The organism is uncultured Phyllobacterium sp. (assembly GCF_902479695.1).
GTDB lineage: Bacteria > Pseudomonadota > Alphaproteobacteria > Rhizobiales > Rhizobiaceae > Phyllobacterium > Phyllobacterium calauticae.
On sequence record NZ_CABSQF010000035.1, the window covers coordinates 1 to 48,605 of the forward strand.

General features: G+C 60.2%; 47 protein-coding genes and 1 tRNA gene. 21 read left to right on the forward strand and 27 right to left on the reverse strand.

Annotated features, from left to right (window positions below):
* The first annotated feature begins 468 nt into the window (after window positions 1–468).
* A complete protein-coding gene (locus RDL77_RS18475; protein ID WP_288194163.1) occupies window positions 469–2,421 on the forward strand; it encodes a M23 family metallopeptidase in 1,953 nt (650 codons plus the stop codon).
* 12 nt (window positions 2,422–2,433) lie between these two features.
* Here RDL77_RS18475 and RDL77_RS18480 read toward each other — a convergent pair whose 3' ends face one another.
* From RDL77_RS18480 to RDL77_RS18520, 9 genes are all read right to left on the reverse strand, one after another.
* On the reverse strand, window positions 2,434–3,861 hold the full coding sequence (locus RDL77_RS18480; protein WP_288194164.1) for a L,D-transpeptidase family protein: 1,428 nt from the start codon (window positions 3,859–3,861) through the stop codon (window positions 2,434–2,436).
* Window positions 3,862–4,032: 171 nt separating this feature from the next.
* A complete protein-coding gene (gene clpB / locus RDL77_RS18485; protein ID WP_288194165.1) occupies window positions 4,033–6,645 on the reverse strand; it encodes an ATP-dependent chaperone ClpB in 2,613 nt (870 codons plus the stop codon).
* 208 nt (window positions 6,646–6,853) lie between these two features.
* Window positions 6,854–7,582, reverse strand: a complete 729-nt coding sequence (locus RDL77_RS18490) for a DUF4167 domain-containing protein (RefSeq protein WP_308526415.1) — start codon at window positions 7,580–7,582, stop codon at window positions 6,854–6,856.
* 295 nt (window positions 7,583–7,877) lie between these two features.
* Window positions 7,878–8,747 (reverse strand): peptide chain release factor N(5)-glutamine methyltransferase, encoded by an 870-nt coding sequence (prmC, locus tag RDL77_RS18495; RefSeq protein WP_374042752.1) that lies wholly within the window; start codon window positions 8,745–8,747, stop codon window positions 7,878–7,880.
* A gap of 4 nt (window positions 8,748–8,751) precedes the next feature.
* On the reverse strand, window positions 8,752–9,831 hold the full coding sequence (gene prfA, locus RDL77_RS18500; RefSeq protein WP_223613507.1) for a peptide chain release factor 1: 1,080 nt from the start codon (window positions 9,829–9,831) through the stop codon (window positions 8,752–8,754).
* Between the two features lie 24 nt (window positions 9,832–9,855).
* Complete coding sequence (gene ptsP, locus RDL77_RS18505) at window positions 9,856–12,096, reverse strand: phosphoenolpyruvate--protein phosphotransferase (RefSeq protein ID WP_223613508.1); 2,241 nt, start codon at window positions 12,094–12,096, stop codon at window positions 9,856–9,858.
* Window positions 12,097–12,249: 153 nt separating this feature from the next.
* A complete protein-coding gene (locus RDL77_RS18510) occupies window positions 12,250–13,503 on the reverse strand; it encodes an aspartate kinase (protein WP_182552176.1) in 1,254 nt (417 codons plus the stop codon).
* Between the two features lie 189 nt (window positions 13,504–13,692).
* Window positions 13,693–14,004, reverse strand: coding sequence for a type II toxin-antitoxin system RelE/ParE family toxin (locus RDL77_RS18515; RefSeq protein ID WP_288194169.1), 312 nt, complete (start codon window positions 14,002–14,004; stop codon window positions 13,693–13,695).
* Window positions 14,005–14,007: 3 nt separating this feature from the next.
* Window positions 14,008–14,268, reverse strand: coding sequence for a type II toxin-antitoxin system ParD family antitoxin (locus RDL77_RS18520; protein WP_223613510.1), 261 nt, complete (start codon window positions 14,266–14,268; stop codon window positions 14,008–14,010).
* A 156-nt stretch (window positions 14,269–14,424) separates the two neighbouring features.
* On the opposite strand from RDL77_RS18520, the gene ubiG reads away from it, so the two are divergent.
* Window positions 14,425–15,168, forward strand: coding sequence for a bifunctional 2-polyprenyl-6-hydroxyphenol methylase/3-demethylubiquinol 3-O-methyltransferase UbiG (gene ubiG, locus RDL77_RS18525; protein WP_288194170.1), 744 nt, complete (start codon window positions 14,425–14,427; stop codon window positions 15,166–15,168).
* Here ubiG and RDL77_RS18530 read toward each other — a convergent pair.
* The 5 genes from RDL77_RS18530 to RDL77_RS18550 all read right to left on the reverse strand — a co-directional run bounded on the left by RDL77_RS18530 (window position 15,158) and on the right by RDL77_RS18550 (window position 18,513).
* Window positions 15,158–16,057, reverse strand: coding sequence for a DMT family transporter (locus RDL77_RS18530; RefSeq protein ID WP_288194171.1), 900 nt, complete (start codon window positions 16,055–16,057; stop codon window positions 15,158–15,160). The genes ubiG and RDL77_RS18530 overlap by 11 nt on opposite strands.
* A gap of 63 nt (window positions 16,058–16,120) precedes the next feature.
* Window positions 16,121–16,534: a DUF1178 family protein gene (locus RDL77_RS18535; protein WP_288194172.1), complete on the reverse strand. Its 414-nt coding sequence runs from the start codon at window positions 16,532–16,534 to the stop codon at window positions 16,121–16,123.
* The gene (locus tag RDL77_RS18540) at window positions 16,531–17,400 is read right to left on the reverse strand and encodes a carbon-nitrogen hydrolase family protein (protein ID WP_223613514.1); all 870 of its coding nucleotides are present in this window, start codon (window positions 17,398–17,400) and stop codon (window positions 16,531–16,533) included. The genes RDL77_RS18535 and RDL77_RS18540 overlap by 4 nt, the downstream gene beginning before the upstream one ends.
* A 10-nt stretch (window positions 17,401–17,410) precedes the next feature.
* Window positions 17,411–17,680, reverse strand: a complete 270-nt coding sequence (gene grxC, locus RDL77_RS18545; protein ID WP_223613515.1) for a glutaredoxin 3 — start codon at window positions 17,678–17,680, stop codon at window positions 17,411–17,413.
* Window positions 17,681–17,757: 77 nt separating this feature from the next.
* Window positions 17,758–18,513, reverse strand: coding sequence for a ComF family protein (locus RDL77_RS18550; RefSeq protein ID WP_288194173.1), 756 nt, complete (start codon window positions 18,511–18,513; stop codon window positions 17,758–17,760).
* A gap of 64 nt (window positions 18,514–18,577) precedes the next feature.
* Between RDL77_RS18550 and RDL77_RS18555 the strand changes: the two genes are divergently transcribed.
* Window positions 18,578–19,468, forward strand: a complete 891-nt coding sequence (locus RDL77_RS18555) for a methyltransferase domain-containing protein (RefSeq protein ID WP_288194174.1) — start codon at window positions 18,578–18,580, stop codon at window positions 19,466–19,468.
* Window positions 19,469–19,477: 9 nt separating this feature from the next.
* Here the strand turns inward: RDL77_RS18555 and RDL77_RS18560 are convergent, their stop codons facing one another.
* The 5 genes from RDL77_RS18560 to RDL77_RS18580 form a co-directional block, all read right to left on the reverse strand.
* Window positions 19,478–19,798 carry a hypothetical protein gene (locus RDL77_RS18560; protein ID WP_223613518.1) on the reverse strand — a complete coding sequence of 107 codons (321 nt, stop codon included), beginning with the start codon at window positions 19,796–19,798 and terminating at the stop codon, window positions 19,478–19,480.
* 114 nt (window positions 19,799–19,912) lie between these two features.
* Entirely contained in the window at window positions 19,913–20,329 is a 417-nt protein-coding gene (locus RDL77_RS18565) for a (deoxy)nucleoside triphosphate pyrophosphohydrolase (protein ID WP_288194175.1), read from the reverse strand.
* Window positions 20,326–21,078, reverse strand: a complete 753-nt coding sequence (locus tag RDL77_RS18570; RefSeq protein WP_288194176.1) for a GNAT family N-acetyltransferase — start codon at window positions 21,076–21,078, stop codon at window positions 20,326–20,328. The genes RDL77_RS18565 and RDL77_RS18570 overlap by 4 nt, the downstream gene beginning before the upstream one ends.
* Before the next feature lie 20 nt (window positions 21,079–21,098).
* On the reverse strand, window positions 21,099–22,340 hold the full coding sequence (gene argJ / locus RDL77_RS18575; RefSeq protein WP_223613521.1) for a bifunctional glutamate N-acetyltransferase/amino-acid acetyltransferase ArgJ: 1,242 nt from the start codon (window positions 22,338–22,340) through the stop codon (window positions 21,099–21,101).
* 90 nt (window positions 22,341–22,430) lie between these two features.
* The gene (locus RDL77_RS18580) at window positions 22,431–23,351 is read right to left on the reverse strand and encodes a peptidylprolyl isomerase (RefSeq protein WP_374042751.1); all 921 of its coding nucleotides are present in this window, start codon (window positions 23,349–23,351) and stop codon (window positions 22,431–22,433) included.
* Between the two features lie 267 nt (window positions 23,352–23,618).
* Between RDL77_RS18580 and secA the strand changes: the two genes are divergently transcribed.
* The 3 genes from secA (at window position 23,619) to bspF (ending at window position 29,168) form a co-directional block, all read left to right on the forward strand.
* Complete coding sequence (secA, locus tag RDL77_RS18585) at window positions 23,619–26,336, forward strand: preprotein translocase subunit SecA (RefSeq protein WP_288194177.1); 2,718 nt, start codon at window positions 23,619–23,621, stop codon at window positions 26,334–26,336.
* Window positions 26,337–26,472: 136 nt separating this feature from the next.
* The gene (locus tag RDL77_RS18590) at window positions 26,473–27,885 is read left to right on the forward strand and encodes a lipopolysaccharide biosynthesis protein (RefSeq protein WP_288194179.1); all 1,413 of its coding nucleotides are present in this window, start codon (window positions 26,473–26,475) and stop codon (window positions 27,883–27,885) included.
* Complete coding sequence (gene bspF, locus RDL77_RS18595; RefSeq protein WP_223613524.1) at window positions 27,885–29,168, forward strand: type IV secretion system effector crotonyl transferase BspF; 1,284 nt, start codon at window positions 27,885–27,887, stop codon at window positions 29,166–29,168. The genes RDL77_RS18590 and bspF overlap by 1 nt, the downstream gene beginning before the upstream one ends.
* A gap of 18 nt (window positions 29,169–29,186) precedes the next feature.
* Here the strand turns inward: bspF and RDL77_RS18600 are convergent, their stop codons facing one another.
* The 5 genes from RDL77_RS18600 to RDL77_RS18620 all read right to left on the reverse strand — a co-directional run bounded on the left by RDL77_RS18600 (window position 29,187) and on the right by RDL77_RS18620 (window position 32,629).
* Window positions 29,187–29,540 (reverse strand): CAP-Gly domain protein, encoded by a 354-nt coding sequence (locus RDL77_RS18600; RefSeq protein ID WP_105734556.1) that lies wholly within the window; start codon window positions 29,538–29,540, stop codon window positions 29,187–29,189.
* Window positions 29,541–29,591: 51 nt separating this feature from the next.
* Window positions 29,592–29,828, reverse strand: a complete 237-nt coding sequence (locus RDL77_RS18605; RefSeq protein ID WP_223613525.1) for a BrnA antitoxin family protein — start codon at window positions 29,826–29,828, stop codon at window positions 29,592–29,594.
* Between the two features lie 31 nt (window positions 29,829–29,859).
* Window positions 29,860–31,113, reverse strand: coding sequence for an adenylate/guanylate cyclase domain-containing protein (locus RDL77_RS18610; protein ID WP_223613526.1), 1,254 nt, complete (start codon window positions 31,111–31,113; stop codon window positions 29,860–29,862).
* 196 nt (window positions 31,114–31,309) lie between these two features.
* Complete coding sequence (locus tag RDL77_RS18615) at window positions 31,310–31,999, reverse strand: alpha/beta hydrolase (RefSeq protein WP_288194181.1); 690 nt, start codon at window positions 31,997–31,999, stop codon at window positions 31,310–31,312.
* A 545-nt stretch (window positions 32,000–32,544) separates the two neighbouring features.
* Window positions 32,545–32,629, reverse strand: a tRNA-Leu gene (locus tag RDL77_RS18620).
* A gap of 281 nt (window positions 32,630–32,910) precedes the next feature.
* Here RDL77_RS18620 and RDL77_RS18625 point away from each other — a divergent pair.
* Together RDL77_RS18625 and RDL77_RS18630 are read left to right on the forward strand one after the other, a co-directional pair.
* A complete protein-coding gene (locus tag RDL77_RS18625; protein WP_105734551.1) occupies window positions 32,911–33,501 on the forward strand; it encodes a YqaA family protein in 591 nt (196 codons plus the stop codon).
* Window positions 33,502–33,535: 34 nt separating this feature from the next.
* Window positions 33,536–34,042, forward strand: a complete 507-nt coding sequence (locus RDL77_RS18630; RefSeq protein WP_288194183.1) for a disulfide bond formation protein B — start codon at window positions 33,536–33,538, stop codon at window positions 34,040–34,042.
* A gap of 34 nt (window positions 34,043–34,076) precedes the next feature.
* Here the strand turns inward: RDL77_RS18630 and RDL77_RS18635 are convergent, their stop codons facing one another.
* A complete protein-coding gene (locus RDL77_RS18635) occupies window positions 34,077–34,634 on the reverse strand; it encodes an HNH endonuclease (RefSeq protein ID WP_223613530.1) in 558 nt (185 codons plus the stop codon).
* Between the two features lie 109 nt (window positions 34,635–34,743).
* Window positions 34,744–35,388, reverse strand: a complete 645-nt coding sequence (locus RDL77_RS18640; RefSeq protein ID WP_288194186.1) for a DNA-3-methyladenine glycosylase — start codon at window positions 35,386–35,388, stop codon at window positions 34,744–34,746.
* A 73-nt stretch (window positions 35,389–35,461) separates the two neighbouring features.
* On the opposite strand from RDL77_RS18640, the gene gluQRS reads away from it, so the two are divergent.
* Window positions 35,462–36,352 (forward strand): tRNA glutamyl-Q(34) synthetase GluQRS, encoded by an 891-nt coding sequence (gluQRS, locus tag RDL77_RS18645; RefSeq protein ID WP_288194187.1) that lies wholly within the window; start codon window positions 35,462–35,464, stop codon window positions 36,350–36,352.
* A gap of 185 nt (window positions 36,353–36,537) precedes the next feature.
* Window positions 36,538–37,422, forward strand: coding sequence for a DMT family transporter (locus RDL77_RS18650; protein WP_288194188.1), 885 nt, complete (start codon window positions 36,538–36,540; stop codon window positions 37,420–37,422).
* Here the strand turns inward: RDL77_RS18650 and RDL77_RS18655 are convergent.
* Entirely contained in the window at window positions 37,389–38,243 is an 855-nt protein-coding gene (locus tag RDL77_RS18655) for a YihY/virulence factor BrkB family protein (RefSeq protein WP_223613534.1), read from the reverse strand. The two genes, RDL77_RS18650 and RDL77_RS18655, sit on opposite strands and share 34 nt — an antisense overlap.
* 116 nt (window positions 38,244–38,359) lie before the next feature.
* On the opposite strand from RDL77_RS18655, the gene RDL77_RS18660 reads away from it, so the two are divergent.
* The 11 genes from RDL77_RS18660 to RDL77_RS18710 all read left to right on the forward strand — a co-directional run bounded on the left by RDL77_RS18660 (window position 38,360) and on the right by RDL77_RS18710 (window position 48,465).
* On the forward strand, window positions 38,360–39,193 hold the full coding sequence (locus RDL77_RS18660; RefSeq protein WP_288194189.1) for an SDR family oxidoreductase: 834 nt from the start codon (window positions 38,360–38,362) through the stop codon (window positions 39,191–39,193).
* A 28-nt stretch (window positions 39,194–39,221) separates the two neighbouring features.
* Complete coding sequence (locus tag RDL77_RS18665; protein WP_105734544.1) at window positions 39,222–39,419, forward strand: twin transmembrane helix small protein; 198 nt, start codon at window positions 39,222–39,224, stop codon at window positions 39,417–39,419.
* A gap of 14 nt (window positions 39,420–39,433) precedes the next feature.
* Entirely contained in the window at window positions 39,434–40,015 is a 582-nt protein-coding gene (locus RDL77_RS18670; RefSeq protein ID WP_288194191.1) for a cob(I)yrinic acid a,c-diamide adenosyltransferase, read from the forward strand.
* Window positions 40,016–40,032: 17 nt separating this feature from the next.
* Window positions 40,033–40,794, forward strand: coding sequence for a rhomboid family intramembrane serine protease (locus RDL77_RS18675; protein ID WP_223613537.1), 762 nt, complete (start codon window positions 40,033–40,035; stop codon window positions 40,792–40,794).
* 362 nt (window positions 40,795–41,156) lie between these two features.
* On the forward strand, window positions 41,157–41,906 hold the full coding sequence (locus RDL77_RS18680; protein WP_288194192.1) for an electron transfer flavoprotein subunit beta/FixA family protein: 750 nt from the start codon (window positions 41,157–41,159) through the stop codon (window positions 41,904–41,906).
* Between the two features lie 21 nt (window positions 41,907–41,927).
* Window positions 41,928–42,857 carry an electron transfer flavoprotein subunit alpha/FixB family protein gene (locus RDL77_RS18685; protein ID WP_288194193.1) on the forward strand — a complete coding sequence of 310 codons (930 nt, stop codon included), beginning with the start codon at window positions 41,928–41,930 and terminating at the stop codon, window positions 42,855–42,857.
* A gap of 100 nt (window positions 42,858–42,957) precedes the next feature.
* A complete protein-coding gene (locus RDL77_RS18690) occupies window positions 42,958–43,839 on the forward strand; it encodes a 3-hydroxybutyryl-CoA dehydrogenase (protein WP_223613540.1) in 882 nt (293 codons plus the stop codon).
* Between the two features lie 185 nt (window positions 43,840–44,024).
* Window positions 44,025–45,065 (forward strand): TerC family protein, encoded by a 1,041-nt coding sequence (locus tag RDL77_RS18695; RefSeq protein ID WP_223613541.1) that lies wholly within the window; start codon window positions 44,025–44,027, stop codon window positions 45,063–45,065.
* A 21-nt stretch (window positions 45,066–45,086) separates the two neighbouring features.
* Entirely contained in the window at window positions 45,087–45,725 is a 639-nt protein-coding gene (locus RDL77_RS18700; RefSeq protein WP_223613542.1) for an exopolysaccharide biosynthesis protein, read from the forward strand.
* Window positions 45,726–45,727: 2 nt separating this feature from the next.
* Window positions 45,728–46,204 carry a YaiI/YqxD family protein gene (locus tag RDL77_RS18705; protein WP_223613543.1) on the forward strand — a complete coding sequence of 159 codons (477 nt, stop codon included), beginning with the start codon at window positions 45,728–45,730 and terminating at the stop codon, window positions 46,202–46,204.
* 311 nt (window positions 46,205–46,515) lie between these two features.
* Window positions 46,516–48,465 (forward strand): DEAD/DEAH box helicase, encoded by a 1,950-nt coding sequence (locus tag RDL77_RS18710; RefSeq protein WP_288194195.1) that lies wholly within the window; start codon window positions 46,516–46,518, stop codon window positions 48,463–48,465.
* Window positions 48,466–48,605 lie beyond the last annotated feature (140 nt).

Below are 48,605 nucleotides of genomic sequence, written 5' to 3' on the forward strand. Positions count from 1 at the left end.
ACTTGCGCAACAATCCGAAAACCACTTGAGAGCTTCCTTTAGGGCGCATTCAGCAACCGCCAGCGGCGCCCCGCCCTCGTTGTGTCGGTATATAGACCCCACCCACCAAAACTGTCAACACGCCTTTTGCGTTTTTTATCAAAAATGTGACACGATTTATCCACAGCCCCGTATTTGCTGGACGAAACACCGGCAAATAAGCCGCCGAAGCGTATTGTGATGGCTGCGGCCACAAACATGCCGGATTCAAACCCTAGCGCTGGCTCGCATGCGCGGGTTCATTTCCGGGGATCATGACGGGTATCTCTCTATATAGGCACTCTTCACGATCGGCGCGTTGACAGATGGAAGCTGCGAGGGCAAAACTGCGGCCTTGTTGACTTCGTACCAGTAAATGGCTGGTCGGCACGCGCCGAAAAATCAAATAAGCCTGCATCAATAACGGCGACAGGATCGACACTGAGAAGCATGAAAGAGTACGAGGGGCACTCATCCATCGATCCGGGCAACGAACCGCCGTTGATTACAGACGGGCGTCGCGGCCCGCCCGATCGCCGTGAAATATCGGCACGATGGCTGGCCGGGACCTTTCTGACCGGCATTACCTCCAGTGTATTGATGGGCGTGGCCCTGTTTGCCGCGCTCGATGGCCGCGAACAGCTGGCGACGCCGCCGGAACTGATGGCCCGCACCCTCGTCCCCGCCGCCAGGGACAACAGCAGCGTGGCCAAGGGCACGCGCGTCGCCGCGACGACGCCGGTCCGCCGCAACCGTGACCGCCGCCGTCTTGATGTCTCCACGGTCTTCAAGGAAGGCGAACGCGACGTCATCCGCTCCACACCATTCGAATATGTCCGCATAGCGCTTGCCTCTGTCCACAACAGCAACCGCAAATATCCCGGCTTCAATCCGCTGGACGTGTTTGCCGAGGCCAACGAAGGAACCGACCCCACCCCCAAGACCGGCATGATCTACGGCGCCAAGGTGGAAAGTGAAGTCAGCCTGCGCACCGTGGACTTTCCCCTCGCCACCGCACAATTCGATCCGTCCGACGATTTGAGCGCCGACGAAGTGGAAGACGTTGTCCGCAACACCGGCGCGCTGCTGACCGACGGCGCGGTTCAGGTAGCCTCGCTGCACTACGTGGATCCCCTGCGCTTCGGCGCCGACGAGGACCCTTTCAATCTGCGCAATCCGCTTGCGGTCAAGATCATCCAGGAAAATGTCAGCGTCTCGCCCCGGATGGGCGAAGATGCCGAAAGCCATGGCTACTCGGAAGAGCTGATACCGTTCCGCAACGACAAGGACATCCTCGGCGCCTTCAATGAAGCGGGCTACGAGGACGAAGATGCCACCGGCATGTCCGAAGCGATCGCGAAACTTCTCAATTCGCCGCGCCTCAAGGGCGGCAGTGTCCTGCGCCTGGGGATTGAGTCGCACGACGGTGTCGACCGGATCATGCGGTCGAGCGTCTACAACGGCACCACGCACATTCTGACCATCGCCCTCAACGACAAGGACCAGTATGTGCCGGCCGACGAACCGGAGATGACACCGGGACTGCAGCTTGCCTTTGACGACAACCCGCCCGCCTCGCGCCAGCCCGGCGATCTTCCCACGGTCTATGACGGCATTTATCGTGCGGGCATCGCCTATGGCATGACCGACACGATGATCCAGCAGCTGATCCGCATGCTGGCGTCGGATGTGGATTTCCAGGCGCAGCTTGCCCCGACCGACCAGCTGGAAGCGTTTTTTTCGCTGCCGGCCGATTCGGAGAGGGCGGGCGACGAATCGGAAATACTCTATGTCGCCGCCAATTTCGGCGGCAATCTGCGCAAATTCTACCGATTCCATTCCGCCGACGGCTCGACCGATTATTATGACGAGAACGGCCGCAGCTCAAAACAGTTCCTGCTGCGCAATCCCGTGCCCAATGGTGTGTTCCGCTCGCCGTTCGGCATGCGCCGCCACCCCATTCTCGGTTATTCCCGCATGCATACGGGCGTCGACTGGTCCGCGCCGCGCGGCACGCCGATCATTGCGGCCGGCAACGGCGTGGTCGAGCGCGCCGGCTGGACCAACGGCTATGGCAACCAGACGGTCCTGCGGCATTCCAACGGTTATGAAAGCAGCTATTCGCACCAGAACGCCATTGCGGCCGGTGTGACACCGGGTGCCAAGGTCCGGCAGGGCCAGGTGATCGGCTATCTCGGCTCGACCGGGCTGTCGACCGGGCCGCATCTGCACTATGAAGTCATCGTCAACGGGTCGAAAGTGGACCCGATGCGCATCCGCCTGCCCGGCGGGCGGGCGCTTGGCGGCGATGATCTCACCGCCTTCAAGCGCGAGCGCGAGCGCATCGATCAACTGCTGAAGGACGATAACGGCAACGCACCCAAGGTTGCGGCCAGCGGCTGACCGCTCCAGGTTTTACTCCTGGAACTCCACGGTCACACCTTTCTGCACCAGTTTCGACAATTCCGTCGCATCCCAATTGGTCAGGCGGACGCAGCCATGGCTGTTGGTCTTGCCGATCTTTGACGGTTCCGGCGTGCCGTGGATGCCATAGGTCGGCTTCGACAGCGCGATCCAGACCGTGCCCACCGGCCCGTTGGGACCGGGCGGGATGGTCAGCACCTTGTTGTTTTCGCCCTGCTTGAAGTTCAGCTTGGGATTGTAGGTGTAGTTGGGGTTGATCGCGATGCGCTCCACCTGCACGATCCCCGACGGCGACGGCGTATCGGTCGAGCCGATGGTCGCGGGATAGGCCACGATGAGCCGCCCCTCGGCATTATAGCCGCGCACCTGCTTGCGGCCCTTGTCGGCGATGATCTTGGTCACCGAACCGCCGACATTCTGGCCGGGATTGGCAACCTGGATCACCGTGCCGGGGCGATTGAAATCCGCACCCGGATTGATTTCCTTCAGGTAAGCCTCGTCCATGTGAAAGCGCTCGCCCAGCATCTCGGGAACGGAGGTGAACGCCATCCGCTCGAGCTGGGCCTTGTGGCTGTAATCCTCGGGGATCGAGGCGACGAAGGGATAGGCCGCATCTTCCGATGTGATCGTATAGGCAACGAAGGCAGGACCGCCCGTCTGTTCGAGCGAGGCATTGATTCCCGCTTCGTTGAGCGGGTCGAATTTCTGGCCGGTCATTTCCTCGAAAGCCGCCACGGCCTTGTCGACATTGCCGCCCTTGCGACCGTCGATGACGCCGGGCGAAACGCCAACCCGGTCGAGGAGCACCTGGATGGCAGCGATCTTGCTCTTGGCGCCCTGCCCCTTGGGCAATTGCACGGCGGGCGCCGGATTGGGATGCGCCGGGATTGCTTCCTGCGATGGTGGCGATGCCAGATTTTCGCCCGGCATTTCCGGATCGATCAGACCGGGAGACGCCGGCGCCATATCCGGCTGATTGTTGGCCGGCGGCAGCGGCGCACGCTCGACCGTGCGATAGTCGCGCTCGGACGGTTGCGATGGTTGCGCCCGATACGGGTCGTTCGGGCGATTCGCATAGGGATCTTCGGGAATTGATCCGGTATCGTAGGGATCCTGCGGTGCATCGGGAAAATAGTCGATGCCGCGACCGTCATTGGCATCATTGCGCGGCTCTTCGACCGAAACAACCCGGCCACGGCGATCCACCGTCACCCGGCGGTTATATTCATCGAAATAAACGCGGTATTCGCCGCGGCGCGGCCGCCGGTCCGATTCGAACAATTGCGCAACGGCAAAGGGCGCCTGATTCGCCTGGGCGCTTGCCGTGAGGCTTGCCGCCTGCACGGGGGATATGGGCGCCGATACCGCCAGAATGGCGGCAAAAAACAATGCAAACACAATCAAATGACGAAACGCCATATTTTCAACTTCCGGTTTCCGCTAACGCACTCTTAAGCATAAATGACCGACTTTCCTGTCTTTATGGTTAATGCGGCGCTTTTATCGTCGCATCTACAGCATGAAGCAGACATGAAAATGGCCGCCATGCGGCGGCCATTCCGATTCTTCGCTTCTTTGCCGGAGCAGTGCTCAGGCGGCTTCGCTCTTGTCCCGATCGGGCGCGGATTTGACCGACCTGAAATTGAGCCGGTCAGAGCCCGCGGTGATCTTGACGGTCGAACCATCGAGAATCTCACCGAGCAGGATCTTTTCCGCCAGCGGATCCTGCACCTGCTTCTGGATCACGCGCTTCAATGGCCGTGCACCATAGGCAGGATCATAGCCCTTGTCCGCCAGCCAGTGGGTTGCATCCTCGTCGATCTTGATGATGATCTTGCGATCCGCCAGCAAGGACTGCAGACGCTCCATCTGAATCGCCACGATCGCCCCCATTTCGTTCCGCTTCAGGCGGTGGAACAGGATGATCTCATCCACGCGGTTGAGGAATTCCGGCCTGAACGAGGCCTTGACCACGTTCATCACGTCCTCGCGGGCGCTTTCCACATCCTGGTCTTCGCGCAGCGCGGTCAGATATTCCGCACCGAGGTTGGACGTCATGATGATCAGCGTATTGCGGAAATCCACCGTCCGGCCCTGGCCATCAGTCAGACGTCCGTCATCGAGCACCTGCAACAGCACGTTGAACACATCCGGATGCGCCTTTTCGATCTCGTCGAACAGGACAACCTGATAAGGCCTGCGCCGGACCGCTTCCGTCAGCGCTCCGCCTTCCTCATAGCCGACATAACCGGGAGGCGCACCGATCAGACGCGCGACCGAATGCTTCTCCATATATTCGGACATGTCGATGCGAACCATGGCGGTTTCGTCGCTGAACAGGAACGCGGCCAGAGCCTTGGTGAGCTCCGTCTTGCCGACACCGGTCGGTCCGAGGAAAATGAACGAGCCAATCGGCCGGTTCGGATCCTGCAGACCCGCACGGGCACGGCGCACGGCTTTGGAAACGGCCTGAACCGCTTCACCCTGTCCGATAACCCGCTTGGCCAGTTCGTCTTCCATGCGCAACAGCTTTTCACGCTCGCCTTCCAGCATCCGGTCAACCGGGATGCCGGTCCAGCGGGACACAACCTGCGCGATATGATCGGGCGTGACGATTTCCTCGACCATCGATGTCGATCCATCCTGCTGCTCGGCCTGCGCCAGCTGCTTTTCCAACTGCGGGATCGTGCCATAGGCAAGCTCGCCCGCTTTCTGGAATTCACCGTTGCGTTGCGCGGCTGCCAGGGCATTGCGCGCTTCATCCAGCTGACCCTTGAGGTCTGCTGCATGACCAAGCTTCTGCTTTTCCGCCTGCCACGTATTGGTCAGGGCCGTGGACTGTTCTTCAAGTTCGACCAGTTCCTTTTCCAGCCGCTCCAGACGGTCTTTCGACGCATCGTCCTTCTCGACCTTCAGGGCCTCGCGTTCGATCTTCAGCTGCATGATGCGGCGGTCGATTTCGTCGAGTTCTTCCGGCTTGGAATCCACCTGCATCCGCAGGCGCGCCGCGCCTTCATCAATCAGGTCGATCGCCTTGTCCGGCAGGAAGCGGTCGGTGATGTAGCGGTTCGACAGCGTTGCGGCGGCAACCAGGGCCGAATCGGAAATGCGAACCTTGTGGTGCTGTTCGTACTTCTCCTTCAATCCGCGCAGGATCGAAATCGTATCCTCGACCGACGGCTCGTCGACAAACACCGGCTGGAACCGCCGGGCCAGCGCCGCGTCTTTTTCCACGTGCTTGCGATACTCGTCGAGTGTCGTTGCGCCAACGCAATGCAGTTCGCCGCGTGCCAGGGCAGGCTTCAACAGGTTCGAAGCGTCCATTGACCCCTCGCCCTTGCCGGCGCCGACCAGCGTGTGCATTTCATCGATGAACAGGATGATGTTGCCATTGGCCGACTGCACTTCGGAAAGCACACCCTTCAGGCGCTCTTCAAACTCGCCGCGATATTTCGCACCGGCGATCAGCGCACCCATGTCGAGCGCCATCAGCTGCTTGTCCTTCAGGGACTCCGGCACGTCGCCATTGACGATGCGCAGCGCCAGCCCTTCGGCGATCGCCGTCTTGCCGACGCCGGGTTCACCGATGAGAACCGGATTGTTCTTGGTACGGCGCGACAGGACCTGGATCGTCCGGCGGATTTCGTCGTCGCGGCCGATAACCGGGTCGAGCTTGCCCGACCGCGCATCGGCGGTCAGGTCGCGCGCATATTTCTTCAACGCGTCATAGGTGTTTTCAGCGGAAGCCGAATCGGCGGTCCGGCCCTTGCGGATATCGTTGATAACCGCATTGAGGCCCGTGGCGGTCACGCCCGCGCGGCTCAGGATTTCCGATGTCTTTGCCGACTTCTCGATGGCAAGCGCCGTCAGCAGCCGTTCAACCGTGACAAAACTGTCGCCGGCCTTCTTGGCAAGCTCTTCCGCCGTGGCGAAAACCTTGGCCAGCGGCTGTGCAAGATACAGCTGTTCGTTGCCGCCGGTGACTTTCGGCAGCGCATTGAGCGCGGCCTGCAACCCCAGGCGCACATCGGCTATACGCCCGCCCGCCCGCTCGATCAGCGATGCGGCAAGGCCTTCCTCGTCATCGACGAGAACCTTGAGCAAATGCTCCGGTGCAAACTGCTGATTGCTGGAAGAAAGTGCGAAGGTCTGTGCAGACTGGATGAAGCCGCGAACGCGCTCAGTGTATTTTTCAAGATTCATTCTTTGTCTCCTTTTCCCCAGAACCCTGAAGCGGCATCCTGGAGTCTTCTGGTGACGGATCCCCTGCAAGAGGCAGATCCATACGATCAAGGCTCATATGGGATTGCATTCCTGCGCCCGCAAGATACTCCCAAAGCAGGAATTTGAAAAAAGAAAACGGCGCGGAAATTATTCCGCGCCGTTTGCAAAATCAGGTGTTTTACGTGGGTCAGACGTCGGATTCGACAGCTGCCCGGCGTTTCTTCACTTCGGCCACGATGCTGGCCGGGGAAAGATCATTGGCGGTATCCGTAGCAGCAGGTGCTGCATTTTCTTCGGTTACGCGCGGCTCACGCGGACGCGCTGGCCTGCGGCCACGCGGTGCCCGGCGTGCCGGCTTTGCTTCGGCCACGTCCTGGGATTCGCCGGATTCCGCTTCCGTTTCGCCTTCATCGCTGGAGGCGTTCTCTTCGGCAACCGGAGCCTGGTTATACTGCCGGCGCTGCTGATGCGGCTGCCGCTGGCTGACCGGCTCTTCGCCATAGGCAACTTCCGCAGGCGTTCCCTCGATCACCGGCTGCGGTCCGCTGCCATTGATCTGCTGGTGCTGGACCGGACGGTCCTGCTGCTGTTCGTTGCCGTCATCATCGTAGACGCCATCATCGTCCTGGTCATCGCGGTCATCGCGCTGATACTGAACGGGTGCCTGAGCCTGAGCAGCAAGAATGATTCGATTGTAATGTTCGGCGTGCTGGAGATAGTTTTCTGCCATCACGCGATCACCACTGCTCTGTGCGTCACGCGCCAGAGTGGTGTACTTTTCGGCGACGTGCTGAGCATTTCCCCGGATTTTGACGTCGGGACCATTGCTCTCGTAGTTACGGGAAAGTGGGTTGGGACCTTTGCGGTTGTTGTTACCGCGTCCGCGCATGCGCCTATTCTGCTGTACTGGCCTCATACTTATCTCTTTTCAGAAAATCAGGGGCGCTCATTTGCTCACCATTTGAGTCAAAAAGCTTCGCTTCTCAAGTGCCGACCTGAAGCGCGCCCCGCGCTTCAATCGCATCCAAAGTTCATAAAACTTTTGTGCTTCCGCTAAAACCATCCCTCCAAGAACAATTCCGAGGAGAAATCAAACACCCGGAAAATTCCGTATCAATCTCTTGATAGGCAAAACCAGACTTGTTCGGTTTAGAGCGGTGACTGGAAACTAGCCGCCTTCGCGACAAATTCCAAGCCTTTTTTCAATAATTTTACAGCTTCATGAACAACATTGCTCTTTCGTGCCCGGCGATATCCGTCTGCAGACCCTTCAAGGCGAAGCCTGATCTTGCAAAAATCGCCTCGACATCCATCCGCTGATCATAGCCGATTTCCACTGCAATTGCGCCGTTCACGCGCAGATGCCTGTCCGCCTCTTCCGCAATGATGCGATAGGGCTTAAGGCCATCCGCGCCGCCATCCAGCGCCAGAACCGGATCGTGCATTGCCACTTCGGGCTGCAAATCCACTATGTCTTTCGACCGGATATAGGGCGGATTGGAAATTATCATGTCAAATCCGCCAGTTACCTCAGCAAACCAGTTGGAATGCAGCACGGCGAACCGATTGGACACACCATTGAGATGGGCATTGTCGCGCGCCGTTACAAGAGCGCCCGGCGCAATATCCACGCCGATGGCCCGCAGATGCGGGACCTGACCCAGCAAGGCAATGGCGATGGCGCCTGTGCCCGTTCCAAGGTCGATGAGATCGGCAACGCCATTCTCCGCCACACGTTGCTGCAGGAATGGCAGGGCAAGTTCGACCAGCGCTTCCGTGTCGGGCCGGGGCTCCAGCGTATCGGCGGACAGTGAAAATTCCAGCCCGAAAAAGGCGCGCCGGCCAATGATCCGGTGCACTGATTCGCCGTTGATTCGCCGGTTAAGCACCGCGTCGAGCCGGGCCAGGACGTCCACCGCCACCTCATTGTGCGGATTGCGGATCGTTTCAAGCCGGTCAAAGCCGGTGATCCATTCAACCAGAAGGCGCGCATCAAGCTCCGCATTTTCAATGCCAGCTTTGATTAGGACAGAACGGGCCTGAATGTGGACATCAGCAAGGCGCGAACCACCTTCAACCATGCCGTCAGTACCCGTCATTCATCTGGGCGAGAAGAGCTGTCTGATGGTCGGAAATCAGCGCCCCGATCAGTTCGTCCAGATCGCCTTCCATGATGCGGTCGAGCTTGTACAGCGTCAGGTTGATGCGATGGTCGGTGACGCGCCCCTGCGGAAAATTATAGGTGCGGATGCGCTCCGAACGGTCGCCGGAGCCAACCTGGCTGCGCCGCGCTTCCGAACGCTCGCTGTCGGCCTTCTGCCGCTGCATGTCAAACAGCCTGGACCGCAGCACCTGCATGGCGCGGGCACGGTTCTGGTGCTGGGATTTTTCCGCCTGCACCACGACAATGCCCGAGGGGATATGCGTGATGCGCACTGCCGAGTCCGTCGTGTTGACGTGCTGGCCGCCCGAACCCGACGCACGCATCGTGTCGATGCGGATATCTTCGGCGCGAATATCGATATCGATTTCCTCAGCTTCCGGCAGAACGGCAACGGTGGCGGCGGAGGTGTGGATGCGGCCGCTTGCTTCCGTATCCGGCACGCGCTGCACCCGGTGCACGCCCGACTCGAATTTCAGCTTGGCAAAAACCCCCCTGCCCGAAACCATGGCGATCACTTCCTTGTAGCCGCCGGCTTCACCGTCGCTGGCCGAAATCAGCTCGACCCGCCAGCCATTGGCCGACGCATAGCGTTCATACATGCGGAAAAGGTCGCCGCCGAACAGCGCGGCTTCCGAGCCGCCCGTTCCCGCGCGGATTTCCAGAATGGCATTGCGCTCGTCGGCGACGTCCTTCGGCAGGAGCAGAACCTGAATGTCCTGTTCCAGCGCTTCGATACGTTCGTTGATATCAGGCAGTTCCGCCTCGGCGAGATCGCGCATCTCCTTGTCGGTCGCCGCATCGTTGAGCATGGATTTCAGATCGTCGGCTTCGCTGCGCGATGCCAGCAGATCGCGAATCCTGGCAACCACCGGCTCCAGCTCGGAATATTCCGATGCAAGCTTCACATAGGTGTCGGAATCCGGATTGCTCGCCATCTGCGTTTCAATCATGGAAAACCGCTTCAGCAGCTGATCCATACGATCCTGCGGAATGGACATCATTTTAGTTCATTACCTCTGCAGATTTCACAGCGCAACGCCTGTTCGCTCTGCGAATTTGTTCAGGACATGCCGCAGCGAACCGGTGTCGCCGTGATTGTCGATGGCATCGGTCAGCTGCGCATGCAATTCACCGACATCGAGTGTACCCAGCATCGCCTTGATCGGACCGATGGACGCCGGCGACATGGAAATGGAGCGGAAACCCAGCGCGATCAGGGCCATGGCCGAAAGCGGCTTGCCTGCCATTTCCCCGCATAGCGTCACGTCCGTATTGTTGCGGACGCCAGCCTGCGCGATCTGGCGCAGCACCCGCAGGAACGGCACCGACAGATTGTCAAACCGGTCGGTGATCATCGAGTTGCCGCGATCAACCGCCATGACGAACTGGAACAGGTCGTTGGAGCCGACCGAAACGAAATCCACCACCGACATCAGTTCATCGAGCTGCCAGAGCAGCGACGGCACCTCGACCATTGCACCGATCTTCACCCGCGTCGGCAGGTTATGGGCAAAGCGCGAGAGGTGCTGCACTTCGCGGTTGATCAGTTCGCTCGCCTTGCGCACTTCCGCCACTTCCGTGACCATCGGAATCATCAGGCGCAATTCACGCCCGCCGGCCGCCTTCAGCAGCGCGCGCACCTGTGTGCGCAGCAGGCCCGGACGGTCGAGCGTCAGGCGGATCGCCCGCCAGCCCATCGCCGGGTTTTCCTCGTTCACATTGCTGCGGAAATAGGGAAGCACCTTGTCGCCGCCGATATCCAGCGTGCGGAATGTCACCGGCCGGTCACCGGCCGCATCCAGCACCGAACGGTAAAGCCGCTCCTGCTGCTCGGCCCGCGGGAAGGTCGACGCCACCATGAATTGCAGTTCCGTGCGGAACAAGCCGATACCTGCAGCGCCGGCTTCCGCCAGTTGCGGCAGATCGACGAGAAGTCCCGCATTCATCAGCAATGTGATGGGCACACCGTCCTTGGTTACAGATGGCTTGTCACGCAGTTCGCGATAAAGCGCCTGCCGCTTGGCGCGGAACTTGACCTTTTCCGAATAGGCCGCCTCGACATCCGCCTGCGGGCGCAAATGCACCCTGCCGTCATCGCCATCGACGATGACCGCATCGTTGTTTTCAGCCATGGAGACGACGCCCTTGACCTGGCCTGCCACGGGAATACCCATGGCGCGGGCCACGATCACCACATGGCTCGTCGCCGCACCGTCTTCCAGAACCAGGCCGCGCAGGCGTTCGCGCGGATAATCCAGGAGTTCGGCAGCGCCCATCGACCGGGCAATGATGATGGCATCCTTGGCCAGCGAACCGGCCATGGTCTTCACGTCGCGGCCCATCAGCTGGCGCAACAACCGGTTGGCAAGATCATCGAAATCGCTGAGCCGTTCGCGCATGTAGGGGTCGGTCAGATGCATCATCCGCGCACGCGTGTCGCTCTGGACCTTCTCCACGGCTGCTTCTGCCGTCAGGCCATTGCGGATTGCCTCTTCGAGACGCCGCACCCAGCCGGTGTCATGCGCGAACATGCGATAGGCTTCCAGCACTTCGCGGTGTTCGCCCTCGAACGCCACATCGCGGCGCGACAGCATGTCATCAATGGAAATGCGCAGCGAACCCAGCGACGTTTCAAGCCGGTCGATTTCCGTATCGATGTTTTCGTTGAACAGATTGGTGACGACGATGCGCGGCTCGTGCAGCACGACATGGCCAAGACCGACACCGTCATTGAAGGCGCTGCCGGAAAAGCTCATGGGCTTGCCGAGATCCAGCTCGACACCTGGCCGCGCCAGTCGGGTCAGGCTGCCCGCGGCGACCATTTCCGCAAGGACCATCGCCGTGGTTTCGAGTGCTTCGACTTCGTCCTCGCGGTAGACGCGCTTGGTCCGGTTCTGCACGACGAGAACGCCGAGCGTCCGCCCGGCCCGCAGGATCGGCACACCGAGGAAGGAGTTGTAGATTTCTTCACCCGTTTCCGGCAGGTAGGCGAAGGCCGGATGCGTCTGGGCATCCGTCAGGTTGAGTGGCCGGGCGCTCGAGGCGATCGTACCGACAAGACCCTGGCCAAGCCGCAACTGCGCCAAGTGAACCGCGGACGGATTCAAACCTTCGGTTGCATAGAGTTCGAGAACACCGTCCGAGCGCAGGACGTAGAACGAGCACACTTCCGCGACCATGTTCTGCGCGATTTCGCGAACGATCCGGTCAAGCCTCTCCTGCGGCTCAAGAGCCTCCGCCATCAATTCGCGGAGACGCTTCAGCATGACACGAGGACCTGATATCTGCTCGCGCGTGGGCACCCATCTGCTCCATATTATTATTGGCAAGACCGGAATGGTCTTGCCAATCAACTCTTTGATTCATCATGTCAGTCGAGACGTTCACCGACAAACAGAATCTCTGTCTTAGACGGTAAATTAATGCTTATCCAGACCGTAGACAGAATGCAAAGTCCGAACCGCAAGTTCCGCATAGGGACCGTCGATCAGAATGGAAATCTTGATTTCCGAGGTGGTGATGGCGCGAATGTTGATGCCCTTGTCCGCCAATGCGCGGAATGCCGTTGCCGCAACGCCCGCGTGGCTTCGCATACCGATGCCGATCACCGAGACCTTGACCATGCCGGCTTCCGACTGGATGATGTCACAACCGATCTCTGCCTTGACCTTTTCCAGAACAGCCAGCGCCTTGTCGAGATCGCCCGAGGGAACCGTAAAGGTCATGTCGGTTTTCGATCCGTCCTCGGAGATGTTCTGCACGATCATGTCGACATTGATGTGCGCTTCGGCCAGCGGGCCGAAAATGCCGGCGGAAATACCCGGACGGTCTGCAACACGGCGCAAGGAAATCTGTGCTTCGTCCTTGGCGTAGGCAATTCCTGTTACAACCTGCTGTTCCACGATTTCTTCCTCGTCGCAAATAAGTGTACCGGGCGGATTGATCAGATCACCCATGCCCGGCGCATCGGGGTCTTCGAAACTGGATCGCACAAATGTGCGCACTTTGTGCACCATCGCAAGCTCGACGGACCGCACCTGCAGAACTTTCGCCCCAAGGGACGCCATCTCGAGCATTTCTTCAAACGAAATGCGTGACAGCCGGCGGGCCTTCGGTTCGACACGCGGATCGGTGGTGTAGACGCCATCGACATCGGTGTAGATGTCGCAACGGTCCGCCTTGACCGAGGCGGCAATCGCCACGGCGCTCGTATCCGAGCCGCCACGGCCGAGCGTCGAAATGCGGTTGTCCGGGCCAATGCCCTGAAAACCGGCGATAACGGCAACCTGGCCTTCCTTGAAACGTTCGATCAGGAACGAACCATCGATATCGATGATGCGCGCTGCGCCATGGGCATTGTCCGTCTTGATCGGAATCTGCCAGCCCTGCCAGGATCGTGCGTGCACGCCCATGTGCTGCAGCGCAACCGCAAGCAATCCCGCCGTCACCTGCTCGCCGGAAGCCACGATAGCGTCGTATTCGCGGGCATCGTGCATCGGCGAGGTCTGGCGGGTCCAGGCGACGAGCTCGTTGGTTTTCCCTGCCATTGCGGAAACGACGACCGCGACTTCGTGCCCTGCATCAACTTCACGTTTGACATGCCGGGCCACATTACGGATGCGGTCGATATCGGCCACCGAAGTGCCGCCGAATTTCATCACAATGCGTGCCATGGGAAATACCGTTCTGGAAAGGCTTGAAAATGGGATCGAAAACGATCCGCCCTGTCGAAAGCGGAGCGCGGTTTCCCATAACGAAATTATGACGCAACTGCAAGAACGCGAGATCAAGCCCGTCAGGTTTTTGGAGGCAGCCTGTCGTTGAAGGTCAATCTTGGTTCTCGGACAAAAGAAACGTGAAATTCAATCGCGATTCTGCAAGAGATCGGCGGTGATGTCGCGGCCACCATAGAAAACGCCCAAAATCACCACACTGTCCGATGTCACCGCAAACGCGATACTGACGCTGCGCCTGTACCCGATGATGCGCACGCCCGCCATGATATCGTCCCGAATGCTACCGCGTTTGGGAAAGGTCGCGAGCCCAAGACAACAGTCCCGAATGCCGGCCAGAAACGCTTGCGCACGCTCCGGATTGGCATTGGCACGGATATAGTCGTAAAGTTCAACCAGTTCCTGCTCGGCCCGTGGATGAAATACGATCTTGTAATCCATGGGCTATCTGGCTTTCATGCCACGGCCCCGTGCCTCGAGAGCAGCGAACACTTTCTCGGCAGGAATACCCATGGCCGGATCCTTCTGCAGTTCCTCCAGACGATTGGGAATTTCTTTGCGCAGCCAGTTTTCCCGCGCCTCTTCAAAATCTTCCAGCATACGCAGACCTGCCCGCACAACCTCACTGGCATTGTTATAGCGACCGGTTTCGAGCTGTTTCTTGATGAAACGCTCATAATGGTCCCCGAGTGCAATGCTTGTCATGGCATCCATTCCTCAACGCTGTTGCGACCATAATTGGCGCATCATTTGATAACAATAGATACTAATGGATAACACGCATGCCCGGGAAGCGGAATTTGCGTCTTGACATTTTTTGCCGGAAGGGGCCACTCCAGAGGCAGCAAAAAGGACGTTGCCATGACCGAAGCCCAACGCAGCACGATCGATGCCGCCGAAGTAGACCGTTTTTCGCGCATGGCGGCCGAATGGTGGAATCCGCAAGGCAAGTTCCGCCCGCTGCACAAGTTCAACCCGACGCGCCTCGCCTACATCAAGGAAAAGGTCTGCGCCCATTACGGTATCGATCCGAACAGCCCACGGCCGTTTGCCGGCCTGCGCCTGCTTGATATCGGCTGCGGTGGCGGCCTGCTGTGTGAGCCGATGGCCCGGCTTGGCGCTGCCGTTGTCGGCGCCGATGCCAGCGAGACCAATATCGAGGTTGCCAAAATCCATGCTGCCCAGAGCGGCCTCGATATCGATTACCGTGCCACGACAGCCGAAGCGCTGGCAGAGGCCGGGGAGCAGTTCGATATCGTCCTGAACATGGAAGTGGTCGAGCATGTCGCCGATGTGGAGCTTTACCTCACCGCCTGTGCACAGATGGTCAAGCCGGGCGGCGTGACCTTCGTCGCCACCATCAACCGCACGTTGAAAGCGCTCGGCCTTGCCATTTTCGGCGCCGAATATGTCTTGCGCTGGTTGCCGCGCGGCACCCATCAGTACGAAAAGCTGGTGCGTCCGGAAGAGCTTGAGGGGCCGCTGACACAGGCCGGGCTCGAAATCACGGAGAAGGTCGGCGTCACCTACAATCCGCTCGCCGACAGCTGGAACCGTTCGACCGATACCGACGTCAACTACATGGTGCTGGCAGTCAGGCCGTAGCCTTCGTCATCATCCGCTGCGCCTTGGTCGTCATCAGCACGCCGATGGTGATGATGACCGCCCCGGCCCATGTCGCCAGCTGGTAGCTTTCGCCGAGGAACAGCGTTCCGGCGATCAGCGCCACCGCAGCGCCGACATAGCCGATCTGGCTGAGGTAAACCGGGCCGCCGACGGCCTGCAGACGGAAATACAGCGCAAACATGCAGGTGGAAGCGAGAACCTGCGCCACCACCAGCCACGGCACATTGCCAAGCGGCCCGACGGCAAAACTGCCGCTGGCGTAGAAAATAACCGGAATGAGCAACAGGGCTGTCGTCAGGTGGCTGCCCGCCGCAAGCTCGGTCGGATCGGCACCTTGCGGCCAGTCGACGGTACGGTAGACATTGCCGAGCGCCAGCAGGACCGGAATGAGCAGGCCGACGACAACCCAGAACGGTTCGGCCGGCTGTCCCACCTGCCCCCTGGTGAAGCCGACGAGCACCGCCCCGGCAAATCCCGTGAGAATGCCGAGCAATCCCAGCATATTCGGCCGCTTGATCTTGAAAAGCATCGACAGCAACAGGGTGAAGACGGGCGAGAGCGTATACATGATGCCGGTAAAGCCTGACCCGAGATGCGGAATGGCCGACAGCGTCATCAGATTGGGGATGGCATAGGAAATCAGCGCCGTCACGAGATAATACCGGGCCATGCGCCCGTTGAGCAGCGGCCGCTTCCCCATGGCCAGAAACGCCAGCAGGAGCACGACGCCAGCACCGGTCGAGATCACGAAGGCCCAGACTGCCGGGGTTATTCCGGCGCCAAAGGCCAGCTTGCCGAACGGCAGCGTCAATCCGAGGAAGGCGCCGGTCAGGACGAGCAGCGCGGGAGCGGAATTCAGAAATGGCATGGATGCATCCGGCAGGACTGTGAAGACTGCGGCAGCTTAGACGTTCGCGTTAAAGTGGCAAGGTCAATTGTGGTCTTCAGGGAAGGTCGGCAATGGCATGATGTCGACGCCATCTTCCAGCAGCGACTGCACCTCCTGGCCCGAGGCTTCGCCGTAGATCCCGCGCTGCTCCGCTTCGCCGAAATGGATCTTTCGCGCTTCCTCGGCAAAATCAGCGCCGACATAATCGGCATTCTCACGCACCTTCCGCGCAACTTCCTTCAGCTCGCTGACCATTTTGCTCATGGCAACAGTCATCTTCTCCTTCTGCCGTGCCGTGGTCACGGAAGGAGCCATCAATGCCTTTTCGACTTTGTGCGAACCGCAGACCGGACATTTGACCAGCCGCTTCTTCGACTGGTCGTCGAAATCATCATTGCTGCGGAACCACCCTTCGAATTCGTGGTCCTGCGCGCAGTGAAGGGAAAAGCGGATCATGACGCGGCCGATTGCCTCTCGCTCTGACCGTCATCCGACTGAATGACCAGACCAAACGGGCGGGCATTTTTAAGATTGGGGACCTTCGACCGGGCCGCCGCACTCAGGGAGGGATCGATATCGGCGACAATCACGGCCGGGTCCGCGTGGCTGGCTTCCGCCAGAACCTCGCCCCACGGCGCAACGATGATCGAATGACCGAAGGTTTCGCGGCCATCCTCATGCACGCCGCCCTGCGCCGCTGAAATGACAAAGGCACCGTTCTCGATGGCGCGGGCGCGCTGCAGGACATGCCAGTGCGCCTCGCCCGTCTGGCGCGTGAATGCCGCCGGAGCCGTCAGAACGGAGGCACCGGCCAGGGCCTGTGCGCGGAACAGCTGCGGGAAGCGCACATCATAGCAGATGGCAAAGCCCAGCCGCGCAAAGGGCAGCGTGGCGACGACGGAATCCGCGCCCGGTGCGTAAACGGCCGACTCGCGCCAGCTCTCGCCATTGTCGAGATCGACGTCGAACATGTGGATCTTGTCATAGCGGGTGATGATCTTGCCATCCGGTCCGAACAGAAAGGCGCGGTTGGCGATCTTGCCGTCTTCGCGGGCAATGGCCGTCGAGCCGATATGCAGGTGAATGCCGTGTTCTGCCGCCAGTTCCGACGCGGTGCGCACGATGACGTCGTCCTCTTCCGCGCGCAGCACATCGGCGAGCGCCTTGCGGTCGCGCTGCAGCGCGCCCGTCATTTCGGGCGTCTGCACGTAGACGGCGCCTTGGCCGACCGCGTCGGCCACATAACCGGCAAGATCGTTCGCATTGCGCTGGGGATCGACGCCGGAGCGCATCTGGATGGCCGCTGCACGAAATGAGCTCATTGTCCGTTCCTTACGCCAGTGCGCCGGTCTTCAGCAGCGGGTCAAGACGCCCCTGCTGTTCAAGCGCATAAAGGTCATCGCAACCGCCGACATGCACGGCGCCAATGAAAATCTGCGGAAAGGTCGTGCGCCCATTGGCGCGCGCCAGCATGGCTTGCCGCGCATCGGGTCGCGCCGTAGCATTGTGTTCGACAAAAGCCACGCCCTTCTTGTCCAGAAGGCCCTTGGCAGCCGTGCAATAGCCGCAGCCATCGCGCGTATAGATTGTGACATCAACCATCATCATACTCCACTGTAAAGCCTATATAGGCGTCCGCAATCAAAGCGCAAAGACCCGTTTTTTCCGCAAAACAACTGTTAGACAGATAATTCTTTCGACAGAACCCGTGCAAAGGTCAAGACATCGACGCTGGAAGCGCCGCCGCGCAGCAAAGCGCGGGTTGCAGCCTTCACCGTTGCGCCGGTCGTATAGACATCATCGATCAGGAGAACCCTGCGTCCGCGCACCCTGATATCCTGGTTGTCCGGCACCTTGAACGCGCCCCTGACGTTCAGCGCGCGTTCCGCGGCGCCAAGTCCGACCTGCTGCCGGGTCGGCTTGACCCGTTTCAGGGCGCCGGGCTCGAACGGCTTGCCGCTGATCCCGCTGAGATGGCGGGCAAGTTCGGCGGACTGGTTGAACCGGCGCAGCCAGAACCGCCGCGCATGCAGGGGCACCGGGACGATGACATCGCATTCGGCCAGCAGTTCGCTGCCGGCCCGCGCCATCCACCGGGCCATCCAGGGGCCAAGGTCGGTCCGGTCGCTGTATTTCAGCCGGCGCACCATGGTGCTGATCGCCCCCTCATGGACGGCAACCGACCGCGCACGGCGGAACGGCGGCGGATCGGCGATTGCCTCGGCCGAGAGAATTTCCGCGCCGAGATCATGGCTGAAGGGAATGCCGAGCACCGGACAATAGGGCTTTTCGATAAAGCGGACTTTTGACCAGCAGGCCGCGCAAAGGCTGCCCGGCTCGCAGACAAGGCTCTGACATTCCGCACAAACCGGCGGAAACAGCAGCATGAACAGGCGATTTGTCACGATGCGCGCAAAAGCGCGGGCGGTTTCCATTGCAATTCCATCCGGGGCGACGCATTTAGCGGGAAGAACTATACATTGATCAGAGAAATTCGGAATGGATCAGCACAGTATCTTCGATCGGAATTTGCTTCGGCAAAGGCGCCTGCGCGCGCTTCACCAGCACGGGATGGCGGGCGATTTCCTGCTTGCCCGTGCTGCCGATGATCTGGAAGATCGCCTGTCCGCCGTCGAACGCAGTTTCGACGTCGCCGTCGATCTTGCCAGCCACACCGGACTGGCAGCCAAGGCGATCGAACGTTCCGGCAAAGCCGGCAGCATCATCCGCATCGAACAGGACGCCCGTTTTCTCGATGCGGCGTTTCCCTCCGTCGTTGCCGATGAGGAAATGCTGCCCCTGAAACCGGCGGGTGCCGGACTGATCGTTTCGCTGCTGTCACTGCACCTGACCAACGATACACCCGGCACGCTGCTGCAGATCAGGCGCGCGCTCAAGCCGGACGGCCTGTTCCTCGGCGCCATGGCCGGCGAGGCCACCCTGTCGGAGCTGCGTGAGGTTCTGCTGGCCGCCGAAAGCGAAATCAGCGGCGGGGCGTCGCCGCGCGTTGCGCCCTTTGCCGACGTGCGCGATGTCGGCGGCCTGTTGCAGCGCGCGGGCTTCACCCTGCCGGTGACCGATATCGAAACCTACACCGTGCGCTATGATTCCCTGTTCGCGCTGATGCGCGATCTGCGCGCCATGGGCATGCAGAACATTCTCTTCGGGCGGTCGCGCAAGCCGCTGACCCGCCGCTTCTTCCTGCGGGCGGCTGAAATCTATGCGGAACGCTTCAGCGATCCGGATGGCCGGATCAGGGCAACCTTCTCATTTATCTGGATGTCCGGCTGGGCGGCGCATGAATCGCAGCAGAAGCCATTGAAACCCGGCTCCGCCAAGGCGTCGCTCGCCGATTTCCTCAAAGACGTCGAAGCCCTGGAAAAGAAATAGCCGGCAGACTCAGCAGTCGCCGCTTTTGCTGCCGTTGCTGTTGAGGATACAGACGGAATCGGGAGATTTCTGCAAAATGCTGCGGCGGATCGTGTATTCGGACGGCGCCGCCTTCTTGATCGAGCCGGTCGACATCGTGTCGATGGATCGGCTCGACGCGTAGTCCACCACGGATTTCGACTTGCGGTCGGCAAGCGGTGCAACAACCAGTGCGAGTGCGATTGCAGCAGAACCAAACAAAAGGGTTATGCGCAAGATGCCAGTTCCCGCACCCAGGAATGTCCTGGTCTGCGCTGCAGCCTCGTCGAGATTGTCGAATTTATACCCCATGCACCACCTGGAAAAATTGATCCGTCCTTGATTAAAAGTCGCCCATTCGCGTGAAGGATCGATTAACGATTTGGGTTAATTTGACGGTGATGAAATCTTAACCACGATTTGCTGTCAGAGAAGGTCGATCAGGAACGGGATCAGCGGGATATCGGCTGGCGGCATCGGGTAGTCGCGCATGTCTTTCGGCCGCACCCATTTCAACGCCTGGCCTTCCATGGAGCGCGGAATACCCTCATAGCGGCGGCAGATGAACAGCGGCATCAGCAGATGAAATGTCTCATAGGTGAAACTGGCAAAGGTCAGCGGCGCCAGGCATGCCGGCTTGACGATGATCCCCAGTTCCTCCTGCAGTTCGCGGATCAGGCTTTCCTCCGGCGTTTCGCCGGGCTCCACCTTGCCGCCGGGAAACTCCCACAGGCCGGCCAGCGACTTGCCTTCCGGCCGCTGGGTCAGCAACACCCGCCCGTCGGTATCGACGAGCGCACAGGCCGTTACAAGCAGGATGGGGTGTTTGGGTGCATCGCTCATGCGTCTGGCGCCTGCCGGTAAGCGTAACGGTATGCCTCGGCAAAGCCGATCTTCTCATAAAGTGCAATGGCACCGGCGTTGTCGGCTTCCACCTGCAGCCAGCCCCGCTTGGCGCCATGCTGCGCGGCCCATTTGATGGCCGATTTGACGATCATCTGCCCATGCCCCCTGCGGCGGCTCGCCGCCAGCGTGCCGATGTTGAACAGCCCTGCCAGCAGACCGTCCTGCACGCAGATCGCCGTCGAAACCGGCTCGCCATCCTCTTCGACGACAAACAGACCCTTGGCCGGACGAATGGCATTGATTACCTCGATCAGGCCGGGCTTGGCCGACGGATTTTCCTGCTGCACTGCGACCGCGGCATCGACGTACCGGCCGGTATCGCGCAGGGGAATCTGGTCGATGGCATCGGACAGATCGATGTTTCCGAGATCCGCCACCATGACGAGGGACTCATCAAAGAGCGACCAGCCCGACGCATCGAGATAGGCATCCAGCGCCGCAGGCGCGAGCGGCGAAAGGCGAAACACCGGCGGACGGCCATAGGCGCGCAAACGTTGAACAGCGCGGGCAACACGCTGTTCCATATTGTCGGTGTCGCCCGGATCGAGCGGATTGACCGAGTTCAGGCGTTTGGACGGGTGGCATGCCGTCATGCGGATCGCCCAGCTGCCGTCGTAGTGAACCGACGCGGCTGGCCAGGCCCTGAACCCGACAGCCTCGATCTGCCGGATCTGGGCCAGCGGCATCGTGCTCCGATCCAAGTCCATCAGCTGCGGTAATCGCCGTTGATCGTCACATATTCCTTGGTGAGGTCGCAGGTCCAGACCGTGGCCTTGCCCTTGCCGAGCCCGATATCGACCTTGACGGCAATATCCTCGTTTTTCATGTAGTCGGATGTCGCGGCTTCCGAATAGTCCGGATCGCGCTCGCCATGGCGGGCAACGCGGATATCGCCGAACCAGATGGCAAGACGGTCACGGTCCGCCGGCTCGCCGGCCTTGCCGACCGCCATGACGATGCGGCCCCAATTGGCGTCCTCGCCGGCCGCCGCCGTCTTGACCAGCGGTGAATTGGCTATCGACAGGGCGATACGCTTGGCCGAACGCGAGGACGTCGCGCCCGTCACGGTGATCTCAAGCATCTTGCGCGCGCCCTCGCCGTCGCGCACGACCTGCAGGGCCAGGTTTTTCAACACGCGGTCGAGTGCCTTGGCAAAGGCTTTCAGGCGCTTGTCCTTTTCCTTCGTCACCGGTTCCGCCCCGCGTTCGGCAGCGGTGCCCGTTGCGAACAGCAGTAATGTATCGGATGTCGAGGTGTCGCTGTCGACCGTCACGGAGTTGAAGCTCTTGCCGACCGACTTGGACAGAAGTTTCTGCAGGATATCGGAGGCGATCGGCGCATCAGTCGCCACGAAGGACAGCATCGTCGCCATGTCGGGGGCGATCATGCCCGCACCCTTGGCGATACCGTTGATGGTCACCGGCACACCGCCAAGCAGGACGGTTTCGGTTGCAACTTTAGGGAATGTATCGGTTGTCATGATGGCGCTGGCCGCGTCCTGCCAGCGTTCGGACGTGGCGCTCTTGGCCATATCCTCGAGCAGGTGGCTGAACTTGCCGGCATCCAGCGGTTCGCCGATGACACCGGTGGAGGCGAGAAACACTTCGCCGGGCTTGCAGCCGATTGCCTTGGCGGCAGCGGCCGCCGTCGCCTTGGTCGACTCACGGCCCTTCTTGCCGGTGAAGGCGTTGGCATTGCCGGAATTGACGACAACCGCGCGGGCTTTGCCGCCGCTCAGGCTGTCACGGCAGAAATCCACCGCCGCTGACGGGCATTTGGACCGGGTAAACACACCGGCCACCGCCACCGGCTTGTCGAATACGATCAGGAGAACGTCCGTTCGGCCCTTATATTTGATTCCCGCTTCAGCGGTTGCGATCCGGGCGCCGCGAATTTCGGGCATGGCCGGGACATGTTTGGGAGCCAGGGGAGAGACAGACGTGGACATCGGTTACCTCGAAAAGGTGTTTGACAAGGTTCAGTGCGGCGGCATTTTCAAAGGGGTCAAGGCCCGGGACCGAAATCCCGGGCCAGGATATTACTGTTCCTGGGCGTCCGTAGCGGCCTTCATGGCCTTTTCGGTTTCCGGGTCGGTGTACTGGATCTTCAGGTCGGCGCGTTCCTTCTTGACCAGCTCGACATAGCGTTCACGGATGAGGATCGACTTCACCTGATCCTTGACCTGATCGAATGCCGGCGGCTGCTGCACGCGCTTGTCTTCCAGCTTGATGACATGGAAGCCGAACTGTGTCTGGACCGGTTCCTTGGTGTATTTGCCGACATCCAGCGCCATTGCCGCCTTTTCAAATTCCGGGACCATCTGTCCGGCGGAGAAATAGCCGAGGTCGCCGCCCTGTGCTGCCGATCCGTCGGTCGACTTTGCCTTGGCAACGTCTTCGAAGGAAGCGCCGCCGTCGAGTTGCTTGATGATCGCTTCAGCTTCTTCCTTGGTCTTGACCAGGATATGACGGGCGCGAACTTCGTTCTGCGGCGGCATTGCTGCCATTTCCTTGTCATAGCGGGCACGCACATCGGCATCGGTGATCTTGTCGACAACCTGCTGCTTGAAGAAATCATTGTGCAGGGCACGATCCTTCAGGAACTGCATGCGTGCCTTGAATTCCGGCGTGGCATCCAGCTTCTCGGCTTCCGCCTTGGCGGCCAGGGCCTTGATGTCGATGATGGCGGCCAGAGCGGCCAAACGACGCTGCTCGTCCGGAAGACGGGCGAACTGCGGATCGAGATCGGCGGAAATCTGGTCGACGTCCTTGGAGGTGATCTTGTCGCCATTGATCGTGGCCAGCACCTTGTTCGGATCGGCCTTGACGGCATCCGCCTTGGCGGCATCCGGTTTTGCAGCACCGGCTTTACCGGCATCCTGGGCCATGGCCACGGAGGAAACACCGGTCAAAAACACAGCAGCAGTCATGAATGAAAGGGTTTTACGCAATTGGTTCATAGGTCAATTTCTCCTTAGGAGGACCGGTACGGGCTATGATTACGGCAGAATTTTGCCTTGACGAAGCGATCAACTGCGTGCTGCTTCAACATTGACATCATTCGAGCCCCCTCTTATCTGTCCATCGGCTTTGCGTCCAGATAGCTTGGCAACAGATAGGCTTATACATTTGACTCAGTGTCCGTATTGTATCAGGCATTCTCCATGCCCGGCTTCGGACCCTAAAAGCTAGGTTTTCCTAGCGAAACGAACAAGAGAGGACCAGGGATGGTCAGTTTCGGCGGCCTCGCCCGCAAGATTTTCGGCTCTTCCAATGAGCGCCGTGTCAAAGGCTTCAAGCCGCGCGTTGAACAGATCAATGCGCTCGAAGCTGAAATGTCGTCACTCACTGACGAGGAATTGAAGGCAAAGACGGTGGAATTCCGTGCAAGCCTTGCCAGCGGAACCAAGCTTGACGATCTGCTCGTGCCGGCCTTTGCCGTTGTGCGTGAAGCGGCCAAGCGTGTTCTCGGCATGCGCCCCTTCGACGTGCAGCTCATCGGCGGCATGGTCCTGCACGGCGGCGGCATCTCGGAAATGCGCACCGGTGAAGGCAAGACGCTGGTGGCGACCCTGCCGGTCTACCTCAATGCGCTGGAAGGCAAGGGCGTTCACGTCGTCACGGTCAACGACTATCTCGCCAGCCGCGACGCGCAGTGGATGGGCCAGCTCTACAACTTCCTCGGGCTCAGCTACGGCATCATCGTGCATGGCCTTGATGACGAAGAGCGCAGCACCGCCTACGCCGCCGACATCACCTACGCCACCAACAACGAACTCGGCTTCGACTATCTGCGCGACAACATGAAATATGAGCGCGCGCAGATGGTGCAGCGCGGTCACAACTACGCGATCGTCGACGAAGTGGATTCGATTCTTGTCGACGAAGCCCGCACGCCGCTGATCATTTCCGGTCCGCTCGATGACCGCTCGGATTTCTACAATCTCATCGACACATTCATTCTGCCGCTTGAGCCGGTCGACTACGAAATCGACGAGAAGCAGAAGACCGCGATCTTCACCGAAGAAGGCACGGAAAAGCTGGAAAACCTTTTGAAGGCCGCCGGCCATCTGAAGGGCGAAGGTCTCTACGACATCGAGAACGTTGCCGTGGTCCATCACGTCAACAATGCCCTGCGCGCCCACAAGCTGTTCCAGCGCGACAAGGACTATATCGTCCGCAACGACGAAATCGTCATCATCGACGAGTTCACCGGCCGCATGATGCCGGGCCGCCGTTTCTCGGAAGGCCTGCACCAGGCACTGGAAGCCAAGGAACATGTGACGATCCAGCCGGAAAACCAGACCCTGGCCTCGATCACCTTCCAGAACTACTTCCGCATGTACAACAAGCTGGCCGGCATGACCGGTACGGCATCGACGGAAGCGGAAGAATTCGGCAATATTTACGGCCTGGAAGTCACGGAAATCCCGACCAACAATCCGGTCAAGCGCATTGACGAGGATGACGAGGTCTACCGGACGGTCGAGGAAAAATACAAGGCGATCGTTCGCGACATCCACGAAGCGCGCGCCAAGGGCCAGCCGGTTCTCGTCGGCACCACGTCGATCGAGAAATCGGAACAGCTGGCCGAGCGCCTGCGCAAGGAAGGCTTCAAGGACTTCCAGGTCCTGAACGCCCGCTATCACGAGCAGGAAGCCTATATCGTCGCCCAGGCCGGTGTCCCCGGCGCCATCACCATTGCCACCAACATGGCTGGCCGCGGTACCGACATTCAGCTCGGCGGCAATTTCGAGATGCGCGTCAAGCACGAGCTCGCGGATATGGCCGAGGGCGAAGAGCGCAAGTCCAAGGAAGCCGCCATCCGCGAAGATATCGCCCGCCTGAAGGAGAAGGCTCTTGCCGCCGGCGGTCTCTACGTGCTGGCCACCGAGCGCCATGAAAGCCGCCGTATCGACAATCAGCTGCGCGGCCGTTCCGGCCGTCAGGGCGATCCGGGCCGGTCAAAGTTCTTCCTGTCGCTGCAGGATGACCTCATGCGCATTTTCGGTTCCGAGCGCATGGACGGCATGCTGCAGAAACTGGGCCTGAAGGAAGACGAGGCCATCGTCCATCCCTGGATCAACAAGGCCCTGGAAAAGGCGCAGAAGAAGGTCGAAGCCCGCAACTTTGACATCCGCAAGAACCTGCTGAAATACGATGACGTGATGAATGATCAGCGCAAGGTGATCTTCGAACAGCGTCTCGAACTGATGGACGGGACGGATCTGAGCCAGACCACCGCGGAAATGCGCGAAGACGTGGTCGATGACCTGATCCAGCGTCATGCCCCTGAAGGCGCCTATGCCGAACAGTGGACCGTGAAGCAGCTGGATGAGGATGTCCGCACCATCCTCAATCTCGACCTGCCGATCACCGACTGGGCGAACGAAGACAATATTGCTCCGGAAGACCTGCGCGAACGGCTGTTTGAAGCCGTCGAAAAGGCTGCTGGCGACCGTGCCGAGCGTTTCGGCCCGGAAATCATGGCCTATGTCGAGAAATCGGTCATCCTGCAGACCATGGATGCGCTGTGGCGCGAACATCTGGTCAATCTCGACCACCTGCGCTCGGTCGTCGGCTTCCGCGGCTACGCGCAGCGCGATCCGCTCAACGAGTACAAGACAGAAGGTTTTGAACTCTTCCAGACGATGCTGACCAATCTTCGCCAGAACGTGACGACGCAGCTGATGCGCGTCGAGATCGTGCGCGAGGCCGCCGAAGCGCCGTCGCCGGAACTGCCGCCCATGGAAGTTCACCATTTTGACGGCCTGACCGGCGAGGATGATTTCGGCGATACGGCCGTGCTCGAAGACCTGCGCGTCGTGAGCCCGGAGGAACGCGATCCGAACAATCCGAAGACCTGGGGCAAGATCGGCCGCAACGAGGCCTGCCCCTGCGGATCGGGTAAAAAATACAAGCATTGTCACGGCTCGTTCGCCTGACACGCCCACAGAAGGCCGCGTCCAACGACGCGGCCTTCTGCTTTTTTCGAACCCGTTGCAACTGTCGGTCTGGCCGAACGTTTTTTAAACGTTTACGGACTATATCTCCTTGGAATGCCAACAGGTGGAGCTGCGCGTGCGATTTTCTGCGGTAACGACTGCAGACCGATTTTTACCGGAAAAGCTGTCACTGCGTCTTCGTCCCTGGTTATCGCGCCTGGATCAGTTGCTTGACGGCTCGAACGAACACGCCGTTGCCCAGCGCGTCTCCCTGATTGCCTTCCTCGTCCGCGTGATCAGCGCGGGCATTGCCCTGATTTCCCAGGTGATCTTTGCCCGCTGGATGGGCCCGTTCGAATACGGCATCTTCGTTCTCGTGTGGGTGACGGTCGTCATCCTCGGAAACCTGTCCTGCCTCGGCTTCCAGACCACCGTCATCCGCTTCGTACCGGAATATCTGGAGCGCAGGCAATACGACCTTTTGCGCGGGATTTTGTTCACCAGCAAGACATTTGCGGTCAGTATGACCACCGGCATTGCCCTGGCCGGTGCCGTTCTCATCTACGCCTTGCGTGACCTGATCGAGACCTACTACATCGCGCCGTTCCTCGTCGGGCTGATATGCCTGCCCATGATTGCCCTTGGCGATACGCTTGATGGAACGGCGCGCTCGCGCTCATGGGTGCTGGTTGCCCTGACCCCGACCTATATCATCCGTCCCGTCCTGACCCTCGTGGTCATGAGCATCGCCCATATCAGCGGTCTGGCGCCGACGGCCATGACGGCTCTCGGCTCCGCCGTTATTGCGACCTATGCGACATCGGTTCTGCAGTTCTTCGCCGTGCGCAAGCGCTTCGGCGGCGTCGTGCCGCCCGGCCCCCGCGCTATCCATTTCCGCGACTGGCTCGCCGTGTCCTTGCCGATCTTTCTGGTCGAGGGGTTCTTTTTTCTTTTGACCAATGCCGACGTCCTGATGGTCGGGCGCTACATGGATCCCGACAAGGTCGCCACCTACTATGCCACCGTCAAGCTGCTTGCCCTGGTGCATTTCGTCTACTTCTCGGTGAAGGCGGGCGCGGCCCAGCGCTACTCGGAGTTGATGCAGAATTTCGACCATACCCGGCTCGAACAGTTTGCCCGGGACACGGCGCGCTGGACGTTCTGGCCGTCGCTGGCCATGGCCATTGTCCTGCTGGTTCTGGGCGAGCCGTTGCTGTGGCTTTTCGGTGCACAGTTCACCGAAGGTTATCCGCTGCTGTTCATCATGGTGATCGGCGTGGTGGCGCGCGCTTCGGTCGGACCGGCCGAAAGTCTTTTGAACATGGCGGGAAAGCAGAAAATCTGCGCCATCGTTTACGCGATTACCCTGGTCGTTAATATTTGTCTCAGCATTTTTATGATACCACGGTACGGCCTTGCAGGCGCAGCCTGCGCCACGGCCGCCTCGATGGTGTTTGAAGCGCTTGTTCTGGCGTTGACCGTTTACAACCGTCTCAACATCACAATGTTTGTTTTCGCCGGCAGGAATCCTGCCAAGGAAGAGATCTGATGGCTGCAATACCGCTTCTCGAAGAACTGGCCGGCGGCCCGTCCTCGCAGATCATTTCGCAGCTGGCCGGCTTCGAATCGCGCGATGCGGCCAAGCAGATTGAGGAAACCCTGGGAAGCCGCGGCGTGCCGCGCAAATTGTCCGTCTATTCCGCTTCCGCCGGATTCGATCTTTCGGAGGAGCTGGAACACCTCGCCTACCGGACCATCGAACCGAACGTCTTCTTCAATCCGCGTTTCCTGGCGCCTGCCATGCCCCGCCTCGATGACCGTCAGGTGCGCTTCATGGTCGTGCGCGACGAGAATGACGTGAAGAGCCGCCTGCGCTTCCTGATGCCCTATACGATCGAGCGTCCCGGCTTTACCTTTTCCGCATCGATCCTGCGGGCCTGGGCCACGCCGTTCGGGCCGCAGGGCACCCCGCTGATTGACCGCGACGATCCCGTCGGCGTCCTCAACGACCTCTTCGATATGCTCGCGCGCAAACATCTCAAGTTTCCGGAAGTTCTGGTGTTGCCCGATCTTCTCCTCAACCGTCCCGTCGCCCAGCTTTTCCGTTCGGTCGCGCTTGATCGCAACCTGCCCACGACCACCATTGGCACCGTGGAGCGGCCATTTCTGGAAAGCACGCAGGAGGGCGACGCCTATCTGCGCGAAGCGCTGGGAACACGGCACGCCAAGGAATACAGGCGGTTGTGGCGGCGTCTGGCGGAACAGGGCAAGCTGACCTATACGGTCAGCCGCACGGAAGACGATATCCGCGCGCGGCTCGAGGATTTCCTCGCGGTGGAAGCCAGCGGCTGGAAAGGCCAGCGCGGCTCGGCCATGGCGGTCGACCGGTTCCGCGCGGCATTCGCCCGCGAAGCCGTCAACAATCTCGCGGGCCGCGATCTCGCCCGCATCCACACGCTCGAGCTGGATGGCCGGACGATTGCCGTTCTGGTGGTCTTCGTCGAGGCCGGACAGGCATGGACCTGGAAAACGGCCTATGATGAAAACCTTGCCGCCTATTCGCCCGGCGTTCTCCTGATGATCGAGATGCTGAAGAACCACCTGGACGATCCGAACATCGATCGCACGGATTCCTGCGCCGTTCCCGATCATCCCGTTGCATCCCGCCTGTTTCAGGAGCGCGAAAGCATCGGTACGCTGGTGATCGGCCTGACCCCGGCATCGGATCGCGCGGCCCGCCAGGCCGCCTCGCAGATCCATCTCTACCGGCGCACCCAGAACATTGCCCGTATCGTCCGCGAACGGTTGCGTGGACTGACCGGCCGGAAATGATGCAGGCCTGCATAAGGCCTACACCTTTTCCTTCTTTTTCACGGGCGCAGGCTTTTCCGGCTCGACCGGTGCATCCGGCTTGGGCGCCAGAAGCTTGCGCAGGGAACCGATCTTGTCCTTGACCAGCGGACGGAAGCGCGTCGCGCGATAGGGCATGTCGGCCGCGCCATAGCCCTCTGGGCCATCGTCATTGCCGCGATGGATTTCCTCGACCTTGATGCCGACAAACTCGCCATCGACATAGTGCTTGTACATGCCGACCCAGCGCACCGTGTAAATCTGGCCTTTGCGGATCAGCTGATCGATGCTGACATTCTTGAATTTGTCATCAATGCAAACGACCTTCTGGCCAATATAAAAGTCATTCATCATCTCACCTTGGCATATCCGGTTTGGCAATTTGGCGCGTACCGCGTGCCTGCTTCAGGTCTTCTTTTGAACGGCAGCCCGCAAGACATCATTGATACGATCCTGCCATCCGGGCCCATCCGCCTGGAAATGCTCCAGCACGGCGCGATCGATCCGGATCGAAACGAGCTCCTTGGCATGGGGCACCGCCGATGTCTCACGCATAGGGAGAACAATTTTCTTGGCAACCGGCTTGAACAGTGCTTCGGCGGCTGCCATCGGGTTTACCGGCCGGCGCGGGGGATTGGCCATGTGAATTCTCCTCGTTTGTCCAATCACCACATCAGGCTGGAATCTCTGCCACAGTAAGGCAATCGCCGGAGAACGCAAAGACATCAATGGGTTCATCAAGGCCGCGGAGCGCATAGGAGCCCAGATTCTCCATGTTGCATTCGACCCCGGCCAAATCGACAAAGGCTTTCGACAGCAGAACCGGGCGTTTGACCTGCTTGGTCAGGCTTTCCAGGCGCGAGGCAATGTTCACGGCGGGTCCGATGACGGTAAAATCCAGCCGCTTGCGCGAGCCTATATTGCCGTACATGACATCCCCGACGTGAACGCCGATGCCGTAACCCAGCGGCTTGCGCCCTTCCCTGACATGGTCGGCATTCAACGCGGTCATGGCCGCCTGCGCCTCGGCGATGGCATGCAGCAGATCAGTACAGGCCTTCGGATTGCTCAGCGGGAAGATTGCCAGCAGGCCATCGCCCATGAATTTGAGGATTTCCCCGCCATATTTTTCGATGGGCTCCGACATCGCATCGAAATAGCCATTGAGCAATTCGATGACATTGTCGCGGGGCCAGGCGTCCGAGATCGCGGTGAAATCGCGCAGGTCGCAGATCAGGATCGCCGCGCCGACGGTCACGCCGCTGCCGCGGGTGGTGGCACCGGCAAGAATCTGCTCGCTGGCATGCGGCCCGACATAGGTTTCGAGCAGCGTGCGGGCGAAGCGGTTCTTGAGCCGGATCTCGCTGACCAGCGCCAGGGCGGGAAGCAGGTCCGCCAGAACAGCCATATGATCATCGCCGAAGCCGCCCGGCCGGTCCGTGGCGAAGGTCACCACATGCCGCTTGCCAAGGGTGTGCTCCAGCGGCCAGGCCACGTAGTCCGTCAGCCCCTCGGCGCGCAGTTCGCCCACCACCGAATATTCCTGCCCGGTGTCACCGGCCTGGTCAAAGTGCAACCGGACTTCATCGGCCCCCTCGGAAATGTCGTTGAGCGGGCTGTTCAGATATTCGGCAGTCTGCTCGGCCCCGTATTCGAATGTACGGATTTCCGCCTCGGCGGCACCGCGCCTCCACAGAATGCGGGCACCGCGCCATTGCGGGTGCTGTATCCTCAGATGCAGCGACATCCGGGCAACGGGCACGCCCGCATCCACGAGCCGTTCGCCCATCTCGACCAGGATATTGTCGATGAAGCGCTGATTGCGCGTCTCGATCATCAGCCAGTCGAGCAGTTCACTGCGTTGAGCCGGCCAGGTGCCGCCGCCCGTACCGGGCGAGGTCACCTTCAAATTCACCAAAGATTGCATTGCAATACCCCGTCATGATCACGTCTGCACACGATCTGGAATGACGGCGCCACGGCACGGCCGCCAGATCGGAACGCCAAGGCTTATGTGGTTGGTCCTTGCATCGATTATAAGGGGTTGCAAGCGCCGTGCATAGAACGCAAAAGCCTCCGCATTCCGACGGGGATGCGGAGGCTGGCACGCGCGACAGTTCAGGCTATTGATACGTTGCAGCCTCATCGATGAGGGCCGCGACCTCGACCGGCTTCGAGGCCAGCGATGCGTGGCTTGCCTTCAGCGTGATCACCTTCTTCGCCCCGAGACGGCCGGACATCCAAGCCTGATTGGCGGGATGGATCATGTGGTCGTCACTCGAAATCTGGTACCAGCTGTGCTTCGACTTCCATGCCGGATTGGTGATTTCATTGCCGAAGGTGCTGGCGAGCGGCGCCTTCTGGGTTACACCCATGACGAGGCCCTCATCCGCCGTCAGGTCCTGGCAGAAGCTTTCGTGGAATTTGTCCTGCTTTACCCAGAGATAGCCGTCGCTGTCGGGTGCGAGATTGGCGGCGCCGAGCGGCGGATTCTTCTGGGTGATCCCGCCCGGACTCTCACCGGCATCGGGCGCAAAGGCGGCGATATAGACCAGGCCCGCCACATTCGGATGGTTGCCGGCTTCCGTGATGACGGCCCCGCCATAGGAATGGCCCACCAACAGCACCGGGCCGCTTTCCTGCGCGATCATCTTGCGGGTGCGCTCGGCATCATCCGCCAGGGACGTCAATGGCAATTCAACAGCTTTCAGCGAGGTATGGCCAAGCCGCTTCAGTTCTACAATGACTTTGCTCCAGTGGGCGGCCCCACCCCAAAATCCATGCACGAGAATGATCGTCGGAGTCTGTGTCATCAGCGTTCTCCCTTGATTCAAAAAGCAATCAAAAATGGCACGCCGAGCCAAAGTTCAACGTCTGGTCGACGCCTCCAGAACTAACCATATTCCGCCGGGTGCAACAATTCCGGGACGCTTCACTTTGTATTTATGTCGATGAAGCGGCGGGGCGCGGACATGCCACGTCAGCGATTTCGGCTATGAGACTTATCGTCTGCTCCGGTCAATCTACAAAACCGGAGCAGCCGTATGCGCTATTTTTGAGGGATCAATACTGATAGGAGGAAATAGGCAATGGCCGCATGAAGAAATATGAGGCAGCCAGTCAAGATAACCACGGAAATCGCAAACCTTCTATGCGTACGACTACTTATGGTCTGCTATCGAAATTCGGTTGCCTGCCTCATTGGATTTTGGCAAACACCCCTTACTCGTGGGAAAGCAGATGCGCAGCTTATACTGGAGCAGAACGAGGCTTCCAGAAGTCCAACTCAAAAACGCGGTAAAAAAGTGGGACAAAAACCACTAAAAAAGACAGTAAAAGCCATGCGTGATTTTTGGGATGGTGCCCCCTGCCGGAATCGAACCAGCACTCCTCTCGGAACCTGATTTTGAGTCAGGCGCGTCTACCAATTCCGCCAAGGGGGCCGCAATGTGCACCGGCCGCGGGCGAACCACAGCCGTCAAAGCCAAATACAGGCAGACCCCACGCCGGTCAACACCATTCCAACGTTTTCTGGCGGGATAACATCTCTGTGTGTTGCGAAGGCTGACACCGCCCGCTACAGCCGATTTGCAGCCCGGAAAGCCCGGCCGCAGCATGCCAGATCGTCAACCGCACACAATTTCCATAGAAACGATTCCGTTTTTCCCGGGCATGGGGTAAGGATCGCCAGCTTTATCGAACCGACACCCACAGGAATCACGCCATGCTGCGCAGACTTTATGATTGGACAATGTCACTGGCCGCGCGCAAATCGGCTGAGGTCTGGCTGGCGTTCATTGCCTTTGTCGAAAGCTCGGTCTTCGTCGTTCCTGCCGACGTGCTCTATCTGCCCATGGCGCTGGCACGGCCTGAGCGCGCCTACCGCTACGCGCTTGTTGCCACGATCTTCTCGGTGCTGGGCGGTATCGCCGGATGGTTTCTCGGCCATTATGCCTATGAAGCCCTGGCCAAGCCCGTGCTCGAATTCTACGGCAAGCTCGACGCCTTCGAGCAGATGCGCGGCTCGACCAGCGCCGACATGATCCTCCTGCTGCTGATCACATCCGGCCTTGCCCATTTGCCGCCGATGAAGATCGTGACGATCCTGTCGGGCGCGGCCAATGTCAACATCTGGCTGTTCATCGTTTCCGCAGTGATCACGCGCGGCGCCCGCTTCTTCTTTCTCGCCTGGCTTTTGCGCCGTTACGGCGAGCCGATCCGCCATTTCATCGAAAAGCGCCTGGGCCTGATCGCGGCAGCGGCGGCGGCCGTGCTAATCCTGCTTTACGCCATACTGCACTATTACAGCTCCTGAACGATCCAATCTGAATGAGGATGTCAGACCCATCATGACGACGACCCGCTCTTCGCCGCATCTCAAGACAGCGGTTTTCCTGCTCCTTGCCATGATCGTCACCGTGGGCTCGGCGCTTGGCTTCCAGTATATCGGCGGCTATCTCCCCTGCAAATTGTGCCTTGAGCAGCGCTTTCCCTACTATGCGGGCATTCCGCTGATGGCACTCGCCGTGCTTGCGGCGGCCCTTCGCTGGCCTGCGGCCCTCACGCGCACGCTTCTGGCGCTCGGCGGCATCCTGATGCTGATCGGGCTGGGCCTTGCGGTGTTCCACTCCGGTGTCGAATGGAAGTTCTGGCCGGGACCGACCGATTGCACGGCGGTCAGCATGTCGATCACCACCAATGCCGGCAACCTCCTGAATGACATGAATGCGATCCATCCGCCCGCATGCGATACGGCGGCCCTGCGTGTGCTTGGCCTGTCCTTTGCCGGCTGGAATGCGATTGCCAGCCTGATCCTCGCGCTCATCGCCTTTCGCGGTGCAAAAAAGGCGGCCTGACGCCGCCTTTGCCGGATACAATGGAACTGGGGTCCTATGGCTCCAGTTCGACATCCCAGTAGAGATAATCCATCCAGCTTTCATGCAGATGGTTCGGCGGGAACAGCCGGCCATTATTGTGCAGGTCATGCACAGTCGGCGCAAAAGGCTTCTGCCGCGGCCACATCTTGGCCTTGTCCGGCATCAAGCCGCCCTTGCGCAGATTGCAGGGCGAACAGGCTGCAACGACATTTTCCCAGATCGTGGCACCGCCGGCGCAACGGGGCGTCACGTGATCGAAGGTCAGATCATCCTCCGACCCGCAATACTGGCATTCGAACCGGTCGCGCAGGAAAACATTGAATCGCGTAAAGGCAGGCGTGCGCGACGGCTTGATATAGGTTTTGAGGGAAACGACGCTCGGTACCCGCATTGCGAACGAGGGGGAGGAAACCTCATACTCGTATTCGGCAACGATATTCACACGGTCAAGGAAGACCGCCTTGATCGCGTCCTGCCAGGACCACAGCGACAAGGGATAATAACTGAGCGGACGGTAGTCCGCATTGAGTACCAGGGCCGGTAACCCGTCCGGCGAGACGGCTATTGTCAAGGAATCACCTCCCAGTCCAACCATCAGGCCCCATTATTGTAAGCTCGAGGTGACAGGAATGTGAAGCGCCATTGCATCGCAGGCTGCGAAAAACCCCGTTATTTCAACTTCATCCAACCGGTGTGCCATCCCGGCCACGGGTTGCGGCGTAATAAGCCCAGAAAAGCCGGGCCGCGACACCCCTCCACGGCGACCAGCGCTCCGCCAAAAGACGCAGGGATTTCGAATCAGGTTTCACTGATTCGGCATAGGCATGGGCATAGGCGTGCTGCAGGGCAACGTCGCCGGACGGGAAAACATCCGCATGCCCGGCCGCAAACAGGAGATAGACTTCCGCCGTCCACGGCCCGATGCCCTTCACATTGGTCATCACAGCCATGGCCTCGTCGATGGGGCGGTCGCACAGGTCGAACAGATCAAGCTCTCCGGCCATGATCGCCTCGCTGATCCGGGCCAGCGTCGCCTGCTTGGCGCGCGAAAGACCCGCCAAGCGCCAGGCCTCCTCCCCCGCCCTGATGTAGTTTTCCGGGGTCAGCGGATCGACATGCTGGATCAGCCGCTTCCAGATCGAATCGGCACTGGCCTTCGATACCTGCTGCGAGACGATGACCGAGGCAAGGCTCTCGAAACCCGGCGCCCGCCGCCGCAGCGGCAACGGCCCTGCCCGCTCGGCAATCGCCGCCAGTTCGGGGTGTGCCGCCAGGAGGGCCGTCAGCCCTTCCGCAACATCGTCAAGCGTGTCTATTCTGCGCATGGAACCGTTCACTTTTCATCTCGGAACAAACACCGTATCAATCGACAAGGTCCTCACGCAAGAATCCCAGTTCATGACTGTCCCGGTTTTCCGCTTTGCTCCCAGTCCCAATGGCCACCTGCATCTCGGCCATGCCTATTCCGCCCTGCTCAACCGGCAGATGGCGCAGGCGGCCGGCGGGCGGCTTCTGCTGCGCATGGAGGATATCGACCGCGAGCGCTGCACGCCCGAACTCGAAGCCGCCATGCAGGCGGATCTGCACTGGCTGGGACTTGACTGGGAAACGCCAGTGCGCCGCCAGTCGGAGCATTTCGGCGTCTACCGGGATGTGCTCGACCGCCTCATCCGCATGGACCTGGTATACCCCGCCTTCCTCAGCCGCGGCGACATCAAACGGGAAATGCAGAAAGCCACGGCCAAGGGGCTGGTATGGCCGCACGATCCGGACGGCGCGGCGCTTTATCCCGCAATCGAGCGAACGATTTCCAAACGGGAGCGCCAGCGGCGCATGGATGACGGGCAGCCGTTTTCATGGCGGCTCCACATGGACCGCGCGCTTGCGCACGTGGGGGAACCTTTATTCTGGCATGAAACGGCGGATGGCGGGTCCGATATCGCAGCCCGGCCGCAGGATTGGGGCGACGTCATCATCGCCCGCAAGGACATGCCGACCAGCTATCACCTCTCCGTCGTCATCGACGATGCGCTGCAGGGCGTCAGTCATGTGGTGCGCGGCAGGGATCTATTCCAGGCCACCGGCATCCACCGCCTGCTGCAGACCATCCTCGGACTGCAACCACCGATCTATCACCATCACAGGTTGATCCTCGATCACGACGGCCAGAAACTGTCCAAGAGCCGCAGGGATACCTCGCTGCGCTCCTTGCGCGCGGCAGGGGTGACGCGGGAAGACATCATCGGCCTGGCCGGATTGCCAGTGCGTGGTTCGACAAGCTCACCATGAGGGATGTGGTTTGGTTGCAATGCCAATCGCAATGGTTACAGAATATAACTGCCTGCAATCCACACCCTCCCTCATGGTGAGCTTGTCGAACCACGCACGAATGCGATCTTAAAACAACATCTGGCTGCAGGACCGGCGTTCGTATAAACCTGCATCACAACTCATCCCGTGATCCGGTCCCCATCATGCCCGTCCGTTATTTTCCCGCCCTGTTCGTCCTCCTGTGGGCCACCGGCTTCATCGGCGCCCGCTATGCCATGCCCTACATGGAGCCGTTCCTGTTCCTGACGATCCGGTTTGTTATTGCCGGTGCCATTCTCGGCACGTGGGTGGTGCTGGCCGGCAACCATTGGCCGAGCGGGCGCGGCGCCATGCACGCGATCATCGCCGGCTGCCTGATCCACGGCGTCTATCTCGGCGCCGTGTTCTGGGCGATCCACCGCGGCCTGCCCGCAGGCATGTCGGCGCTGGTGGTCGGGCTGCAGCCGCTGATCACGGCACTGATTGCCGGGGCCGTTCTCGGCGAGAAAATCCAGCCGCGTCATTGGGCCGGGCTGGCGGTCGGCTTTGTCGGCGTCGCCATGGTGCTCTGGCCTAAACTGTCGATTTCCGCCGATGGCATCACGCCGGCAACCGTCGGCGCGTCGATCCTTTCGGTGCTGGCCATCAGTGCCGGAACCGTTTGGCAGAAACGCTTTGTCGGCACCATCGACCTGAAGGCGGGCACGACGCTGCAATATCTCGGCGCGGCCGTGCTCACCGGCATCTTTTCGCTGCTGTTCGAAACCCACGCGGTGATCTGGGCCGCGCCTCTCGGCTTCGCGCTGTTCTGGCTGGTCTTCGTGCTGTCGATCGGCGCGGTGCTGCTGCTGATGGTCCTGATCAATCAGGGCGCCGTGTCGAAGGTCGCTTCGCTGTTCTATCTGGTACCCGGCGTGACCGCCCTGATGGCCTATGTGCTTTTCGGCGAAACACTGACGCTGTTCCAGCTGTGCGGCATGGTGGTTGCAACCCTCGGCGTCGCACTGTCGACGGGTCAGAAGCGCTTGGCGACCCTGCCCTCGCGATAGTGGATGATGGCGGCATTGACCTCGGCGCCGATGATGAAAATCGCGGCGATGATATAGAGGAAGACGATTGCCGCCATGATCGAGGCCAGCCCCGCATAGGTCGACACGTAGGATGCGAACGTCTCGAGATAGCTCGCGAAAATCGATGCGCCGACGATCCACGCCAGCAGGGTCACGAGGATGCCCGGCAGGATATCGATGAGCTTGCGCCGCCCCGCCGGCAGCCACAGATGCGCCACCAGCAGCCCGACGATCAGCACGGCGGAAGCAATGCAGTAACGCCAGAAGCCGATGGTGCCGGACAGAACGTCAAGCTCGGGAACCCATTTGCTGGCGATGCGCACCGCCAGCGGCGCCAGCACCAGGAGAAAGCTGATGGCCATGATGCCGACGGTGGCCACGATCACATAGCCCAAGCTTTGCAGGCGGCAATAGATGATCGAGCGTGTATCGACCACCCGGTAGGCGCGGTTGAGTGCGATGCGCAGCGCTTCGATGCCGTTGGAGGCAAAATAGGCGGCTGCGATCACGCTGATGGTCAGAAGCCCGCCGCGCTGGACGTTGAGAACATTGCGCACCTCCTGCGCAATCGGCCGGGCGATCACCTCGGGCCAGGTGTCGAACACCACATGCACCGCCGTATCGGTAAAGGCGCTGGCGCCGAGAAAGCTGGCAAGCGAGGTGGCGAAAATCAGAAACGGAAACAGCGCCAGAATACCCGACAGCGCCACGTGGCTTGCCAGAGCCCAGCCGTCATCCGTGCTGAAATGCCTCAATGTGTCGAAGGTCACCCGCCGGAGAAAAACATATACTCTACGCATTGAAAATGGTTTGTCCCTTTAGTGCGGGTCCGGCCCCTCGTGACATTGCAAGGCGCGGGCGAATATGTGAAGTCTTTTTTTGATTTTACCATTCGGTTTGCAGCAATCGGAAAAGAATGACCAGTTCCAGAACGATTTTGATCACAGGATGTTCCAGCGGCATCGGCGCCCATTGTGCCCGCGCCCTCAAGGCGGATGGCTGGCAGGTCTTTGCAACGGCGCGGCGAAACGAGGATATCGCAGCGCTTCAAGCCGACGGCCTTTCAGCCCATTATCTCGATTATCGCGAACCGGATTCCATCCGGGCGCTCGTTGACGATGTGCTCGCCGCGACCGGCGGCACACTCGATGCGCTTTACAACAATGGCGCCTATGCGTTGCCGGGCGCCGTGGAAGACCTGCCCATCGAAGGCTTGCGCGAACAGTTCGATGCCAATTTCTTCGGCTGGCATGAGCTGACCCGGCACATCGTCCCGGTGATGCGCCGTCAGGGCCATGGGCGAATCGTGCATTGCTCGTCGATTCTCGGGCTCGTGCCGATGAAGTGGCGCGGGGCCTATGTCGCGTCGAAATTCGCGCTGGAAGGCCTGATGCTGGTCCAGCGCATGGAACTTGAAGGCTCCGGCATCCATGTCTCCCTGATCGAGCCGGGACCGATTGCCTCGCGCTTCACCTACAATGCGCTGCAGCAGATCGAGAAATACATCGATGTCGAGAACTCTGTGCATCGCGCGGATTATCAGAAGCAGATTGCCCGCCTGTCGCAGGGCGGCACCAAGTCCCGCTCCAAGCTTGGCCCGGAAGCGGTCTACGCCGTGCTGAAGGACGCGCTGGAAAATCCGCGTCCCAAACCGCATTATCTCGTCACGCGCCCCGCGAAATTTGCGGTTCTTGCCCGCAGATTTCTGTCGTCGCGTGCGCTATACCGCATGCTTGCCGGCCAGTCCTGAAAGCGCTCCGGCCTGAAAAGGAAAAACCATGGATATCATCTTCAAGTTTCTGGCAGTCGTTGCCATTGCCGCCGTCACCGTCGTGCTTCTGATCGGTCTGCGCAACATGATGAAGGGCGGCGATGCCAACTTTTCCAACAAGATGATGCAGCTGCGCATTTTCCTGCAGCTGGTGGCGATCATTCTCATCGTCGGCGCGATTTACTTCCACCGCGCCGCCAGCTGACCGCGGGACAGGCCATGGTCAAGCTCAACAGGATCTACACCAGGACCGGCGATGACGGCACCACCGGGCTCGGCAGCGGCGAGCGCCGCCTGAAGCACGACCTGCGCGTCGAAGCCTATGGCACGGTCGATGAAGCCAATGCCTGCGTGGGGCTGGCGCGGCTGCATACGGCGGAGCAGTTTCCGGAAATCGACGCCATGCTCGCCCGCATCCAGAACGATCTGTTCGATCTCGGCGCCGATCTGGCTACACCCGATACCGGGGAAAAGCTCGCATACGAACCGTTGCGCATTATCGACACCCAGGTCGCGCGCATCGAGGCGGATATCGATCTGTTGAATGAAAAGCTGGCACCGCTGCGCTCCTTCGTCCTGCCGGGCGGATCGGCGGCCTCCGCTGCCTTGCATCTGGCGCGCACGGTGGCAAGGCGTGCCGAACGGCACATGGTGGCGCTGGCGCAAAGGCCTGATGAGGCCGTCACACCAGCCGCGCTCAAATACATCAACCGCGTTTCCGATTTTCTCTTCGTCGCCGCACGAGCCGTCAATGACAATGGCGCGAAGGACGTGTTATGGGTGCCCGGTAAGAACCGCTGAACGGGGGAACGGCGCCGATGTTCATTCCACTCTACGACGCCAACAGCCTCAAATACATCAAACTGCAATATGTCACCCTGGCGCTGATTGCCCTCAATGTCATCATCTTCGGCCTGACGAGCCTCGCCGGGGCAGATTCAAAGACCGCGTCCATCGGCTTTGGCTATATCCCGTCGGTGGCGCACCATATGACGGTGCTGCCGCCGCGATATGATTTCGTGCCGCCCGCTTTCACCTATGTCACCTATGCCTTCCTCCATGCCGATATCTTCCACTTGGGCGGCAACATGCTGTTCCTCTGGGTCTTCGGCGACAATGTCGAGGATGCCATGGGCCATATCAGGTTCCTGATTTTCTACCTGCTCTGCGCTGCCGCCGGCGCTTTCCTGCACGGTACGCTCGACCCGTCTTCCGAGGGGCCGCTGATCGGGGCATCGGCCGCCATCGCCGGCGTGATCACCGCCTATCTGATGCTGCATCCGCGTGTGCGGGTCTGGGTGCTGGCTTTCGGCCGGATACCCCTGCGCATCCCCGCGCTCTATCCGCTCGTCCTCTGGATCGGGCTCCAGTTCGTGATGCTCGTCACCCATGGCGAAGACCGCATTTCCTGGTCCGGCCATGTCGGCGGCATCATTGCCGGCGCCCTGCTCCTCATCCCGTTCAAACGCCGCAGCGTGCCGCTGTTTGACCGGGCGATTGTCTCGCCGCGCGCCGTTATCGTCGACAAGCAGCCGCCGCAAACGCCACCCGAACCGCCTTCACCCCGGTGGGGCCGTTGATCCCGCAAGTTTCAATCGTTTAAGCCCCAATAACAGCAAACTGGATGATTGACCTTTACGTTAGTCATATTTACGGTCCCGCACGATCCTGACACAGCCGCGGTCCGATTCTGACATTTGCACCCCTTTGATACAGGCCATTCAAGCAAATGTCAGAATCAAAGGACCACGGCCAAATGTATGCTTGTAGTGGAACGTGTGAATTTGACATTCGCATCTCTCGCGTGATGTCCAATGGGATGCGAATGTCAAATTCGTTCCACTAATGTGTCGTTTTTTTCACCTCAATGTCGGCATCCGGCAAGCGGGTGCCATTGCCCGGCAGTTAAATCTGTCTGCAGTTCTTATGAGAGGGAGTCCCCATGAAAGTCCTCGTACCGGTAAAGCGGGTAGTCGATTACAATGTGAAGATCAGGGTTAAGGGCGACGGTTCGGGCGTTGAGCTTGCCAACGTGAAGATGTCGATGAACCCGTTCGACGAAATCGCGGTCGAGGAAGCGCTGCGCCTGAAAGAGGCCGGCAAGGTCGAGGAAGTGGTCGTTGTCTCCATCGGACCTGCACAGGCGCAGGAAACCATCCGCACCGCGCTTGCCATGGGTGCCGACCGCGGCATTCTGGTCAAGGTCGACGACATCGTCGAGCCGCTTGCCGTTGCCAAGATCCTCAAGGGCATTGTCGAAGCCGAACAGCCGCAGCTGGTCATTCTCGGCAAGCAGGCCATCGACGACGATGCCAACCAGACCGGCCAGATGCTGTCCGCTTTGCTAGGCTGGAGCCAGGGCACCTTCGCCTCCAAGGTCGAACTCGGCAGCGATACCGCCAAGGTTACCCGCGAAGTCGACGGCGGCCTGCAGACCATCGAAATCAAGCTGCCGGCTATCGTCACGACGGACCTGCGCCTCAACCAGCCGCGCTATGCTTCGCTGCCGAACATCATGAAGGCGAAGAAGAAGCCGCTGGATGAAAAGACCGCGGCCGATTACGGCGTCGACACCAAGCCGCGCCTCAAGGTGCTGAAGACCGAAGAGCCGGGCGGCCGCAAGGCAGGCGTCAAGGTCAAGGACGTTGCCGAGCTCCTCAGCAAGCTGAAGAACGAAGCCGGCGTTCTCTAAGGATCAGGAAAGGAATTTACCATGGCTATTCTTCTTTTTGCCGAACACGACAACGAGACCCTTTCCGACCAGACCGCCAAGGCATTGACTGCGGCGCTCGCCATCGGTTCCGACGTGCATGTCCTGGTTGCCGGCAAGGGCGCCAAGGGCGTTGCCGATCAGGCCGCCAAGCTTGCCGGTGTCAAGAAGGTCCTGCTGGCCGACAGCGACGATCTGGCCAACCGCCTGGCGGAAGCCACCGCGGCGCTGATCGTTTCGATCGCCGGCAATTATGACACGATCATTGCTGCCGCAACCACCAACGGCAAGAACATCCTGCCGCGCGTTGCCGCCCTGCTCGACGTCATGCAGATCTCGGACGTCATCGAGGTCATCGCGCCCGATACGTTCAAGCGTCCGATCTATGCGGGCAATGCCCTGCAGACCGTCCAGGCGACCGATGCCAAGCGCGTCATCACCGTGCGCACCGCCACCTTTGCGGCCGCCGGCGAAGGCGGTTCGGCTCCGGTCGAGACTGTTGCGGCTGCCGCCAATCCGGGCCTGTCCACCTTCATCGAAGCCAAGCTTTCCGGCGGCGACCGTCCGGAACTGACCTCGGCCAGGATCATCATCTCCGGCGGCCGTGCCCTCGGCTCCAACGAGAAGTTCAAGGAAGTCATCCTGCCCGTGGCCGACAAGCTCGGCGCGGCCGTCGGTGCCTCGCGCGCCGCCGTCGATGCCGGTTACGCCCCGAACGACTGGCAGGTCGGCCAGACGGGCAAGGTGGTTGCGCCTGATCTCTACATCGCCGTCGGCATTTCGGGCGCGATCCAGCATCTGGCCGGCATGAAGGACTCCAAGGTCATCGTTGCCATCAACAAGGACGAGGAAGCACCGATTTTCCAGGTCGCCGATTACGGCCTGGTCGGCGATCTTTTCGTCATTCTGCCGGAACTCGAAAAAGCGCTTTGAATTTCATCGCAAGATTGAAATGAATCTGCATGGCCGGGGTAGACGAACGCTACCCCGGCCATTTAGTTTGGTGCTACAAAGAAAAGAAACGGATGGAAACATGGCTGGCTCGATCAAAACTGTAGGCATTGTTGGCGCGGGACAAATGGGCGGAGGAATCGCTCACGTCTGTGCACTGGCCGGATATGATGTTTTGATCCATGACCAGTCCGCCGACCAGCTGGAAAAGGCCATCGCCACCGTCAACGGCAACATGGCCCGGCAGGTTTCCCACGGCAAGCTCGAGGAAGCCGAGCGCGTCAAGGGCATGTCGCGCATCCGTCCGGCCCTGCGCATTGAAGACCTCGCCGGTGTCGATCTGGCCATCGAGGCCGCGACAGAGGATGAGACGGTCAAGCGCAAGATTTTTGCCCAGCTCTGCCCCAACCTCAATCCGGAAGCGATCCTCGCAACCAACACCTCCTCCATTTCGATCACGCGGCTTGCCGCCACCACGGACCGGCCGGAGCGCTTCATCGGCATCCACTTCATGAATCCCGTTCCGGTGATGAAGCTGGTCGAACTGATTCGCGGCATTGCCACGGAAAACGTCACGTTCGAGATCGCGCGCGAATTCGTTACCAGCCTCGACAAGACGCTGACGGTCTCCGAAGATTTCCCGGCCTTCATCGTCAACCGCATCCTGCTGCCGATGATCAACGAAGCCATCTACGTGCTCTACGAGGGCGTGGGCTCGGTCGAAGCCATCGATACGGCGATGAAACTGGGCGCCAATCACCCGATGGGCCCGTTGCAGCTTGCCGATTTCATCGGCCTCGACACCTGCCTGTCGATCATGCAGGTGCTGCATGACGGCCTCGCAGATTCGAAATACCGCCCCTGCCCGCTGCTGGTCAAATATGTCGAAGCCGGCTGGCTGGGGCGCAAGGCCGGGCGCGGCTTCTACGACTATCGCGGCGAGAACCCCGTTCCGACCCGCTAAGGGCGCCAAGCGCCGTTCAATCCGGCGGCCGCGGATTATTTATTTTATTCAAACCCTTGCATTGACCCCTGCCGCTCCCCAATTCAGGCAGAATTGCAGCACCGGGCCCCTCTGGCGAGAGTTACCGGCTCTCTCGTGATGTCGGAGCTGTAATCTGGAACCGATGCCGGCGGATCATTTTTCACATGGAGCTTCTGTTTGTTGATGCCATGGGCAAGCCCCTATGGATGTGGCTTGGCTTTTTTGCCCTTGTTCTTGTGCTTCTCGTCCTCGACCTGGGCGTTCTCAACCGAAAAAATCACGATATAGGCATGCGCCAGAGCCTTTTGCTCTCGGCGTTCTACATCAGTCTCGGCGTCGCCTTCGGCGGCTTCATCTGGTGGGAGCTGGGCAGCGAGTCCGGCATGCAGTACCTCACCGGCTTCGTCGTCGAGAAGAGCCTGGCGATGGACAATATTTTCGTCATCGCCATGATTTTCGGCTATTTCGCCATTCCCAAGCAATATCAGCACCGCGTGCTCGTCTACGGCATTCTCGGCGTTGTCATCCTTCGCGGCATCATGATCGCGGCGGGTGCGGCTATTGTCGAACAATATGAGTGGGTTCTCTATCTCTTTGCCGCGTTCCTGATCATCACCGGCATCCGCATGCTCATGGCCGGCGACGACGAGTTCGATGTCTCGGCCAATCCGGTCTTCAAGTTCATGCGCAAGCGTTTCCGCGTCACCGACGAGCTGCACGGGCAGAAATTCATGATCCGGCGCACCGACCCGCATACGGGCAAGTCGAAGACATGGATTACCCCGCTGCTCCTGGCACTCGTCATGGTGGAACTGGCGGACGTGATCTTCGCGGTGGATTCCATCCCTGCGATTTTTGCCATCACCACCGATCCCTATATTGTCTTCACCTCGAACATCTTTGCGATCCTTGGCCTGCGTGCGCTGTATTTCGCCCTTGCAAGCCTTATCCATCGCTTCGTCTATCTGAAATATGCACTGTCTCTCGTGCTGGTATTCATTGGCGGAAAGATTTTCGTGGCTGACGCATTGGGGCTGGCAAAGATACCGCCGATGTGGTCACTCTCGATCACGCTCGGCATCCTTGCCGCCGGCATTTTCAGTTCGCTCTGGAAGACACGCAACGACGTGCCGGAACCCGAATTAACGATAGATGCAAAACCTGCCTCGACACCCTCTATCGCCGAGACAACGACGAAAGCATAATTGCATCGATGGAGAAGATGAATGAACGCTGACGGAAAACCGTATCATTGGGACCCCTTGGGTGACCCTGCGGAACGGCGTCTGTCCAGCATTCTGGTCAAGATCGGTGAAACAGACGCGGACAGGGTTTCGTTTGACGATATCCTGTCCGCACTTTCCGAACGCAGCTTCGGCGCGCTGCTGATCCTCTTTGCCGCACTCAATCTGGTGCCGCTGCCGCCGGGGTCTTCGACGATCTTCGGCATTCCCCTGATCCTTCTTTCGCTGCAGATGCTGATCGGCCTGGAAAATCCGTGGTTCCCGGCCTTCCTGCGGAAGAAATCCCTGCGCACGGAAACCTATCGCCGTTTTGTCGGCAAGCTTGAACCGCTGCTCATCCGTTTCGAACGGCTGGCCCGCCCGCGCTACTGGCTGCTGCCGCAGGTCGTCATGGAGCGGATCGTCAGCCTTGCAGCGCTGGTCATGGCGCTCATCGTTGTGCTGCCTGTTCCGCTCATCAATCAGTTGCCGGCGCTCAGCATCATCCTGCTCAGCATTGGCCTCGGTGAACAGGATGGCGCATGGCTTGGCACCGGCTTTCTGGTGGCGGCGCTCGCCATCGGCTTTGCCATCGGCCTGGCTGCCTCCGTCGGCCTGGCCGCCCTCCACATCTTCGGTTGAGCATGAACGAGCAGAAAACCATCGCCATCTATGTCGACGCCGACGCCTGTCCGGTGAAAGCCGAGATTTACCGCGTTGCCGAGCGCTACGGCGTCAAGGTCTACGTTGTTTCCAATTCCCTCATGACCATTCCGCGCGATCCGATGATCGAACGCGTTATCGTCAGTGACGGTTTCGATGCGGCCGATGACTGGATCGCCGAACGGGTATCGCGCGGCGATGTGGTGGTGACCGCCGACATTCCGCTGGCCAGCCGTTGTGTGAAGGCCGGGGCCGACGCCATCTCGCCGACCGGCCGCGCTTTCACCGAGGCCTCCATCGGCAACACGCTGGCTACGCGCAACCTGATGGACGAACTGCGCTCGGCCGGCCAGATCACCGGCGGCCCGCGGCCGTTTTCGCCCAAGGACCGCTCCAGCTTTCTCTCCGCGCTGGATCTGGCCATCGTCCGCCTGAAACGGGCCGGATTTGCTGTCTGAGGTTTCTGGCATCAGTAATATGCGTGGTTCGACAGGCTCACCATGAGGGATGTGGTCTGACTGCAAGGCCAATTGCAAATGTTGCAGAATATGGCTCCCTGCAATCCTCCACATCCCTCATGGTGAGCTTGTCGAACCACCACCCACAACGAATTTGCACGGCTCCCCTGCATCGGCTCCCCATGCCCTGCCATTGACGAAATGAGCGATAACCTCTACGAGAGCGCAACAAAGCTATATGCGTGCCGCTCGTGCCCCAACATATGCCGAGCCGAAAACACCAGCCCAAACACGTACTTGAAAGTTCATTAATGACTATTTTCGATTCTATCGCCCCGGCGCTGTCCGGTGCATTGGCAGCCCGTGGTTACGAGACCCTGACGCCGGTGCAGACAGCTGTGCTTGCTCCGGAAGCGGACGGTGCGGACCTTCTCGTCTCCGCCCAGACCGGTTCCGGCAAGACCGTCGCGTTCGGCATTGCCATCGCACCGACGCTGCTCGAAGGCGAAGACCGCTTCACCTCCATCGGCGCACCCTATGCGCTGGTGATTGCCCCGACCCGCGAGCTTGCCCTGCAGGTGCGCCGCGAGCTGGAATGGCTCTACGAGAAGACCGGCGCCCGCATCGCATCCTGTGTCGGCGGCATGGACATGACCAAGGAACGCCGCGCATTGCAGGGCGGCGCCCATATCGTTGTCGGCACGCCCGGCCGTCTGCGCGACCACATCACCCGCGGCTCGCTCGACATGACCGAGCTGCGCGCCGTGGTGCTCGACGAAGCCGATGAAATGCTCGACCTCGGTTTTCGCGAAGACCTCGAATTCATCCTTGGCGAAGCGCCGAAGGAACGCCGCACGCTGATGTTCTCGGCCACGGTGCCGAAACCGATTGCCCAGCTGGCAAAACAGTTCCAGAACGATGCACTGCGCATCACCGCGACCAGCGAAAAGTCCCAGCACAGCGATATTGAATATCACATCATGCCGGTGGCACCGCGTGAGCGCGAAAATGCGATCATCAATGCGCTGCTGTTTTACGATGCCCAGAACACTATCGTGTTCGGTGCGACGCGCGAAGCGGTCAAGCATCTGACCAGCCGCCTGTCCAATCGCGGCTTTTCCGTTGTTTCGCTCTCCGGCGAACTCAGCCAGGCCGAGCGCACCAATGCGCTGCAGGCCATGCGCGACGGCCGTGCCCGCGTTTGCGTGGCCACCGACGTGGCCGCACGCGGCATCGACCTGCCCAATCTCGATCTCGTCATCCATGCCGACCTGCCGACCAACCCGGACACGCTGCTGCACCGCAGTGGCCGTACCGGCCGTGCGGGCCGCAAGGGCATCTGCGTGCTGATCGTGCCGGCCTCGCGCCGCCGTTCGACCGAACGGCTGCTGCAGATGGCAAAGCTCAGCACCACGATGGTGCCGCCGCCGGATGCCGCTGCCATCAACAAGCGCAATCATGACCGCATCCTCAACGATCCGTCGCTGACCGAAGTCATGACCGACGAGGAAGGCGAATACGTCCGCGAGCTTCTCGGCCTGCATTCCGCCGAGCAGATTGCCGCCGCCTATCTGCGCCAGCAGATGGCCGCGCGTCCTGCACCCGAGGAACTGTCAAACACACCAGCCCACGTTCTCGAGCCGATCCGCAAGGGCAGCTATGATGACCGGCCCGGCCGTGGCGACCGGGGTGACCGCCCCGAGCGCGCGCCGCGTTCGGACCGTTTCGAACAGTTCGAGAGCGGTGCCTGGTTCTCGCTCAGCGTCGGCCGCAAGCAGCGCGCCGAGCCGCGCTGGCTGCTGCCGCTGATCTGCAAGGCCGGCGACATTACCAAGACCGACGTCGGTTCGATCAAGATTCTCGAGACCGAAACCCGCTTCGAGATCACGGCGAGCAAGGCCGACGCGTTTCTTGCCCGCATCAAGCAGTACGGCACCGGCGAAAAGGGTGTGAACATCACCCGCAGCGAGGGCGCAGGATCCTCTTCCCCGCGCAGCGATTTCAAGCCGAAGAAAAGCTTTGGCGAAAAGCGCGAATGGGATGACCGCAAGCCGCCCCGCGCCCGCGATGACCACCCGCGTGACGACAAGCCGAAAGCCGACTGGGCAGCCAAGCCCGCCAAGGCCAAGCCGGAAGGCTGGACCGCGGAAAAGCCCGAAAAGGTGAAGAAGCCCAAGGAGCGCAAGCCCGGCGATCCCTCCGGCTTCGACAAGTACAAGGCCAAGAAGGCCCGCAAGGCCGCTGCCGGTCAGCCGGAATAATCAGATCTTCGGATTGAATGAACAATGAACCCGCCGCGGATGAAAATCCCGGCGGGTTTTTTTGCAGGAACATTGTGCGTGGTTCGACAGGCTCACCATGAGGGAGGCTGCATTCTGCAGAGCACTGGATACCCTCATGG

Excerpts from the sequence above, each read along its gene's own strand:
- gluQRS (WP_288194187.1), top strand. The coding sequence starts at position 35,462 with ATGACTGTCCCGGTTTTCCGCTTTGCTCCCAGTCCCAATGGCCACCTG.
- RDL77_RS18660 (WP_288194189.1), top strand. The coding sequence starts at position 38,360 with ATGACCAGTTCCAGAACGATTTTGATCACAGGATGTTCCAGCGGCATC.
- RDL77_RS18625 (WP_105734551.1), top strand. The coding sequence starts at position 32,911 with ATGCTGCGCAGACTTTATGATTGGACAATGTCACTGGCCGCGCGCAAA.
- RDL77_RS18555 (WP_288194174.1), top strand. The coding sequence starts at position 18,578 with ATGGATCAGCACAGTATCTTCGATCGGAATTTGCTTCGGCAAAGGCGC.
- RDL77_RS18535 (WP_288194172.1), bottom strand. The coding sequence starts at position 16,534 with ATGATCCGCTTTTCCCTTCACTGCGCGCAGGACCACGAATTCGAAGGG.
- RDL77_RS18530 (WP_288194171.1), bottom strand. The coding sequence starts at position 16,057 with ATGCCATTTCTGAATTCCGCTCCCGCGCTGCTCGTCCTGACCGGCGCC.
- ubiG (WP_288194170.1), top strand. The coding sequence starts at position 14,425 with ATGACCGAAGCCCAACGCAGCACGATCGATGCCGCCGAAGTAGACCGT.
- RDL77_RS18640 (WP_288194186.1), bottom strand. The coding sequence starts at position 35,388 with ATGCGCAGAATAGACACGCTTGACGATGTTGCGGAAGGGCTGACGGCC.
- prmC (WP_374042752.1), bottom strand. The coding sequence starts at position 8,747 with ATGGTTGAAGGTGGTTCGCGCCTTGCTGATGTCCACATTCAGGCCCGT.
- RDL77_RS18560 (WP_223613518.1), bottom strand. The coding sequence starts at position 19,798 with ATGGGGTATAAATTCGACAATCTCGACGAGGCTGCAGCGCAGACCAGG.
- RDL77_RS18705 (WP_223613543.1), top strand. The coding sequence starts at position 45,728 with ATGAACGAGCAGAAAACCATCGCCATCTATGTCGACGCCGACGCCTGT.
- RDL77_RS18490 (WP_308526415.1), bottom strand. The coding sequence starts at position 7,582 with ATGAGGCCAGTACAGCAGAATAGGCGCATGCGCGGACGCGGTAACAAC.
- RDL77_RS18675 (WP_223613537.1), top strand. The coding sequence starts at position 40,033 with ATGTTCATTCCACTCTACGACGCCAACAGCCTCAAATACATCAAACTG.
- RDL77_RS18475 (WP_288194163.1), top strand. The coding sequence starts at position 469 with ATGAAAGAGTACGAGGGGCACTCATCCATCGATCCGGGCAACGAACCG.
- RDL77_RS18550 (WP_288194173.1), bottom strand. The coding sequence starts at position 18,513 with ATGGAAACCGCCCGCGCTTTTGCGCGCATCGTGACAAATCGCCTGTTC.
- RDL77_RS18580 (WP_374042751.1), bottom strand. The coding sequence starts at position 23,351 with ATGAACCAATTGCGTAAAACCCTTTCATTCATGACTGCTGCTGTGTTT.
- clpB (WP_288194165.1), bottom strand. The coding sequence starts at position 6,645 with ATGAATCTTGAAAAATACACTGAGCGCGTTCGCGGCTTCATCCAGTCT.
- RDL77_RS18520 (WP_223613510.1), bottom strand. The coding sequence starts at position 14,268 with ATGACAAGCATTGCACTCGGGGACCATTATGAGCGTTTCATCAAGAAA.
- RDL77_RS18710 (WP_288194195.1), top strand. The coding sequence starts at position 46,516 with ATGACTATTTTCGATTCTATCGCCCCGGCGCTGTCCGGTGCATTGGCA.
- RDL77_RS18615 (WP_288194181.1), bottom strand. The coding sequence starts at position 31,999 with ATGACACAGACTCCGACGATCATTCTCGTGCATGGATTTTGGGGTGGG.
- RDL77_RS18600 (WP_105734556.1), bottom strand. The coding sequence starts at position 29,540 with ATGATGAATGACTTTTATATTGGCCAGAAGGTCGTTTGCATTGATGAC.
- bspF (WP_223613524.1), top strand. The coding sequence starts at position 27,885 with ATGGCTGCAATACCGCTTCTCGAAGAACTGGCCGGCGGCCCGTCCTCG.
- RDL77_RS18605 (WP_223613525.1), bottom strand. The coding sequence starts at position 29,828 with ATGGCCAATCCCCCGCGCCGGCCGGTAAACCCGATGGCAGCCGCCGAA.
- RDL77_RS18655 (WP_223613534.1), bottom strand. The coding sequence starts at position 38,243 with ATGCGTAGAGTATATGTTTTTCTCCGGCGGGTGACCTTCGACACATTG.
- RDL77_RS18570 (WP_288194176.1), bottom strand. The coding sequence starts at position 21,078 with ATGCCGCTGGCCCAGATCCGGCAGATCGAGGCTGTCGGGTTCAGGGCC.
- secA (WP_288194177.1), top strand. The coding sequence starts at position 23,619 with ATGGTCAGTTTCGGCGGCCTCGCCCGCAAGATTTTCGGCTCTTCCAAT.
- RDL77_RS18630 (WP_288194183.1), top strand. The coding sequence starts at position 33,536 with ATGACGACGACCCGCTCTTCGCCGCATCTCAAGACAGCGGTTTTCCTG.
- prfA (WP_223613507.1), bottom strand. The coding sequence starts at position 9,831 with ATGATGTCCATTCCGCAGGATCGTATGGATCAGCTGCTGAAGCGGTTT.
- RDL77_RS18670 (WP_288194191.1), top strand. The coding sequence starts at position 39,434 with ATGGTCAAGCTCAACAGGATCTACACCAGGACCGGCGATGACGGCACC.
- RDL77_RS18685 (WP_288194193.1), top strand. The coding sequence starts at position 41,928 with ATGGCTATTCTTCTTTTTGCCGAACACGACAACGAGACCCTTTCCGAC.
- RDL77_RS18665 (WP_105734544.1), top strand. The coding sequence starts at position 39,222 with ATGGATATCATCTTCAAGTTTCTGGCAGTCGTTGCCATTGCCGCCGTC.
- RDL77_RS18690 (WP_223613540.1), top strand. The coding sequence starts at position 42,958 with ATGGCTGGCTCGATCAAAACTGTAGGCATTGTTGGCGCGGGACAAATG.
- RDL77_RS18610 (WP_223613526.1), bottom strand. The coding sequence starts at position 31,113 with ATGCAATCTTTGGTGAATTTGAAGGTGACCTCGCCCGGTACGGGCGGC.
- RDL77_RS18650 (WP_288194188.1), top strand. The coding sequence starts at position 36,538 with ATGCCCGTCCGTTATTTTCCCGCCCTGTTCGTCCTCCTGTGGGCCACC.
- RDL77_RS18480 (WP_288194164.1), bottom strand. The coding sequence starts at position 3,861 with ATGGCGTTTCGTCATTTGATTGTGTTTGCATTGTTTTTTGCCGCCATT.
- argJ (WP_223613521.1), bottom strand. The coding sequence starts at position 22,340 with ATGTCCACGTCTGTCTCTCCCCTGGCTCCCAAACATGTCCCGGCCATG.
- ptsP (WP_223613508.1), bottom strand. The coding sequence starts at position 12,096 with ATGCTGAAGCGTCTCCGCGAATTGATGGCGGAGGCTCTTGAGCCGCAG.
- RDL77_RS18565 (WP_288194175.1), bottom strand. The coding sequence starts at position 20,329 with ATGAGCGATGCACCCAAACACCCCATCCTGCTTGTAACGGCCTGTGCG.
- RDL77_RS18680 (WP_288194192.1), top strand. The coding sequence starts at position 41,157 with ATGAAAGTCCTCGTACCGGTAAAGCGGGTAGTCGATTACAATGTGAAG.
- RDL77_RS18510 (WP_182552176.1), bottom strand. The coding sequence starts at position 13,503 with ATGGCACGCATTGTGATGAAATTCGGCGGCACTTCGGTGGCCGATATC.
- RDL77_RS18695 (WP_223613541.1), top strand. The coding sequence starts at position 44,025 with ATGGAGCTTCTGTTTGTTGATGCCATGGGCAAGCCCCTATGGATGTGG.
- RDL77_RS18515 (WP_288194169.1), bottom strand. The coding sequence starts at position 14,004 with ATGGATTACAAGATCGTATTTCATCCACGGGCCGAGCAGGAACTGGTT.
- RDL77_RS18540 (WP_223613514.1), bottom strand. The coding sequence starts at position 17,400 with ATGAGCTCATTTCGTGCAGCGGCCATCCAGATGCGCTCCGGCGTCGAT.
- grxC (WP_223613515.1), bottom strand. The coding sequence starts at position 17,680 with ATGGTTGATGTCACAATCTATACGCGCGATGGCTGCGGCTATTGCACG.
- RDL77_RS18700 (WP_223613542.1), top strand. The coding sequence starts at position 45,087 with ATGAACGCTGACGGAAAACCGTATCATTGGGACCCCTTGGGTGACCCT.